Raw genomic sequence first — 57,671 nt, 5'->3', positions numbered from 1 at the left:
CGGCATCAGCGCTGCACGCGTGATCCCGCCGAAATGGAAGGCAGGCTTGTCGATCGCGAAAACACCGAAATCGATCAGGCCCGGCGCGATCAATTGCCCGCGCGCATCGATTTTTTCGTCGCCGGGCTGCGGCGCGACTTCGCCGACCGCATCGATCCGGCCCTCGACCATCCGGACGCCACCCTGTTTGACGCCATTGGGAGCGACGATGCGCCCGTTAGTGATCGTGACGGGAGCGGGCTGCCTCATGACCAGCCCTCCACCTGCCGCGCACTGCGCGTAAGGATATCGAGGCAGGCCATGCGCACTGCCACGCCCATCTCCACCTGGCGGGTGATGATCGAGCGATCGAGCATGTCGGCCACGTCGCTGTCGATTTCGACCCCGCGGTTCATCGGGCCGGGATGCATCACCAGCGCGTCGGGGGCGGCGCGGGTCAGCCGCTCTTTGGTGAGGCCATAAAGATGGTGGTATTCGCGGGGCGAAGGGATGAACTGGCCCTGCATCCGCTCGGTCTGTAGCCGCAGCATCATCACCACATCACTGCCCGCTAATGCCGCGTCGAAATCGTGGAACGGCTCAGCGCCCATTGCTTCGACCCCGGCAGGCATCAGCGCGGGCGGTGCGCACAGCCGCACGCTGGCACCCAGCGCCTGAAGACAGAGCAGGTTGGACCGCGCAACGCGGCTGTGCAGAATGTCGCCGCAGATCGTGACAGTCAGCCCGGTGAAATCCTCAGCCGCCTCCCCCTCTCGCCCGCAACGCATGGCGCAGCGCCAAGGCATCGAGCAGCGCCTGGGTGGGATGTTCGTGCTGCCCGTCGCCCGCGTTGAGCACAGGGCAATCGACCTTGTCCGCAATCAGCTGGGTCGCCCCGCTCGACGCGTGACGGATCACGATCGCATCGGGCCGCATGGCATTAAGCGTGATCGCGGTGTCGATCAGCGTCTCGCCCTTTTTCACGCTCGACTGCGCCGCATGCATGTTGACCACGTCCGCACCCAGCCGCTTGCCCGCGATCTCGAAGCTCAGCAGCGTGCGCGTGCTGTTCTCAAAAAACGCGTTGATGACGGTAAGTCCGGACAGCAGGTCGGCATGTTTCGAATTGCGCCGGTTGAGCTCGATCCACGGTTCGGCCTGATCCAACACATAGAGGATCTCGTGCCGTTCGAGGTGCTCGATCCCCAACAGATCGCGATGCGGAAAGGCCAGCCGGCCGGCGGGATATTCGCGGGCACTCATCGGCTGGCTGGCATCATAGGTCGCCATGAACTGGCGCAGCCGCGTGGCCGTGCTGCCGCGCAAATCGCGCCCGGCCTTCAGTTGCGAAACAAACGGCTTGTCGTTCAGCGCAAGCTCGCCAAAGCGCGTTTCCGACATGCCGTTGCGCAAGCAGAATTGTTCGATTTCGTGGAGCAGTTCTCGCATGAATCGGCGCTCTAGGTTGGATTTAACCAACCGTCCAGAGGCTTTGCGCATTTTTTGCCGCCGAAAGCCGTTGGCAGAAGCCGATCGCGCGTTGAACCAATTGGGTCGCCCGAATTCAGTGGAACTTTGCATATTCGCACCTAGTTTAGTGACAAAGCATCATTGGAAAGACGCATCATGAGTTTTGCAGGCAAGGTTTGGCGGCTGTTGGTCGGGATCAAGGATGGCCTTGTCCTGCTGTTCATGCTGCTATTCTTCGCGCTGCTGTTCGCGGTGCTGTCCGCCCGCCCCAGCCCCGGCTTGGTGCGCGATGGCGCGCTGCTGCTTGAGCTGGACGGCTACATCGTCGAGGAACGGGCCGAGATCGATCCGATCCAGGCGCTGCTCAGCCAGCAAGCGCCCGTCAACGAATTCGAGGCGGGTGAACTGGTTCACGCAATTGACGCGGCTGCCGGTGACGAACGAATCAAGGCGGTGGCGCTCGACCTGTCGCGTTTCATGGGCGGCGGCCAGGTGCACATGCAGGAAGTGGGCGATGCCCTTGCGCGAGTGCGCGATGCCGGCAAGCCGGTGTTGGTATACTCCTACGCCTATGCCGATGACGCCCTTCATCTTGCCGCGCATGCCAGCGAAGTATGGGTCGATCCGATCGGCGGCGCGGTCGTCGCCGGACCGGGCGGGTCATACCTGTTCTTTGGCGACTTGCTGCAGCAATATGGCGTGAATGCGCGCGTGTATAAGGTGGGCACCTTCAAGGCCGCGACCGAACCTTACACCCGCAGCGCGTTCTCCGATGAGGCAAAACAGAACATCGGCGGCACAATGGCGGCGCTGTGGGAGGAATGGCAGGCTAACGTGAAGAAAGCCCGCCCCGCAGCAAAGCTGGACCGCGTCACCAAAGACCCGGTCGGCTGGGTGCAGGCTGCTAATGGCGACCTCGCCAAGGCAGCGCTTGACGCTGGCCTCGTCGACAGACTGGGTGATCGTGTCCAGTGGGGCGAGCGCGTTGCGGAAGTCGCGGGCGAAGACGATTGGAGCGATGCGCCGGGTGCCTTCGCCGCGACCGAGCTCAAGCCTTACTTGGCCGATATCGGCAAGAACACGGACGGCAAGGCAATCGGCATCATCACCGTCGCGGGCGACGTGGTCGATGGCGAAGCTGGCCCCGGCACCGCCGGCGGGGACCGGATCGCGCAGTTGCTCGACGATGCACTGGATGACGATCTCGCCGCGCTGGTCGTGCGGATCGACACGCCGGGTGGCTCGGTCACCGCGTCCGAAGAGATCCGCCGCGCGATCCTGCGCCACAAGGCCAAGAACATCCCGATCGCCATCTCCATGGCCAATGTCGCCGCCAGCGCCGGATACTCGATTGCCGCGACTGGCGATCGCATCTTCGCCCAGCCCGAAACCATCACAGGCTCCATCGGTGTGTTCGCAGTCATCCCGACTTTCGAAGCGACGGCTGCGCGCTTCGGCGTCAATTCGGATGGCATCCGCACCACCCCGCTGTCCGGCCAGCCCGACATCATCGGCGGCTTCACGCCAGAGGTCGATGCGATCCTGCAAGCCTCGGTCGAGAACACCTATGCCAAGTTCATCCAGCAGGTGGCAGACGGACGCAAGATTGCCGCCAGCGACCTCGATCCGATCGCCCAGGGCCGCGTGTGGGACGGCGGAACCGCCCGTCAGCTGGGCCTGGTGGACCAGTTCGGTGGGCTCGACGATGCACTCGCCTGGGCGGCTGAAAAAGCGGGTCTGAAGGACGGCGAATGGCACGCCCGGCGACTGGGTACGGCGCCTTCGGGATATGACTCGCTGATTCGCCAGATCCTGCTCGACAATGCAGAAGACTCAGCGCCTCGGGGCGATCTGTTCGCGCTGATGGCAGGACAGCGCAATGCCAGCCTGGCGCAACTGGCGGGCGATCTGGACCGGCTCACCGGCACACAGGGGGTGCAGGCCTATTGCCTTGAATGCCCGCGTGAAGCGCGTGCGGCACCGTCCGCAGCGCTTTCCGGTTGGCTGGCATTCCTCGGACGGTTTTTCGCGAGCTGACAGGGCACGCGCATAACAGGGCACTTGCCAATGGCCCTGCTGCGTGGCAATGGCGCGCCCCTGCCCAGCAGGGCGGGCGCGTAGCTCAGTGGTAGAGCACACCCTTCACACGGGTGGGGTCGCAAGTTCAATCCTTGCCGCGCCCACCATCTTTTCAATGGCTTAGAAGAGATGGTTCGCATTTCCATGAAAAAAACATGAAAAATAGCCTGCGAAATGGCAGCCAACTAGCACCGTGAGACTCTAGGCCGCACTAAAACCCGACGTTCCGCTAACGACCCATAAGCAGACGCTAACTAGTCCACTTTTGCCGGAATGCCATCTGCCTGAGGTTGCTCATGGATAATCTCCAGGATGGCATCGCCACGCCTCGGAAAGCGAACCGTAAGCATCAAAAAGACGACGCACGTCCATCCAATTGCGCCCGACCAATAGAGCCATTGCGGATAGCCGTTTCCAGCTGTCTCAGAAGCAAGCCATGCCCCGATCGGGCGCCCGAAATTGCCGACAGCCATGTAGATCGTGAACTGGGTCGCTGCGACTACGGGCGAACACATCCGCATGCAAATCGGGATGATTGCAATGATGTAGAGCAAGGCGAAGATGTCGACGATGACCGTGAAGGAGATCAAGACCCAGCCTTGCGTCCATAACGGTTGAGCGAACCCCATCGCGACCAACATGATTGCGCCCCCCGCCAGCGCCTATTATCAGGCCCTTGCGCGAACCGATCCTGTCGATGAGCCAGCCACCGAAGATCAGCCCCAAAAGACCACTGATCATTGTCGATGTGGAAATCAGATTGGTGTATTCACTTATCTGCCATTCAGCAGTTTGCGTGAAGAGCTCAGGATGGAATGCTTCGAAAGCTCCATAGGGAACAGAACGCAGCAGCAAGATCGGCACGGCGGCAAGTGTGAGAGGGACGTACAGCGCCCGGAAAGAACCACGTAATAGCGGCCACCATGCATCGATCTTGATTTTCGCATTGAGCGGATGACTTGTACCGGAAGTCCATGGGAGCAATCGCTCGCCTGATCTTTCGCGAATGCAGATACCGTAAACCATGACCAGTAAAGGGAGCATCGACAGGCCGATCAGGCCCACAGTGATGCCCCAATTCTGGAACATGTAGCCTCCTAGGGCCGTGGCTGCCGAGACGCCCAGAAGTTGGGCGCCAAACATTATGCCGGCTGCTTTTGCTCGTTCATTGTCGGGCATTATGTCGACCGCCAAGCTGTCTATCCCCACATCCTGGAAGGTGACGGCCGTATTGGCGCAAAAGCCAAGTGCAGAGAGCAGGAAAACGTCGGCGGAAGCAGGGGATATTATTGCCCCGATCAGGAAAACCGCAACTATTAGCGCCTGCGCCCCGATGATCCAGGATCGCCGTCGCCCCATTGGAAGAAATGTGTAACGGTCGATTAGGAAGCCATTGATCAGCTTGAAAGACCAGGGAAGAGCGGAAGCAGCAACGACAGAGGCGATTTCTGCTGTGCTTGAACCGTTAGCACTCATCCAGGCAGGCAAGGCGTAGTAAAATAATCCTATCGGGAAGCCTTGCGTAAAATAGAAAAGAAGTAGCGTGAACAAACGCAGAGGTTTGCTTCTGCTCAAGATCAGACCACTTGAGCCGGTTGCGGCGACAGTCGCCATTTTCACCCCCAGTCCCATTCAAGGGGCGACCCAAAGATAGAACAACAAACCGAACCAAAAAGGGATTGTAAGAAAACGACAATCAGCTTGAAACGTGCAGCCTCGGCCAATTTTGATCGGACCCATTGGTACGCGTGTCTGATAAGCGACAAGACGGACCAGCCGCTTCCGACCCAAGAGCAGAATCTAGCTCACGACAGAAACTGGAGATGGGCAACTTGGGGACTGCCTAGAGCTTTCAACTGAATTTACCACTTTGACGGAAATCAAGTGAATTGGCCTCATATGGACTTACATGGGCTCATGTTTAGACGTCTTGCGGCTGTTCTGCTCCTCAGTTTTGGGTTGGTAATATCCCCAGGTGGGGCAAAAGACCCTACCTCGCTGCCTTGGCGGATAAAGAACGCGCAACAAGCTGCTGTCGGTCAAAGCCTTGTTGTCGGAGCGATCCGATACATAAGAGACGGGGAAGAAAAGAAATGCGCTGATGGCGGTTACAAATGCGTAGCCATCATCCTGCCGCCCGACAGTAACAAAGCCTCCGTCTACGAATTCGAGAGATCCACAGACTTCGTATGGTCGCTGCCTCCAGGGCAGTACACGATCCTCGCGTTCGCAAGAAGGGATAGTGGCTGGGACATTCAGGCAATGCGGGCAATCTTCACAGTGCCGGAAGACCTGACACCGATCTATATTGGTGAGCTCGTATTCGAACAGAATGGTGGACGATACATCGTTGGTGCTGGCGACGATTTTGAGCGGGCAGCCGTGCAGTTCGAAGCAAACTATCCTAGCGTGACACGAAGGCTCAACAGAGGTTTGGTAAGTCCCGAACCAAGGCCTGGAACTTGGCTGAAGATGAGTGGCATTTGCGCCCCCGATTGGAAGATAGCGTGTACCAAAAACTATTGGGGCGTAACTCCGCTTCTGCCATCTGACGGTAAGAAATTCGCTTCAGTTGGTGGGCTGAGCCCACAATTCCGCTGGACGCCATCTGCAGACAGCGCAGTCACCTATGACATCGTTCTCTATGAAGCTGCGTCGTTCAATGACGACGGAATTACCCGTCAGTTCACCGAAGGTCGATTGGTTGACTACAGCCAAGGTTTGGTCGAACCACAGTGGACACCCAATGTGGCGCTTGAGCCCAATAGAAAATATTATTGGAGCGTAAGGGCTAGAAAGGAAGAGACGGTTTCCACCTGGTCCACGTATAGTTATTTCAATTTTTTCCTGATCGGTTTCTCGTCTGGCTACGGCCAGTGGTTCAAATTTGAGACTCCGGCTGCCGCTAAATCCAGATAGCTCTGAACAAGGTCTACTCTTCGGTCCCGCTGCATCGCATAAAACTGCACGGCTCCGCAGATAGCTCGAACGACCGCTTTCCACCCATGAGCGGCCCAATTCCTGCCACGCAGCGCGGCCTGAGAGCCGACTGTCGGCTATTCGTGCGTGATGCTTGAAAGCGGACCAGCCGCTAACGACCCAATTGCGGACATTGGAAGGTCTGCATCTTTCAAATGATTGCGGCAAGCTGGCGCCTCATTTATCTTGTAACCGAGGGCGGAGAGCAAAGTTTCGAAGAGGTGTCTGATGATCTTGATCGTCGGCGGTTCTGGAAGATTGGGGCGGGCTGTTGCCAATCGACTTCTGGAAGCTGGAAACAAAGTAAGGGTATCATCGCGCAAGCCCGCAAGCCTTCACGATCTCACGTCTTTGGGAGCCGAAGCGGTTCGGCTTGATCTTCGCAAGCCAGAGGAGTTTGTACCGGCACTCGAAGGTGTTTCGCGAGTTTTCACAGCAGCACATGCATTAACCGGGCGTCGATCGGACAGCATCGATGCGGTTGATCTTGTAGGGCATCAGAAGCTGATAGATGCTGCCAGAAGGGCCGGAGTCGAGCATTTCGTATATACCTCGGCACAAGGAGCTCGCCTTGATCACCCAGTCCACTTCTGGTCCGCAAAGGCAGCTGTCGAAGCTTACCTGGAGAAGAGCGGACTTAGGTTCACGGTGTTGCGACCATCGGCCTTCATGGACTTATACGCATTCGAACTGATTGGTCGGCCTATTTCACAGGGCAAGACTGTGCACTTGTTGGGAAGCGGAAGCCGAACGCGCAATTTGGTCGCTGTGAGCGATATCGCAGAGCTGGCAGTCAGAGTTTTGACTAGCGAGGAATTCGTCGACACTCATCTTGAGGTTCGAGGTCCTGCGGACTTCAGCGACCGCGAAATCATCGATTTTTATTCATCAAAGATGTCGCGAACAGCAAGAGTACGCTCCGTCCCCCAATGGGCATTGAAGCCGATTGCGGCGTTAATGGCCCCTATCCATTCGGGCATCGCCAATCTGCTGCGGCTCCCCACGGAATTAGCTGAAGCAGGAGACGCAACAATACAGCACTCCAAGACCATCACCGGGGGCACCACCTTAAGTGCTGATCCGATACTGAGGGAAAGGATTTAAGATGGGATCGGCTTGATGCTGTTCTAAATGTCTTCCTTGAACTCTGAGCAGTATGGGCGTTAACCGGTGCGCTCCCTTAACCCGGAAATGAACCAGCCGATTCTTTCCGGGATCCTGACGTTCGGCGTTCGACCCAATTGCGGACAAACTTTCGTCGCTGAAATATCTGCTTACGGCGGGATTTAGATCGCGGCGGTTTGGTAGCCGTTTTGACTCTTCGCAGTGGTTGATGTTTAATTCTTTTTCCTTGGGGCCGGCCAATATCGGATGGGTCGCCCGTCTCCTCGGTGTCCATGGGTCGTTTTGCAACCTTCCAGGGGAGACTATTTGATGAACAAGCTTAGGATTTCATGCTTGGCTGCAGCGGCACTTATTGCTGCATCACCGCAACTTGCTCTGGCTCAAGATGCGTACCCAATGGAACCCGCCGAGTATGTCGAGGTGGCTGCCATCCATATTGATGATGGATATGGCCTGAAATACGCCCAGCATTTGGCGACTGTATGGCGTGCTTCGCAGGATTATGCGGTCAAGCAGGGCTGGATCACGGGCTACGAAGTTCTGGTCAATACACATGCGCGCGAAGGCGAACCCAATCTTTATCTGCTCACTCGATTCGAGAAATTCGAGACACCCGAGGAGCAGGAAGCGAGAGGGCGCCAATTCCGCGCACAAATGGGGCGCACCATAGCGCAGATGCAGGAAGAGTCCGCTGGGCGTGCCGAATACCGCACTCTTGGAGGCGAAATGCTGCTAAGAAGGATGAAGTGGCGGGATTGATCGCCAATAGTCCGAACCGCCGAAGATTGATCCAAGTGCGATCCATCAAAAGGCTCTGAGGAGCAAGAATACATCGGCACAGCGGAGAAGCGCCGCGGTCCATAGTGAACGTGGCGCTTTTCTCCGTCCGCTATCTACCCACCAGCGGCCTTCAGACAGGACTAGACGCCATCCTAGAGGCGGACTGGCAGCTTGGCCTGGATGCGCGCCCAAAGCGGCTGGTCCGCTGACGACCCAATTGCGGACGTTCGGAATCCTCCATTCAGACTTATGGTTCGAAGTAACTCTTTTGAATGGAAAACCGGTGGAACTTTATCGCGAAAAAGCCGTAGGAATTTACAACTGACTACGTTTTGGGGACAATTTTCGATCTTCTGGGGGACAACAGATGCCTAAGCAAACTACCTCTAGTCCAAGCTTATCCGGCGGCCTGGTACTCCTTGCGGTTTCGTGTGCCAATATTGGCTATGGCCTTTGCATGCTTGTGAACGAGATGGAAAATGCGGCGATTCCACTTGGAATCGGAGCGATGCTTGCTGGTCTTTCAACCATCTTTATCTCGCGCGCTGTCGCACCTGAAAACAGGACGCCGCCCAAGACTGACTAGCGGCAGCATTCGACCCAGTTGCGGACCTTCGGCAGGGCAGCTGCTTTCGCCCCAGTTATGGATATCCAATTTGCGGGGTCTCTGGCAGGCTATTGTCAGATTTTTGTTTTGAGTTAGTCTCCCCTCGCTGGGTCGCGAAAGGGTGCCTATGTACAAGGTTTCGCTGACTGAGAGTTATTTTCCCGCGCAGGCTGATACCGAATATAGAGAGCGCACAATCGCAAGCATGCTGCGCGAGCAAGCTGAGAGCCGCGGCGAAAGTCTGGCGCTCCGCGAATTACTTCCCGATGGATCGATCGGGCGTGAGTGGACGTACTCGCAGATGCTCGAATTGGCTGAGCGTTGCGGTCGCGCCTTAGCTTCTCGACATCCAAAGGGCGCTCGGATTGCTATCATGGCGGGGAACTGCCCGGAATGGGTACTGCTCCAAATGGGGGCCGCTTTGGCGGGTCTAACGCTCGTGACAGTCAATCCCGCTTTTACTGCGCGCGAGCTGCGCTACGTGCTTGAACAGTCAAGCTCCATAGCGATCTATTATCAGCCCCATGTGCGTGGCAATGCGCTGCGTCCGATTGTCGATGAAGCTGCAAAGGGCCTGCCAGCATCCGATCAAGTGTTCGACATTGAGCTGCATAACCACGTCTTCGCCGGCGAATATGATGGCGAACTTCGTGAAACGGGGCCTCACGATATCGTTATGATCCAGTACACTTCAGGCACCACTGGTTTTCCGAAAGGCGTACTGCTGCACCAGCATGGATTGGTGCAAAGCAATCATGACCTCATGAAGCGTTGGAACCTAAATGCCGGTGATGTCACAATGTCTCCTATGCCGCTATTCCATACCGCCGGAAGCGCAGCGGCCGTGCTAGGCACTTTCTCACGCGGCGCAACGCTCCTGCTTGTGACGCAGTTTGACCCCGCTGTAATGGTTGCCGCAATCGTCAAACATCAACCTCACTCAGTCGGCGGAGTCCCGACCATGATCTTCGGAATGGTTGAAGCGGCTCGTGCGGGCGGACACAAAATCACTGGCATAAAGAGTGTCTCCAGCGGCGGCGCAATGGTTGCGCCCGAACTCAACCGCGCTGCGAGAGAGATATTCGGCGTGCCGATCGTGATCGTTTACGGTCAAACCGAGACGTCCCCCGCTATCACGGCCACCTGGCCTAGCGACAATGATCACGACTTAACGCAAACGATCGGGCAGCCTTGTCCGCATATGGAAGTTTCGATCCGAAATCCGTCCGACAACACCGTTTGTGCGGTTGGCGAACAAGGTGAAATCTGCATGCGCGGATACAACATGATGGCCGGATACAATGATAATCCGGAAGCAACCGCAGAAACTGTTGATGCGGATGGTTGGCTCCACACAGGTGACCTCGGCACGATGGATGAGCGTGGCTATGTCAGGATCACAGGGCGCGTAAAGGAAATGATCATTCGCGGCGGCGAGAACCTGTTTCCTGCGGAGATCGAAGCAGCTCTTCTTGAACATCCAGCAATTGCGGAGGTTGCGGTTGCCGGTGTGCCGGATGAGAAATGGGGAGAGATCGTCGCAGCATTCGTCAGGCTGGCAGATGTTGTTGAAAAGCCGGACGACGCAGAACTTCGTGCTTTTATTCGTGAGCGGCTATCACCACAGAAAACGCCGGCACATTGGGTATGGGTAAGCGAATTTCCGCTAACGGGTTCGGGCAAGATCAAGAAATTTGCCATGGCCGAAGCATTCGCGAACGGGGAATTTAGCTGAGGCTCTTCTCACGGATTTACGGTAATCGTAATGTCCGCTTCCCACCCAGTTGCGGACGTCCCTGCCGGTTTTCGAGAAACTTATAAGGGGACTTTCGCTTGTTGGCCCTACGCGTCGCGAAACTTTCGGGCACGAGCGTTGCTTTGATCGAAAAAACACTACGGGCACCTTGTGCGCGATGATGCCGAAGAGGCGCTGGCGAGCATAGCAGTATAATGGCTTAAGCTGGATTCTCTTGCGCTGTGAAGCTCTTGCGCATTAGCTTCCAGCCATGTCGCACGAATGGATTAAAGCCTCACTGGCGCTGGAATACGTCTCGGACGGACTGCTCGACTATTCTGCCCCGCGACGCATTTGTGAGCGTGCGCACGCCGGACTTATCGCCGCGAAGGCTGAACGGATTGTCTGGGACGGACAGGAAAAACGCGACGAGTTAATTGGCAAGGGCTTCTGGTGGGCGAGAGGGCATGAAGCTCTGGAGCAGGACTGGCAGGCGGGCGATTTTTCGACATGGATTGACGGCAAGACCGAAGTGCGAGCTTTCGGAGTGAGCTTCGACTTCACCGCGCTGAGCGACCTTGTGCCCGCCGACAAGCAGGCCGCAGCTATACGGCGGATCAGTGTGCTTGCAGACGAAGAATGGATCAGCGCGCGTGATCTGCATTTGGCTGTGCTCGAAAAGGCTGGACCCGTCTACGGGACGGCGATGCTTACCGAAGCTTGCCGCTTGGGCCAGTTGGGCGCGCGGGCAATGCGTGCGACCTGTCAGTACAAACAGCGCAGTACGCTCATGCTTCGCTGGAAAGCCGTTGAGTGGGACGTGCCGCTCTGGTTCTGGCGCGACTTCACTGACAAGGTAAACGCAAAATTCGAATGGCCGCTGGGCAACGTGAAGGGTGAGGGCAGGAAAGATGGGGAACCCCATCGCATCGAGCTTCAAGGCGTGCACTTCCACCGCTCCGGTTTGATCAACCTAGAGATTGAGGAAGCGCCAATCGAGAATGGGCAAGGCGCAGATGCAGGCCGGGGGCGAAGGCCGAAATACAACTGGCCAGCTGCATCGCTGCACATTTTCGGCCTCATCAATCGGGGCGACTTCAAGCCCGAATGCCAAGCCGACATAGAGAAGGCGCTGATAGAGCACCTTACCGAGGGGGACGAGGCGCCGGGAGAGAGTACGGTCCGCCCCTACGCCAAGCTGATTTGGGAGGAGAATTTGAAGGCCTGAAATTGCGAGCCTACCTATTACTGGCCTCATTTCAGCCTTTTCGTCCGACACACCCTCAAATTTCGCCGATGATTCCCTGCATCCGCCGGCACTTGCTGGCACTGAACAGGGATTTATCACGATGGAAAAACTTCTCGTTTCGATCACCGATGCCGCAAAGGCGCTAAGCCTTGGGCGCACTTCCATCTACGAGCTTATGCGCTCTGGTGCGCTTGAAACCCGCAAGATGGGTAGGCGGCGGCTTATCACGGCGGATTCGCTTCGGCGGCTAGTCGAAGGGCAGGACTGAGGGGCGGCGCGATGAAGCGGATCAATCCGCGTCGCGCTAAGCTGCACTGGTCCTATACAGTGAGCGAACTAGCTGAACGGCTGGACGTGCATAAACACACGGTGCGTGGCTGGCTCAAAAGGGCTTGCCCGCAATCGACGGGGCGAAGCCAACTCTGATCCTTGGCAGCGACTTTCAGGCATGGTGGGGCACGCAGCGCAAGGCGGCGAAGCGACCGTGCCAGCCGGGGCAGATGTATTGCTTCAAGTGCCGGAAGCCGAAAACGCCCGCATTGGGCATGGTGGAATATGCTGCCACAAATGCCGCCACGGGCAATCTGAAGGCCATCTGTGAGACTTGCGGCACCATGATGCACCGTCGCACCCGGCTGGCCGAAATTGCCGCCAGAATGCCGGGACTGGACGTTCAAATCACGCTGGCACCTTCAAGCATAGTTGAGCGGGCGCGACCCTCCCCAAACTGTGACAATTTGAAAGGAGCCTGACACATGGCAAAACACAACGCGGCAAACACCCGGATCAAGCGCGAATACTTCCACTATCTGAAGGAAGCTCGGCGGCGTGATGATGCTTCAATCGATCAGGTGGCCAAGGCGCTTACCCGCTTCGAAGAGGCGACCGGGCACAAGGACTTCAAACGCTTTCACCGGGAGCAGGCCGTAGCCTTCAAGAAGCGGCTGGCTACGGAAAAGGCCGAACGGACCGGCAAGCCGCTGTCGAAAGCCACGGTGCATTCGACCCTTTCGGCCCTGCGGGAGTTTTTCATCTGGCTGGCGATGCAACCGGGTTACAAGAGCAAGATTGCCTATGCCGATGCGGATTATTTCAACTTGTCCGACAAGGAAGTGCGGATTGCAAAGGCAACCCGCGAAAAGCCCGTGCCTACGTTGGATCAGGTGCACCACGTGTTGGCGAAGATGCCCGCCGGAACCGATATTGAGAAACGCAATCGGGCGCTGATAGAGTTGGCGCTGCTAACCGGGGCAAGAGGGCTGCGCTTGCCAGCCTGAAGCTGAAGCTCGTCGACCTGGAGCAAGGCTGCGTGCATCAGGATGCGCGGGAAGTGCGCACCAAGGCCAGCAAGACCTTCACGACGTGGTTTTGCCCGGTGGGCGGCGATGCACTGCAAATCGTGACTGATTGGTGCGAGCATTTGCGCACCGGCCTGCTTTGGGGCGAGGATGATCCTTTGTTTCCCAAGACGCGGATAGGGTTGGGCGATCAGGGCGGATTTCAGGCCATCGGCCTTGATCGTGAGCACTGGAGCGGCACCGGCCCGATCCGAACGATATATAGGGACGCGTTTACGGCGGCTGGCTTGCCTTATTTCAACCCCCATTGTTTCCGCGATGCGCTGGTGCAACTTGGTGAACGACTTTGCACGACGCCTGAGCAATTTAAGGCTTGGTCGCAGAATATCGGGCACGAGCGGGTGCTCACCACGCTGACAAGCTACGGCAAGGTGCCAGCCGCACGGCAAGCCGAACTGATCCGGGGACTTGGGCAGGTGCAACCCGCTAGCGAAGATGAACGTCTAGCAGAGATCCTCACAGAGACGGTGCGCAAGCTTCGCGCTGGCAGCTTTTGATTTTCCCCAATCAAGCGATTAATGTCTGCAACTGGGTGGAAAGCGGACATTCGAGCGGGTCACTGAGATAACTCGAGTTGAACCAAAACTGCCTAAGCCGACGAATTGAATTTATTTCTGGCAAACCTCTCTTCGCCAACGCACAAGCACGAAAGTGGAAGAGACCATCGAGAGCATAGTGTCTGTTGCCGGACCGTTTATCGGTCTTGCCCTCCTTATTTCCATCTTCGCTGCGTTTGCCATGGAGCGGCGACCTCCAGTTGTCGTTGCCACCGTAGGCGGGTTGTTCATGATGGCCCTGGGCTTTCTTTCTCCAAGCGAGTTGCTTGGGGTCTTCAGTAACTCCGCACCAATCACGATTGCAGCCATGTTCGTTCTCAGCGGTGCCTTGCTCCGCACTGGCGCGCTGGAAGAAGTTTCAGGCTGGGTGATCCGGCGCACGCTACGAAAGCCGCGCTTGGCAATGGCAGAGATCGGGGGCGGAACCTTACTTGCCTCGGCCTTCATGAATAATACGCCGGTCGTGATGGTAATGATCCCGATCATCCAGCGGCTTGCCCGGGTGCTTGGCATTGCCGCCACGCGCCTGCTTATTCCCTTGTCCTATATCTCGATCCTCGGAGGTACCCTGACACTTATCGGTACCTCAACCAACCTGCTGGTGGATGGCGTTGCGCAGGAACAGGGGCTTGAAGCCTTTGGCATCTTCGAAATCAGCATGGTTGGCATTTGCGCCGCTTCAGCCGGTCTCGTGCTCCTGGTTCTCACGGGTAAGTTCCTGCTCCCCGACCGCGCCGCTCACAGCCTTGATGAGCAGGACGAGAATGATACCTTTCTTTCCCATCTCACGCTCATGCAGGGCAGCGAGCTTGCGGGGCGCAGTATTGGCGAGTTGGCGCTCTTCCGCCGACCGGGTCTTCGTCTTCTGGGTGTTCAGCGCGGCAAGGCCATCGATCGTCGCGGATACGAGAACTGGATATTGAAGAGCGGCGACCAGTTGATCGTGGCAGCCAGCCCGGTAGAGTTAGCTTCACTTGCAGAAGCAAATGACTTCCGGACCGGGCTGATTGGTGTTGGCGGGGGAGTGACGACCACCCGGACAGGTCGTCCGGACGACCTACGTTTGGTCCAGGCAGTAATTTCTCCTTCGCATCCCATTATCGGAAGAAGGCTTGCCGATATTCCATTCCTTTCGAGGCTTAAGGTACGTGTCCTTGGCTTAGCCCGGCCTGGTCATTTAGCAGGACCAGATCTTGCCAATGCGCGGGTTCGAGCAGGGGATCGACTCTTGATCGCCGCCGGAAGTGATGCGGCGCAAGCCTTGCAGTCAAATGTCGGGCTGGTCGACGTGAGCAAGGCATCCGTGCGCGCTTTCCGTCGCACCAAGGCTCCCATAGCCATTGCCACCCTTGCCGGAGTGGTCATTCTTGCGGCAGCCTTTGGCTTGCCGATCGCCGCCTTGGCTCTGGCAGGTGCAGGGGTTGTCCTGCTCCTGCGATGTCTCGAGCCCGAAGAGGCCTGGGGTTCAATTGACGGCAATACGCTCGTTCTGATCTTCGGCATGCTGGCATTCGGCAAAGGGCTCGAAAACGCTGGAACGGTTGATCTGATCGTTTCGAGCCTGCAGCCCCTTCTTGCGTCAATGTCACCTCTCTTCCTTCTTGTGGCGATATACGCGGTGACAAGCATTTTGACCGAGGCGGTGACCAATAATGCCGTAGCGGTAATCATGACCCCAATTGCAATCGGCCTCGCCAATGCGCTGGGTATCGACCCGCGCCCCCTAGTCGTGGCCGTTATGTTTGGCGCAAGCGCCAGTTTTGCGACACCAATCGGCTATCAGACCAACACTCTCGTCTACGGCGCCGCCAATTACCGCTTCATGGACTTTGTGAAGGTAGGCGTACCGATGAACATAGTGGTTGGGCTAGCCGTATGCTTCGGGATCGACATGTTCTTCTAACAAGAAGACTTCGCGGACATCGATAGCAACGAACAATCTCAGCGAGCTACAGTTGCAATCCCAGCGCTAGTCCTCCTGCAGCGCATACCGCAAGCACACGGATTACCGACCAGTTGGCTTTAAAGACGAGCAAGCAGGCAATGGCCGCAAGCACTGCCGCGCGCCAGTCGAACGTTGTCCAGTCGGGCGTGTAAAGCCGCAACGGACCAAAACGGGTCTCTCCCACCGTTTCAAATAGCACATGCAGCACAAACCACCCGGCGAGGTTGGCAATCACGCCAACTACAGCGGCTGTCACGGCAGCTAGCCCGCCCTTGAGCCCCACGGCATTCCCCAGCCGATCGATCCATGGAGCCAGCGCGAATATCCAGAGAAAACATGGTGCGAAAGTCACCCAGGTCGTCAGCCCAGCGCCGATCAGTCCAGCTACGAAAGGCGTGAACGGCTCCGGCGCGCGATATGCGGCGAGATATCCCACAAACTGCGTCACCATGATGAGCGGCCCCGGTGTGGTTTCGGCCAGGCCTAGCCCATCCGCCATTTCGCCCGGTTGAAGCCACCCAAAGCCATGCACCGCTTTCTGCGCCATATAGGCAAGCACGGCATAAGCCCCACCAAATGTCACCACGGCAAGCTGTGAGAAGAACGCACCGATGTCCCACAGCACATGATCGCGGCCCAGCGTTGTGGCGACAAGTACCATTGGTGCGGCCCAGATCACGCCGCAAACAGCCACAGCCTGCGATGTTCTTTGCCACGGGCGCGGCCCAGATGGCGGAGCAGAACCTCCCTGCTTTAGCGCCAGCCATTGAGGACGCATGGCAGCGACCGCCATTCCGATTGCGCCTGCCCCCAACACGATCAGCGGAAACGGCAGATCCAGCAGGAACAGTGCGACGAAGGCAGCCACAGCCAGCCCCTGCTTGAACTGTGTGTTGAGCGCACGCCCAGCGATCCGTAGTATGGCCTGAACCACAATCGCAAGTACGGCTGCCTTTACTCCCAAGAACAGCGCTTCAAACCAGTTGAGGTCAGCAGCGACCGCGTAGAGTGCCGACAATACGAGGATCACCAGCGCACCGGGAATGACGAACAGCAGACCTGCCGCTAACCCGCCGCGCCAGCCATGTAGACGCCAGCCGATCCAAGTCGCCAGCTGCTGCGCCTCCGGTCCAGGCAAGAGGTGACAGAAATTGAGCGCGTGAAGATAATCCTCCTCGCTAATCCAATCTCGATCCTCGACCAGTTCACGGTGCATCAGTGCGATTTGTCCAGCAGGACCGCCAAAACTGAGCAGGCCAATGCGCAAAAACACGCGCAGGAGGTGGGAGAAGCTAGGTTTGGTGGTCAGCGTCACGCTCATTGGTTACCTCGCAGACAAATGCCCGCCAGAAGGCGGACGACGAGGCAACGCTTGGGCTATTGCAGCCTGACCGGGAGGTTGCTGAGTCCCGCAAGGATTTCTTACATTGTGTAAGGCTCGCTTGGAAGAGGTTGTCCACTTTCCACCCAGAACAGACAATACAGCGATGGCGTTCTTCTCCAGAAAGCCGAGTGACCGCCTTCAGGCCTTTCAAGGCCGACCTCGAACCTCCGCAATTGGGTCGTTACGCGACCAACCGCTATCTGCTGACGGCGCAACAAAGCAGACTGTCGGCTTTCAGGAAGCCGCCTGGAGCTAATTACCGGCAGCTAATGGGTGGAAAGCAGACGTTCCCGCGAATGGATTCTCGGTGTTGCTCAGGGTGTAAGCGCCCCCCCCTGCAGGGTGGAAATTCGTGGCTAACAGTCCCTAGGGACCATTTCGCCGAGCAAAACGGCCCTGATTTCGCCAGAGACGCTGCGCAACTTCTTGCGGATTGAGGAATTGGCCCTGATAAGCGCGCAAACTTCGGTAGCTTACAGCACGACCCTGATATCTCAGACCAGTGTCGGGGGTAGGTAGCAGTGCTGTCAATCGGACGCAAAGCCGCCTCCACTTGGTAGAACTTCTCTTGCCCGCAACCGGAATTAGGCAGCGAGGTTCTTTTACTCCCCCGGTAGGCTCTGATCAGTGGCTCCTTACCAAGGGACAGCTAACGAAGAATATATCAAGCAAGGGGATGACTTCAGGCGGCAAGCCGAAATACGCGAACGGAAACATGGCCTTGCTGATGCCAGAGACCCACAAGCAGTGCACCTGCTCGCCTTTCGTTTTGCAAAAGCCCTCGCCGGGCAATTCTTAGCGATCTGGATTGGACGCCTGCACTAGTTTTGCAGCAAGGGATTTTTCCAACGACCAATTGCGCAACGCATCCTCAAGCGACTCTTCTCCCACAGTCTCACCCGGATCAGTTATCTCAGATCGACTGAAGCGAGGTGCCGGTCTGGGCTGGAAAGATCGAGCGGAGATTTTGTGCACTCCCCGCGCAATATTGGCGGGATGGCTGGTCGCCTCTTCAAGGCTCAGCACGGGTGAAACACACGCATCGAACTCTTCAAATTTCGCCACCCATTGATCCCGCGATTTCGATGCCATGACTTGCGAGACAACCTCAGACCTCGACTTCCAGTGAGCCGGATCAAGGTGACGAGGAAAATCCTCCGGCCTGAGACCAAGCCCTGTGATGAAGGCATCGTGGAACTGTTTCTCTAGCGCGCCGACGGCAATATAGCGCGCATCCTGCGTTTCGTAGCAGCGGTAGAAATAGGCGCTGCCATCAAGCAAGCTTCCCCCGCGCCCGCGGTTCCATTGCCCCATCTGCATCCATCCTGACAATTGAGTCAGGAGGACGGAAATTCCGTCGAGCATTGCCACGTCGAGTATCTGCCCCTTGCCGGAACGGCTCCGCTCGATGATCGCCGCCATGATGCCCATGGCAAGGAATGTTCCTCCCCCGCCCAGATTACCGACAAGATTCAATGGAGGAGTTGGCGGACCATCGAATGGCCCGATCGGATGGAGACCACCGGACATGGCGAGATAGTTGAGATCGTGGCCGGCCTTTTGGGCAAGTGGGCCTTCCTGACCCCAGCCACTCATCCTAGCATAAATCAGCCGTTCGTTGGCTGCAGTCAATTCATCGGGGCCCAGACCCAGCCGCTCCATCACTCCCGGGCGAAATCCTTCAATCAACACATCCGCCTGTTTGGCCAGGTCGAGGAGAATCCCGCGTCCCTCTGGCGACCGAACATCCAGCGCCACCGACGGTCTGCCCCGGTAGATAAAGTCATAGCGCGGATCTCCGCCCAGAGGATTTACAGCGCCATGACGCTCTATCCGCAGAACCTGTGCACCAAGGTCGGCAAGCAGCATGGTGCCGAACGGCGTCGGCCCCAATCCTGAGAACTCAAGGATCCGGATACCCGCAAGCGGAGCCTGATTTTCGTCGACTGGCACGTTCATCCGTTCCTTCTCCACGCGGAGGGTCGCAGTATTCTTACGAGTTAAATTTTATACTAGTCAGTAGACCCATTCCCTGCCACTATGCAATCACCCGTTTGACAGGCTCGAGCAAGACAAAGAGGAAATGAAATGACCGATCGGTTTGCAGCGCGGCCCGTCGCAGACACTCAGGTGGACTGGGATCTGCTGCAATCAGGAGTAAGGCAGGCAAATATCCCTAGCTTGCTGATGGTGCTCCATCAGATGACAGGCGATGGGAAATGGCTGGCCGCCCCCTATGCTCCTGCTCGCTCTCCGGGGCTTGATGACAATGACAGCGGCCAATTGCCGGAGGCGATCCAGGATGAAATTAGGGATGCAGCGCTGAAGGCGATCAGCGATTGGCTGGGCGGTCAGGACCTGAAGCTCGCACGACCCGACAACAGTCACCTTGCTGAAATGCTCAGCGTCGCCATGACCGAGAATGTCCCCGAAGAATATGGAGATGTGATCGCGGCTGGAATGTCACTAGAAGCCGATGAACCCAAGCTCCCTGAGAGCCTCCGCGATAAGACCGCGCTCGTGATTGGCGGCGGCATCTCAGGCATTTGCGCCGGGATCGAATTACAGAGAATGGGTGTCAAATACACGGTCCTCGAAAAGAACGACGATTTCGGCGGCACCTGGTTCGAGAACCGCTATCCCGGGTGCGGTGTCGACACTCCGGCGCTGACCTACACCTTCAGCTGCCGACCGAACGACTGGTCAATGCATTTCCCGCTGCGCGATGAGATCGAGAGCTACTTGCTCGACACAGCAAAGCAGTTCGGGCTCTACAACAACGCGCGGTTCAACACCCATGTTCACGCGGCACGGTGGAAGGAAGAAACCTGCAAGTGGGAAGTGACTATCGAGACCGCTGGCGGCGATACCGAGCTTCTCTATGCTGATTATCTTTTTAGCGCGGTGGGCATTCTCAATATCCCGAAATACCCCCACATCGACGGCCTCGATGAGTTTGAGGGCGATGTCTACCACACCAGTAGATGGCCCGAGGATGCCACGATGACGGGCAAACGCGTTGCAGTGGTCGGTAACGGAGCGTCGGGCATGCAAGTCGCACCTGCTATAGCCGACCAAGTGGAGAAGCTCACCTTATTTGCCCGATCCAAGCAATGGGCAGCGCCCTTCCCGCAGTTTCGCAAGCGAATTCCAGACGGAGTTCGCTATCTGATGAAAGTGGTCCCACTTTACCGGGCCTGGGCCGAACAGCGACTGTCGTGGACCTTTAACGACCGTGTTCACGGAACCTTGTTCCGCGACCCGGAATGGGACCATCCGGAACGCTCGGTCAATGCGATCAACGACGGCCACCGCAGAGCCTTTACTCGCTATGTCGAGCAGGAACTCGCCGAACGTCCGGAGCTCATCAAGGATGTCCTGCCGGACTACCCCCCGTTCGCCAAGAGAATGCTGCTCGACAACGGTTGGTACCGGACATTGAAGAAGCCCAATGTGAAGCTGATCCCGGAACATCTGGCGCGCGTCGAGGGGCGCAAGCTGTACTCCTCTTCGGGTGAAATGATCGAAGCCGACATCATCATCCTTGCTACCGGCTTCCAGACCACCCGCGTGCTTGGATCCTATGAGATCGTCGGGCGCGACGGAAAGGTTCTCAGCGAATTTTGGGGGGAAGATAACGCTGAAGCCTACCTCGGTACGCTCGTTCCCGATTTTCCGAACTTCTTCATTCTGCTTGGCCCAAATGTGGGATCGGGTCACGGCGGCAGCATGATCCGGAATATCGAGAACCAGATGCACTTCGCCGGGAAAGTCGTGGAAGAGGCGGCCGCCGCGGGCGCTGCTACCGTTGAGGTCAAGGCGGACGTCTACCACGAATATAATCGCCGGATCGATGAAGAGCATGAAAAGCTTGTGTGGACCCATCCCGGCACGGAAAACTGGTACAGAAACTCTAGTGGCAGGGTCATCGCGATTACGCCGTGGAGGAATGATGCCTTCTGGCGCATGACCCGCAAACCAAAGCGGGAAGATCTCGAATTCGGCCTGATCAGCAACAACCTGGCCGCGCTGGAAAAGGTAGGCTGATGAGACGGGCATTCGCATGAAGGCATTCATCGGGCATGCACTGGGGTCCCCTTCCAGTTTTGCACTCGAGGAGATCAAGAGGCCTGTCGCCGCTTCGGGCGAGTTATTGATCAAGGTCGAAGCGACATCGCTCGGTTTTGTTGATCCCCTGGTGATGAAAGGCCTGTACCAGGTAAAACCCCAGCTGCCCTTCATCCCAGGTGGCGAGATTGTCGGTACGGTCTGCGAAGCCGTCGAGCCAAACTCCCGCTTCAGAGTTGGGCAGCGAATTGCCGCATGGCAATTTGGCGGAGGCCTCGCCGAATTCGTCTGCGTGCCCGAAGACAACGCAGTCGCGGTTCCGGAAGAGCTTGAATCACCAGAGGCGGCCGCAATCCTGCTCGATTATCTGACAGCCTACTACGGATTATTCGACTGCGGAGAATTGAAGCCCGGCGAAACGCTCCTGGTTACGGGAGCATCTGGCGGGGTCGGTTCCGCTGCGGTCAGGCTGGCCAACGCCAGCAGTGCGGTGGTAGCAGGCCTTGCCAGCGGAAGGGAGAAGCTTGCATTCGTCTCACAATCAGGCGCGCGCCATGCAATTGACTATCGCCGGGAAGACTGGCGCTCCGACCTCAATGCAGCAGTTCCGCATGGAATCAACATGGTTTTCGATCCGGTCGGTGGACCGTTGTTCGAGCCAGCCTTTCGTTCGCTCGCAAAACGCGGTCGTCACCTTGTGGTTGGGTTTGCGGCGGATACCGGCATTCCCAGTCTGCCCGCCAATTTGCCGTTGCTCAAGTCTGCCGCACTTGTTGGCGTCGACGCCCGTTACCTGTGGCAAACTGACAAAGCGCGAACCCGAGCGATCCTGTCGATCATCCTCGATCTGGCGCGCACTGGGCGGATCGAGCCAACAGTTGCCGCACGGCACACGCTTGCGGATGCAGCTGCCGCATTCGACGCCTTGTCAGACCCGGGCCGTATCGGGAAAGTCGTCATTTGCCCGTGATCACCAGCGGCCCGGCAAGGTCGCCATTCCCCGGAACAGAAAGCCCTCTCTCCAGGCGGGGTTACGTGTCTCCACAGCTAATCCGGGCAAGCGCGTAGCTAATCGCTCAAACGCAATACGACCTTCCAATCGGGCCAGCTCCGCACCGGCACAGAAGTGGATGCCGCCGCCGAAGCTGAGATGATTGCGGGCGTTGCGCTGGATGTCGAATGTATCCGCGTGATCGAAGGTTCGGGGATCACGGTTGCCCGCTCCGATGAGACACAGAACCTTCGAGCCGGCTTCGATGGTCTGACCGCGCACCTGTGTTTCCCTCAGGGCAGTACGATAGGTAGCGATCAAGGAGCTTTCATAACGCAATACCTCATCGACGGCATTCGCACTCAGGCCGACCGGATCACCGACCAGAAGCTGCCATTGATCCGGAAATTTGCTTAAGCACAACAGGCCATTACCGAGCAGGTGAGCGGTGGTTTCAAACCCAGCACCGAACAACCCGATTGCTACGGTGACAAGCTCATCGTGCGAAAGCGAGTCTTCCTTCCCACCCGATTGCACCAGTGCTGTTGCCAGATCCGCACGAGGCTCCTTCATCCGCTGATCGAATAGCTCATCAAAGAAGGCCTGGAGCACGCGAATCTGTTGGTTGGCGGTGGCCAGTTCGCTTTCTGTCAGCGCTCTTGCCTCGAAGACAATGAAGCTCTTACTGATCGCGTCGACAACGGCCGGAAGTCGAGTATCGGCAGGATCAACGCCCAACATGTCACACATCACACGGACGGGAAGTTCGTAGGCGAATTCACCGATCAGGTCAGCTTGTCCATGGTCAATGAAACGATTGATCAGTGTATCAGTGATCGCGCGAATCCGCGGCTCCATGCTGCGCACGATCCGGGCGGTAAGGGCCCCCGTCACCAATCCCCGTACACGCGTGTGATGCGGCGGATCCTGCATCAGGAATACTTCCGAGAGCCATTTGTATGCGGGTTGCCCCATGACATCGAAATCGGGCCCGTAGAACAGCCGGATATTCTCCACAAAGTCGCCCTGGCCGAAATCATCCCTGTTCATGAGGACCCCGCGAACATCGTCATATCGACTGACGACCCAATAGCCGAGGTCCGAGCGGTGCAGGGGGTCATGTTCGCGCAGTTCGGCAAATGCCGGATAGGGATCGGCCCGCATCTCTGGCTCATCGGGTGCGAATGATCTGACCTTTGTCATTGGTTTCCTGCTCGCTCCACAGATCTAGTCGGTCGGAAATCGTGGGCAAAAGCCCGTGCCGCTTCGCTCGACGAAAGTGGTGTGAGCGCCGCCAAAGTGGGCTGGGACAATTCGGGCACCTATCCGGCAGGCACGCTCCAGCACAGCATGACGCGTGCTCGACGCCAGCCGGCGATCCTCGCAATAGACACTGTTCCAGTCAGGACGGTAGATTTGAATGGGATGATGCAGAATATCGCCCGTAAACATCGCCACATCGTTGCCGTCGGTCACTTCCAGCACCATCTGCCCGGGTGTGTGACCGGGCGCAGCCCGGGCAATCATTCCAGGCGCAATCTCGTCGCCATCATCGACGAATACTGCTTGGCCCGCTTCGATCACCGGCAACACGCTGTCCTCATAAACATTCGCGTTTACGGCCGCGCCGTTCATCCCGGCATAGTACGGGCCGGCCGGGTTCCAGAACTTATTGTCAATGCGTGGGAAGAAGTAGGTCGCGTTGGGGAATGTCGGGATCCAGCGCCGATTTTCCAGAACTGTGTTCCAGCCAACATGGTCGATATGGAGATGGGTGCAAAAGACCTTGTCGATCCTGTCCGGAGAGAAACCCGCATCGCTGAGGTGCTGGAGAAAGGGTGTGTCGAGCTTGCCAAACACCGGGATATTCGGCCGCTCCTTGCCGTTCCCCGCTCCGGTATCGATCAGGATATTTCCGGTTTCTGTCGCAATCACCCAGCTTTGAAGGAAGGCATAGATTACACCGTCCCTGTAATAGTCTGGCTCTAACCCTGCCGCGAAATCATTGAACACCGTCGGGTCGAATTCAGCGAAGAGATCCTGTGGCGGGGCAAACCCACCTTGCCATTCCTCCGCACGATAGACCTTGTGATTGCCGACCTGAAAAAAGGGTTCCATCTGGTGGTCCTTCAAATGCGAATTGGGTGCCGTGCCCTCTCAAGCGACTGGCCTCAAAATTTCTCCCGCTTGAGCCGCAATCCGGCCCTTTCGCGATCCCACGTATCGTCCGTCACACCGTCTTCGCGCAGCTTGGCCTTTTGCACTTTCGCAGTGGGCGTCTTGGGCAATTCATCCATGATCCGAAAGTATCGTGGCACCATGAAGTAGGGCAGCCGCTCTGCGGCAAATTCGAACAGCACTTCGAGTTCGATTGTGTGCCCATCGACCGGTGCAACGACCACCATCACTTCGTCCTCGGAAAACTCGCTCGGAACCCCGATCACAGCTGCTTCACGAACAGACGGGTGTGCGGCGATCTGGCTTTCGACCTCGAACGAGGAGATGTTCTCGCCGCGGCGGCGGATCGCATCCTTGACCCGGTCCACGAAGTAGAAATAGCCGTCAGCATCCCTGCGAAAGGCATCACCCGTATGGAACCAGCCGTTGCGCCATGCCTCGGCAGTCGCTTCGGGATTCTTATAATAGCCGCTGTTCATGCCCCACGGGCGATCCGTACGAACGATCATCTCGCCCACTTCGCCCACCGCGACCTCGCAGTCGTTCTTATCGACCAAGCGTACTTCGACGCCGGGTCGCGGCTTGCCACAAGTGCCAAGCTTGGTGGGGTTCGGCTCGGTGAAGGTCGGGGTGGAGACCTCTGTCATATTGAAGATCGAATAGACGTCGATCCCGAACCGCTCATGAAATTCGGTGGCGCTTTCGGTCAGCGGCACCATGAAGGCCAGCCGGACGCTATGATCGCGATCGGTATCAGCGGGCTCCCGCTTCAACAGAAAGGTCGCCATCACGCCAAGCAGGAAAATGACCGTGCACTCGGTCTCTCGAACGAATTGCCAAAAGGTTTCGGTCGAGAAATTTTCCATCAGCGCGATCGAACCGCCACGCGCAAGCATGTTGAATGGAAGTCCAGTACCTCCGATGTGAAAAATCGGCATGTTGACGAGGAACCGGTCATCCCCACGTACAAACGGCCAGCCGTCCGGCCCGGCGTTGGTATAGAGATGCAAATAGGACGAGAGCACACCCTTCGACGGCCCGGTTGTCCCCGAAGTATAGATGATCGACTGGCTATCCCAAGGTTCGATCGGACGAGCCGGATCTTGCAGCTGGTGGCGGGATGCGACCACGTCGCTCCAAAGCGCAACCGATAATGGCGCATCACCGTCGAAATCCCCTGCAACAACAAGCTGCTCGAGCTTGGCTCGATCGACGTCATTCAGTCGGGCAACAAGGCTTGCATGACAAATCAGCAGTCTAGCGTCGCTGTTGTTCAGGACATGCTCGAGCAGTGCGCCCTTGTAGGCTGTGTTGAAAGGGACGAAGACCGCGCCAAGGTAATTGACAGCATGAAAGGCAAGCAAGGCGTCGCGATCGCTTGGCATCCACAGCGCGACATGCTCTCCTTGTGCGACTCCCAACTCCTGCAGCCCGGCCGCGAGTTGCACGACACGTTCCCTGAGTTCGAAATAGGTCCAGCTAGAGCCGTCTTCGAACAACGCATAGACCTGGTCTGGCCGGTCCTGCGCCCAGCGGTCGATTAGATAGCGCGTTACACACGTCTCGCGCGAGGGTACGCGCGGGTCGCTATGCCCATGTGCAGGGAAATCGCTCATCTGTTTACCTTTCGAGGCGACTCACCAAGCGGCATCACGATCTTGTCGATCGTATAAACCGCATCCTCAATGATCTCGTCAGCAGACCACTTGCCCCCCTCATGGTACCAGTTGGCGATCCAAGTCAGCAGGCCGCCAATCCAGAGTGCTGAGCGCTGAGCGTGCTGGATTTCGAACTCGCCCGCTTCCTGTCCGCGTTCGAGCAGGCCTGTAAGCTTGAGATCAAATTCATGTCGCATTTCACGGATATGTTTTGCGTCTTCGGGCAAGAGGTTCTTCTCTTCCGCCTGGTAGACTGCGATATAATCACGGTTCTCCACGATAATCCGACCGACGCTGCGGACAATACGATGGAGTTGGTCAGTTGGTGAGGCAGGCCTCGCCATGACTTCATCGAGTGCTTCAGTTGATTTGCGAATTCCCCGCTCGCAGATCTCGCGAAGTAACTCGCCCTTGTTCCGGTAATAGGAATAGATGAACGGCTTTGTAACTTCGATCCTCGCAGCCACCTCATCAAGCGTGGTCAATTCATATCCATGGCGCGCGAAGAGCTCGCTCGCCACCTCAAGGATGCGCTGGCGCTTGAATGCGGCGATCTCCTTGCGGATTGAAGTGCTCTTGCGTCTAGCTGCGGTAGTCATTCGATCTGCTCTTTTGGCTTGTAGGGCCGCACATGGATGCGCCCTTTAACCGAGCGCAAGTCGAAGAACCTCTATAACATCATCGGCGTTCCGGATCGGGCGCGGATTGGTTCTTCCCCACATGTCTTCCAGAGTATACTCGGCAATAAGCGGGAACTGGCTTTCATCCACTCCTACCTCTTGCAGGGTCCGGGGCATGCCAAGACCGCGGATGAGCGAGTCAAGCAATTCAGAGGCGGGCCTGTTGGGATCTCCAAGTGCTGCACTAATCCTCGTCTGCCTCTCTGCGTTGACCAAACTGTTCCACGCCTGGACATATGGAGCCATCACGCATGATGTATGCCCATGTGAGACGTCGCAAGTGCCCCCCAGAACGTGGCCAATCGCATGGCTGGCCCCCATTGGTGCACCGCCAACGATCGGGATCATCGACTGCCACGCACCTACCTGACAATTGAGACGGGCTTCAAGGTCGGAGGGGTCGGCTTTTACCCGGGGCAAGCCCTCGGAAAGCAGCCGCAACGCACTTTCAGCCATTCCATCGAAGAAGGCATTCGACAGGAGAGAACTGAGGGCTTCAGTTGCATGATCGACAGCCCGGACGCCAGTAGAGAGCCACAGCCATTCGGGTGTATGTATTGTAATCGCGGGATCCAGAACCACAGACACCGGTGCCATAGCCGGATGTGTATAAGCCTGCTTCTGCTTGATCGCCGTATCAGTCGCGCCCGAGAGCGGATTGAACTCCCCACCAGAAAGTGTGGTCGGGACGCAGATTATCGGGATGTCAGGCCCTTCAAACTCGGGGAGAACCATGTTTCCATCCTCGTCAACCGAGGTATGGTATGGTTCGAAATCGTCAACGCTGTTGAAATTATGCTTCAGACAAAGCAGCATTACCTGTCCAGCGTCTGTAACAGATCCGCCGCCTACCGTAATCACCAGATCAGTATCGACTTCCCTAGCATGGTTCGCAGCCGCGAGCACATCTTCGCGAGGTCCGTGAGGCCTTATGCCAGTGTGCGTTGCTACATGCCGCGACCCAAGTGCCTTTTCAATTCTGCTAACTTCGTCGGTATCCCTTGCCAGCGTACGACCCGCCAGAACGAAGACCCGCTCAGCCCCAAGTCTCTCGGCTTCTGTCGCGACCGCCTTCGCTGCAGGAACACCAAGGCTGACTTTCTCCGTCCTCGTTAAAATAACCTCGCTTGCGCGCATGTCTTGGCCTCCAAATGGCTGTCAGAAATTCACACCGACGGTCACACCGTAAGTGCGCGGCGGAGCAAGCGAGCCAACGCGTACACTGTTGTAGAGCGGTGCAGTAATGATGTTGTTCGCGATCACCAACTCGTCTGTGATGTTCCTGACCCAGAGATCAACCGTGTATTTTTCGCCTGGGGATGCATAGCCAATTCCCGCGTTCCATATTGCGTGTGCAGGCTGGGTGGCGTCATCGTTGTTAAACTCTGTGAAGAAGACGCGGTCCTGCCAGTTCACGTCACTGCGTACTGTGATCCGACTATCGTTCGCCATGACCCAGTCATAGCTGATCGCGCCTCGGGCAGAGAACTCCGGCGCATTCTGCAACCGATTGCCGGACAGATCGACCTGAGCAAAACCCTGACGATAGTCACCGTTCACGAAGTCCTTGTACTTGGCATTGAGATAGGTGCCGAAGAATTCAAGCGTCAGGCCCGGCGCCGGACGGGCGCGCATTTCGAGTTCAAGGCCATAATTGCGCGCGGATGCCGCGTTAACGGTTGTTACCACGCTCGAGGCATCAACAAAGCCCACCTGGAGGTCGGTGTAATCGAGATAGAATGCGGCAAGGCTACCTTCAAAAAGCCGTCCTACCGCTGTCTTCACGCCCGCTTCATAACCCCATACGAACTCCGGATTGATCACTTCGTTCTGCGAACCGACGTTGATCACGCCGGACTTGAACCCGCGGGTAACCGAAGCGTAAAGCAGTGTGGAATCACTGGCCTGATATTCGAGCGAGAAGGTTGGCGTAAAGGCAGTCCAGCTCTTGGCCCTGTCGGTCGGGACAACACCGAGAAACTCGAATGATCCGGTGCCCCTTCGCTTTTCATAGCTCAGCCGTCCTCCGAATGTAGCCTTGAGGCGATCGCTGAGATCAACAGTCCCCTGTGCGAAGAGGCCGTATGCGTCGATGGTGACGTCGCCTTCCTGGTTGTAGGCCTGATCGTCGAATGTATCAGCCGGAAGGCCAAAGAGGAGTCCAAGATTGGTCAACGGAACCAAGACTTGACCGAACAGATCTTCATGGAAGTACATGGCTCCGAGTAGGAGATCAAAACCAGGTCCGTCGTAATTCGCTACGAATTCCTGACTGAAGGTTTTGGAAGTTTCGTAGTAATTGTTCTGGCCGAACATGTTCACGTCGGACGCATCGAGGTCGTCTCGTTGAAACCGGTCAAAGTAACGATATGATGTGATCGACTTGACGTTCCAGTCTCCCGCGTCGAGGTTCAGCTCACCAGTGAAGTTGTAGCCCTTCCGATCATTGATAGCTTCCTGATCTGAAAAGCCATTCCTGAAATTCGGCTTCTCTCCCAGAGCCTCGTAATATGTGATGATCGTATCGCCACCTAGAACCGATCCCAGAGCGTTTTCAGGAGCAACTGTTGGACCAAAATAGTGGAAGGCGTAGTTGTTGTCGTCTTCGCGGTAATACTCGGCCTGAAGGGTGAGATCGAGGTTGCTGCTGAGGCGCGCAAGCAACGACCCGCGTACAGCAAATGCATCGCGATCGTCTACATCTTCGCCAGTCACGAGATTGACTCCATAGCCATCGCGCTTGTCGTATTTGCCTGCCAGGCGAACCATTACCTGATCGCCGGATACAGGGCCGCCCACCGCGCCTTCCAAGGTCAATGCATCGTAATTGCCATAGGTCGCACGCACATAGCCTTCGAGTTCCTCGGTCGGCTTCTTGGTCACGATGTTCATCGCGCCGGCAGTAGCACCGCGCCCATAAAGCGTGCCTTGCGGTCCACGCAGGACCTCAACACGTTCTACATCGTAAAAGCCTGCCAACTGAGCTGCCGGCCGCGCGATTATCACACCATCCTGAAGCATCGCCACCGCACCGTCGGCACCGAGGTCGATACTTGTCATACCGATACCGCGAATGAAAACGCGATTCACACCGAATTGGTCACCGACAGATACGTTGGGAATCGCACGAGCAAGCGACTCAACATCTTCAATTTGCCCTGGGCTGATTGAATCGGCCGAAACCGCTGAAATCGACGCACCAATCTCGAACAGGGATTCTTCAGAGCGACGCGCAGTGACGATGATCGTGTTGCCGTTTGCTTGTTCTGCACCCTCGGCCTGCGCACTGCCTTCCTGTGCCAGCGCTGAGCCCGAGTTGGCGAGACCGACAAAGGCTGCCCCCGCAAAGTAAAGCGCTCTCGTGCTCCGCCCTTTAGCTGCACATTCGACAGAAACAGCCGAGCCAAGACGCAATCCGATTGTCTTCGTGAAACCCATTTTCGCTCTCCCCAATGGCAGCTTGACGCTCGCGCATATTGTTCTACTGAGGAGTAGGTATAGAGTTTTAATAGTAGGTTGCAAGCCCTTTAGAGAAGCTTATGCCGTCGCGACCCAAGGGGGGTGCCTAGATTGATTTTTGCGCTGCTCATAGGCGCACACCAACGTTTTTGATCGAGTGGATAACCGCCATTTTGTCCAATGGCTCGAACTGGGTCGTTAGCGGAATGACCGTTTATGTGACGAAGTATGCAAATGCGGACACTTTTGGGGGCAGCTTTCCTAGATGGCGATGCTTGCCAGCGCCTCTTCTGCATCATCGCGCACCAGATGACCGTAGTGCTTTTCAATCATGGCAACGCTCGTGCCCGATAGCTGCGCGACGGTGAGGATGGGTAGGCGGGCGCGGATCAAGTCGGTGATTACGCTGTGGCGCAAGGTGTAAGCCGATGCTGCACTAGGTAGGCCAGCCGCTTTAACCGCGTCCTTTATCGGATATTTCCAAGCATCCTTGTTCCAAGCCTCGCCTCCAGCGCGGGCGAAAATCGATGCAGTTGGCAATTTGTCCTGCACTTGCGCCTCGAAGAAGGCGGCAATCTTTGGCGGCATGGTAAGTTGACGCGGGTTGCCATTCTTATCCTTGCCGACAGTCAAGGCACGAGTGCGCTTGTCGAAGTCGCGCACCGTCAAGCCAGCCAAAGCGCCGGGGCGCAGGGGCAAGAGGCACAGGGCCTTCACGAAAGGCTGCGCCTCGTCGCAAGTTGCATCGATCAGCTTCTTACGCTCATCGCGGTCGAGATACAGCTCCCGGCGCTTGTCGGCTCCCTTGAAGGGGCGCAGCGCCTCTTGCCATGCGGCATCCGTATTCGGCGAACCGGGCTTAAGCACCATACCCAGCGCGGCGCGCAGCGGCACCATGTCGCGATTGACGGTCGACTTGGAACGCTCCTTCATTCGTTTTTTGTCGCTTTCCTTCGTGCGCGTCACTAGCGCCGGGGCTTGCTCCAGCCGCTTGCGCCATGCCCTCAGGTGGTGCCGCCGCAACTTTTCGAGCTTCACCTTGGCGATGGGATCATCATAAACGTGCCGCCGGAAAACCCCTTCGGCAATCGATCCGGGCTTTTCCCTCAGATAGGCTTCGCACGCATCCTTGACCGTCACCATGTCGCGGGCCAACTCGCCCCCGCTTTCGACTGTTTCGGCCCATGTCTCGGCATCCGCCTTGGCCTGCTTGAAAACATCATGGCCTGACAAGGTTCCGTAGTCGCCTAATCGCTTGCGGGAATTGCGGTTTGTCTCGGGATCATAGAAGCGGGCAAACCACGTGCCCCCAGCCTTCTTCTTCGAAGGACGATAGCCAAGATAGACCCCTTGGCGCAGGCGCTGCCAATGCGGCTCATCGCCAGCTTTCGGCTTCAGCTTTTCGCGCTCTCCGATGCGACTCAGATCGGGCATTTTCGGGGCACTCCAAAATCCATGAAAAAAGCATGAAAAACATTGGCGCACATTCTCGAACGCCTAAGTCTGTTTTTATGACGTTTTATTGTCCGTGTATAGCCGCAAATGTCCGTTTTCCCACCCTTCACACGGGTGGGGTCGCAAGTTCAATCCTTGCCGCGCCCACCACGCAGTTCGGTCTCTGCGGCACCATTCCAATTGTCTCGCGATAGCCCTTGAAAACCGCGCGGTTCTGCGCCTTTTCACCGCTTCATGGTTTGGCCTTGGGGACAGAGACCGTGCTTGTCTCGGCAAATTGGGCCAGATCTCGCCAGGCGTCTCTGATGGCCTTTTTGGTGGCACCAGAACGGGTGGGATCATGGTGCGGCGATCTATCGGAGAATCAGGAAAAGCCCAGAACTTTGCGCTGTTCTGACCAGGAGATGGGCAGGTTGGAAGTGCGCATGAGTTTGCGCGCGGTCAGTTCTACAGGCTGACGACCTTCGAGAACGGCAGAGACAATATCTGGAGCAAGGAAGCGCAGCCTTGCGTATCGAGTAAGTTCGCTACGCTCAGATGGATCGACTTGATCTGCCTCACGCTTCAGTTTGTCCCATGCCTGCCAGCCCTTCTGAAGCAATGAAGCCAAGGATCGGTCCCGACCACGAGATGCGTCTTGCCTGGCCTGTTCAACAAATCGCAGCTCGTGCCCGCGCTTCCTTAGTGCTGCCGCAACTTCAAGTTCGATGGACTGGTCCGATGTCTCAGGTGGAAGTTCAATCCCCAAGACTGCGCCAAGGGCATTCCGATTGAGTGTCAGTGTTACACTCGCCTCTTGAACCTCGATTTGCACATCGAGTTGGCTGACGAGGTGATCAAGGCCCTTCGCCTTGGACATCTGCTCGACTAGCCGTCCTCTCTTTTGTTCGGTCTCTTCACCAAGGCACGGAATGCCCAATGCTCCTGCAAGTCTTTCGTGGTCACGAAGAAAGCGATCCAGTTCCTGTCTTACGAGCCTCTCGACATCGCCTGCAGGAAGGCGCCACGCTCCAGCTGAGTTCCTGGTCTTGCTGGTGTAATAGCGATAGCGCTTGCCCTGCTTGATCGTGTGAGCCGAGATAAGATTGCGCCCTTCCCCATCACAGATCCGGCCAGCAAGCGGACTGATATGTCCGGTCCTTGGCCTCGGCTTGGCTTTCTCCAACAATCGCTGTGACGCCTCCCATGCTTGTTGGTCGATGATCGCCTCGTGTTGTCCGGGATAAGTCTTATCGCCTTGCCTGACTCTACCGAGATAGATGGGATTACTGAGCAGGTGCCTGAGCCCGCCTGAACGGAAAGGCACGTCTCCCATTATCCGTCCATCCTTGCAGGGGCGCGGCTTGGTTCTGAAGCCGCGGTCTAGAAGGTCGGCTTGGAGAGCGGTCAGCGTCTCCCATTGTTGGTGCAGTTCAAAGATCATTCTGACGAGCGCGGCTTCCTCTTCTTTGATGACGAGCTTGCGATCTTTGAGGTCATAGCCAAGCGGCACCGGACCTCCGGTCCACATGCCCCTCTTTCTCGAAGCAGCGATCTTGTCCCTGATCCTCTCCGTCGCGATCTCCCGTTCAAACTGGCCGAAGGACAAGAGCATGTTGAGCGTCAGCCTTCCCATGCTTGTCGTGGTGTTGAAGCTCTGCGTGATGCTGACAAAGCTTGCTCCTGCGCCTTCGAACACTTCAACGATCCTGGTGAAGTCGGACAGGCTGCGCGTGAGCCTGTCGATCTTGTAAAGCAGCACGATATCGATCTTGCCTGCCTCGATATCGGCGAGGAGCTGCTTGAGCCCAGGTCGTTGCAAATTGCCGCCTGAGAAGCCCGGATCATCGTAACGCTGGCCAACCAGTTCCCAGCCCTCGTGTTGCTGGCTCAAGGCATAGGCAGCACAAGCCTCGTATTGCGCATCGAGGCTGTTGAACTCCTGCTCCAACCCATCTTCGGTCGACTTACGAGTATAGATGGCGCAGCGGACCTGCTGTGCGGATCGGGAAGCAGACATGGCCGATACTCTGCTAGCCATCCGCCCTTCCCTCTTTGCATGGTGGAGGAGGTCGGCGCTTGAGCCCAAAGAAGCGCGGCCCAGACCAATGGGCTCCGGTGATACGTCGGGCCACCGCCGAAAGAGTAGGATAAAGCTTGCCATCGAGTTCGAAGCCGTCCTCAGACACTAGTACCGAATGCATCCTGCCGTTCCACTCGCGCACGAGACGCGTCCCGGGCTTGAGCTGGATGGATGCTTCAGGAAGCGGCGCGTCACCTCCCAGGAACCTAGCCTGTGCAGCTGGTAGCTTTCCCATAGCCGTCTCCTGGAGGGCATGGCCCAGCACCAACCGCATCAGGTTCGATGAAGCCGCAGGCGCAGCTTCACCAAACCGCTCTAGCCAAGCCTCACGAAGCTTTGCTGCAGGCGTGTTGGTGATACCGGCGAGCTGAGCTTCGATCTTTGAAGCCTTGCTCATGGCTTGGTTGGCTCGACAAGAGAGTAGCAGGTCTTACCAGCCCGCTCACCTCGCTCGACCTGGTAGCCCCTCTTCCTGAGGCCGGTCAGCGCTGCGCGTGTCGTATGTGGCTGCCAGCCAGCTGGCTTGACCAGTTCATCGAGCGAAGCGCCCTGTTTGCGCTTGAGCAGCTTTGTCACAACGCTGATCTTGGTCACCGTGCGATCTTCAGCCTTCCGGCGAGTGGTGTTTACCTCGATAGTCATGGGTGGTTCTCCTGTTTCGAAGCAGCCCACTGCTGCTCCCACCACCCAAGGCCCCTTCAAGCGCTACGCTGCGGGGCTTCGATCAGGTCCGTTGCTTTCGGTCTGACCAAAACACCAATGCTCGGTTTGCTGGGGAAGTCGAATGGAACGTCCGCTTTGGCCCTCAACCCAGTCATTCACTCAACATAAGATCACTTGCCCGCCCGAATATGTTCTGTCTCGCCGGCACGTGCTCACTTATTCAATGCCCTGCTCCGCAATGTCTTGCTTAGGGGCGATAGTCACGCAAACCATCTGGCGCCACGAAAGTTCGAGGATCCACCCCGAAGCAACTTTCGTTGCGGTCTAGCTGGGCCAGCATTTCCAAATCCTCCGGCAAAAGCTCGATATTGAGCGCATCCAGATTTTCGCGCATGTGCTCTGCACGGCTCGACTTGGCCACCGGCAGAACTCCTTGGTGCGCCAGCCATGCAAGAATCACTTGCGCCGCGGATACTTCAAGCCTGTCGGCGATTGAAGCGAGGCGCGGATCGGCTAGATCCTTCCCATTGCCGAGCGGGCTCCATGCCTGCGTGCATATACCAAGCCTGCGGTGCGCGTCGCGCAATTCTGCCTGCTGGAACGAAGGATGAATTTCGACCTGGTTCAGTGCCGGCACGACTCCTGTCGCATCGATGATGCGCTCCAGGTGCTCGGGGAGGAAGTTCGAGACCCCGATGGCCCTAACCCGTCCTTCGTTCCTCAGTTGCACCAGCGCGCGCCAGCTCTCCACATAAAGTCCCTGCGTCGGCACGGGCCAATGGATCAGATAGAGATCCAGCATATCCAGCTGCATCCGCTGCATAGTGCGGTCGAAGGCCTGCAAGGCCTGATCATAGCCGTGGCAAGAGTTCCATAGCTTGGTCGTGACGAACAATTCGCTGCGATCCAGCGGGGAGGTTCTGATCGCTTCGCCAACCTCCGCTTCGTTGCCATAGATTGGCGCTGTATCGAAGGCGCGATAACCGATTTCGATCGCCTGATGGATCGCCGCCACGGTTCCTTCTGCAGGAATTCCCATCGTACCCAAGACAATGGCGGGGTATCCGGTCAATCCTGCGGGCATGATCGTCATGCTGCGGTACCCAGCCGCGCAAGCCCACTCACGCCCCCAAGATAGGCGGGCAAATGCCCTTGTCGGATAACAAGGTGATCGAGCTGCAGCAACTCGGCCTCAGGCATCTCGTTGACGAGAGACGCGGCATAGGCGCGTGCTGGTTCGAGCGCGGCCAGCAAGTCGGGCTGGTCCAGCAGCCAGATTTGCAGGCCGAGCCGTTCCTGCACTGGCTCGCCGCCATCGGAGCCGGGCAGAGCCAACCGCAGGCGAGATTCCTTTGTCAGCGCATCTGCAATCAGGCCGCCAAAGGTCTTTGCCTCCGCCTCGACCGCCTGCGGAACGGCACCTTGACGGGCGGCTTTGTCGTAAGCCTGTTTGCCCAGAAACAGCGCGCGGATCATGTTGCGCGGTTCGGGGCGGGCAATCAGCCGCGCGAACACCGACATCTCTGCGCGGATCGCGCCATCCATCGGCTGCATCAATCCCAGCTCCACGCAGTCAAGAATCGCAAGCGGCGCAGGTTCGTGTCCGAGCATCCGGCGCAGTTCTCGCGTCCGATGTTGGGCGATGGCCGGGGCGTATGCGGCATGGGGCATGGGTTGGTGATCGGGCTGGTCCCAAGGCTGCGTGGCCCGGGATTCGCCCGATAGCAACCAGCGTTCCGCCGCTTCGATCTCTTCTCCGGGTCGTACCAGCGTATTTACGGCTCCCGCTGCGATTGCCGCGTCGCCCTCCAGTGTTCGGCCTTGCAGCAATACCTCAAGACCCAGCTCGACCCCGACTAGCCGTGGCATGCGCTGGGTGCCCCCGGCACCCGGCAGCAGGCCGACCTGGCATTCGGGCAGGCCCAAAATGGCAGCCGACGTATCCGCAAGGACCCGGTAATGCGCGGCCAGCGCAAGCTCGCATCCACCACCCAACGCCACTCCGCCGATCGCTGCCGCAATCGGCACACCAGCGGTTTCCAGCCGTCGTAAGGCGTGGCTGAGAGGGAAGAAGTGGTTGAAGGCGATGTCGAAACGGTCTGCCGGTTTGGCTGCCACGATCATGTCATAGGCTGTGCCGAGCTCGGTCAGGTCCGCACCTGCGCAAAAGCCGCTGGCCTTGCCCGATCGGACAAGGAGGCCGCGCACCGAGGAGGCATGCAACCATTCAGCAATGGCGCCGAGTTCGTGAATCGCCTTGTTGGAAAAGACGTTCATGCTGCGGTCTGGGCAGTCGAAGACCAGATGGACAAGGCCGTTATCCTGAGGCTCAAGCCGGAACTGGGTGAGCTGTGGCAGTTCAGAATGCGACACGATCGCCTCCCTTCAGCTGCAGGATTTCGCGCGCCTCGTCGGGCGTGGCGATCTCCCCGCCTAGTCCTTCGATGATCTGGCGCACCTTAAGCACCTGCGCGGCATTGCTTTCAGCAAGCTGGCCCTTGCCGATCCACAAGCTGTCTTCCAGCCCGACCCGTACGTGCCCGCCCATGCTCGCAGCCATGGCGGCAACTTTCATCTGGTTCGATCCCGCAGCGAGGACAGACCATTCGTACTTGTCACCGAACAGCCGGTCGGCCGTGCGCTTCAGATGCTGCACGTCTTCGGGATGCGAGCCGATCCCGCCGAGCAGGCCGAAGCAGGTTTGGATGAACAGCGGCGCCTCTACCAGCCCCTCACGGAAGAAATAGTGAAGGTTGTAGAGGTGGCTCGTATCGTAGCATTCGAACTCGTAGCGTGTGCCGGTCTTGTTCAGCGTGTCGAGCGCATATCGGATGTCCTTGAAGCTGTTGCGGAAGACGAGATCATGGCTCGCTTCGAGCATTTCCGGCTCCCACGCATGTTTCCATTCCGTATTCCGGGCCAGCATCGGGAACAGGCCGAAATTCATCGAGCCCATATTGAGGCTGGCGACTTCAGGGGCCCATGTCTCGGCAGGTTTCACGCGGTATTCGACCGGCATGTAGGGAGAGGCGCCGGTGGTAATATTCACCACGACGTCACTCTGCTGCTTGATCGCCTTCAGAAATGGCTCGAAGTCCTCCGGCTCGTGCGCGGGCCTGCCGTCTTCTGGATTGCGAGCGTGAAGGTGCACGATTGCCGCGCCCGCTTCCGCCGCGCCGAGAGCCGCATCAGCAATTTCCTGCGCGGTTACTGGCAAGTGTGGCGACATCGAGGGAGTGTGAATGGAGCCGGTTACGGCGCAGCTTATGATTGTCTTCTTTCGGGCCATGCCCTCTCTCCTCAATATAATGACTGGTTCAGGGCCTCGTGCCAAGGCTTGACCATGCTCGCGCCAGTTCGTCACGAAATTCTGGTGCCGCGATGGCAATCAGGGCCTCCGCCCTCGCGTCATGTCCCATCAACCGAAGATCGGCCGCGCCATGCTCAGTGACCACCACATCAATATCGAAGCGCGAAAGGGACACCGGGCCGTCCCCGCTGCCGGGGGCGACGATGCGGCTTTGCCCTTTGCTCGCCGCAGGCAGCACCACGATCCGCAGCCCCCCTGTGCGGCCCGTGCACCGCGGGCGAAGTCGCTCGCGCCGCCGGGGCCAGAGACGAAAGCCTGCCCCAAGGCTTCTGCGAAGCCTTGTCCGAATAGATCGACGGACATCACCGAATTGATCGTCACCAGCCGTTCGATCTGGGCCAGCAGGGCGGGATTATGCGTGTTCGAAACGGGCCGGAAGTTGAACCGTGGATCGCATGCCTCGTCATATAGCTGGCGGCCACCAATGGCGCAGCCGACCAGCGCAGACTTGCCATCGGCAAGCGCGCCCGAATGTAAAAGCCGCCCTACACCATCTCCCGCAAGGCCGGTATGGATCCGCAGGTTCCGGCGATCGTGGAGCATGTCCAGGACTGCATCGGGCAGCTTGCCGAGACCGGTCTGGATTGTCGCTCCATCACCGATGAATTGTACAGCGTGCGACGCGATTTGCCTGCTTGTATCATCAATGGCTACCGATGGTGCTGCGAGCAGCGGCTGCTCAGCCTCGAACCAGGCCGTCAGTTCGGAAAACGGGATACCTGCATCGCCGGGTGTCCGGGGCATTGCGGGATTGATATGCGCGATCCGAACCCGGGACTTGCGCCACAGGTCCGCCCCGAAACCTGGATCGACACCGAAGCTGCAATTACCCCAATCGTCGGGTGGAGAAAGCATGACCGCAACGGCATCGGGCGGGTTTGCTTCATACCAGCGAACGATATCCTGGTAGCATAGCGGCAGAAAGCGAAGTGACCCGCCGCCTTTGTTTAGCCCCGCCGAGTTGAAGAAGGTGATTGTTTCGACTTCGGCGTTTCCTCCGGCTGGGGAGCGGTTGATCCCAGGAACAAAAATCCCGGACAACCGTGCCCCGACCAAGGCGCTGCCCGCCTCGCCAATTTCGTGAATCAGCAGTTCGCTCTGTGCCGAGCAGGATGATATGAAGGCATGGCCTCCCGGCGGGAAGACTGACGGCAATTGGCCAGCAGAAAGACGCCGGGGGCCTGTCACGGTACCAGCGCGACGCCTATTTGAGGTATTTGTGGAATTCAGGCGTGCGCTTTTCGTGAAAAGCCCGCATACCCTCCTTGGATTCCTCGGTGTCGTAATAGAGTTTGACCGAGTTCAGAGCGAGCATCGATATGCCGCGGATATTCTCGCTGTCTGCATTGAACGATCGTTTGGCCAGCGCCAGCGCCGTTGGCGAACGCTGGCCAATCATGTCGGTCCATTCGTTCACCGCATCGTCCAGCTCTGCTGCCGGCACCACTTTGTTGACGAGACCCATCTCAAGCGCTTCCTGCGCCGTGTATTGTAGGTTGAGATACCACATCTCGCGGGCCTTCTTATCGCCGACATGCCGGGCAAGGTAGGCTGTGCCCCAACCGCCATCGACCGAACCGACCTTCGGGCCAACTTGTCCCAGCCGGGCAGTGTCAGCCATGATCGACAGGTCGCACAGCGTGGCGAAGACATTGCCGCCGCCGATGGCGAAGCCGTTGATCCGGGCGATCACTGGCTTAGGAATATCGCGAATGATCGACTGCAGCTCATCGATGGGCAGTCCCACGATCCCACGACCGTCATACTGGCCATCCTTGGCAGACTGGTCGCCGCCGGTGCAGAATGCCTTGTCGCCTGCGCCGGTCAGTACCACGCAAGATACTTCACGGTCAGTGGCGGCCTGCTGAAACGCAGTGATCATTTCCTCGATCGTCGTCGCACGGAAAGCATTGTAGAGCTTGGGTCGATTGATGATGATCCAGGCGGCACGGCCGCGTATTTCATAGATGATGTCTTCGAACTGAGGGGTGTCGCTCATGGCGAGTCCTTTCTTTGGCTATTGCTGTAGATTGCGCTGGAGCAGGCATGCATCCGGTCTTCCCCGTTCGCCTGCGATCGGCAGAATGGCTTGTGCGCCGGGCGACATGGTCAAACCATGTTCATGCCGCCGGACACCGAGATCGCCTGCCCGGTGATGTAGGCGCCGTCATCCGAAGCCAGCAAAGCAACGATACCAGCATAGTCATCCGGTTCGCCCATACGCTTGAGCGGAATGCCGCGCACCATCGCATCCTTCCACTTCACCGCCTGCTCGCCTTCGCCCAGCACGCCTGCCATCATGGGCGTATTGGTTGGCCCCGGGCACACACAATTCGCGAGCACGTTGTTGCGCGCCAGTTCGCGGGCGATCGACTTGGTGAAAGAGATGAGGCCGCCCTTGCACGCGGAATAGACCGCCTCGTTCGCGGTGCCGACGCGAGCCGCGTCGGACGCGATATTGATGATCCGCCCGCCGCCACGCTCGGCCATCTTGCCGGCAACCGCAAAGTGGGTGTTGAGATTGCCTTTGAGATTGATCGAAATGACCTTTTCCCAGAATGCCGGGTCTGTGGCGAGAAAGGGCTGGGGCTTGTCCCAGCCGGCATTATTGACGAGCGCCCAAACCGGACCGAGCTCGGCCTCGACAGCTTCGACTGCACGCCCCACCGCATCGAAATCGCTGACATCGACAGTCCATGTCCTGATCGTTGCCTCGGGTGCCAGCGCGGCAGTCTCGTCGCCCGCTTCCTGCGAGAGGTCGAAGATCGCAACCTTGCAGCCTTCGGCCGCAAGGCGCAGCACCAGCGCACGGCCAATTCCCTGGCCACCGCCAGTCACGATCGCAACCTTGCCTTCCAAACCTTTCACTCAATCCTCCATCAGTACAGCTGGCGGGCGCTCTCCCGGCTAGCCAGCATCGTTGTCATCGCCGATCATTTCGAGCAGGCGATTTTTCATCTTCAGCAAAGTGCCAGCGGCGACTTCGAGTTCATCTTCGCCCACAGGTTCGAGAATTGCGGACTCCACTGTTTCCACGTGCTCGCGGATACGGTTGACCAGGCCCTGGCCTTCGCTCGTCAGATACACGCGCTTCGCACGGGCATCGCGTTCGTCGGTGCGGCGCACGACAAGGCCGACTGCCTCCATGCGTTCGATCAGGCCACCAACGGCGACCTTGGTCAGATCAAGATCGGCTGCGAGAGCGGAAAGCTTCATCCCGTCCCGGCGGGAGAGGAAAGCTAGTACCCACCACTGCGAGCGAGTAATGCCGAGCGGCTTCAGCGCACGGTCGACGATTATGCGACGCAGGCGGGAAACATCGTGAATGAGAAAGCCAAACCTGAGGCCGTAATCAAGTTCTTTTCGCAAGGGTTTGTCTCCTGACATGATTGTGCCCACCGTCATGGACGCAACCTCGTCAAATCCCAAGTTGGAAAAGCTGTTCACCGATTTCTTCCGATCTTGCCTTTGAACATTTCGCGGGCGATGATCATCTTCATGACCTCGATCGAACCCCCTGCAATCTTTACGATTCTTGCATCGGCGTAGGCGCGCGCGATCGGGTATTCCCACATATAACCCCATCCGCCGAACAGTTGCAGGCACTTGTCCGCCGCTTCGCAATGCAGTTCGGAAGTAATCATCTTTGCGATTGCCGCATCAACTGGATCGAGCTTGTTCTCGAGGAAAAGCTCGATGCACTTGTCGGTAAACACGCGCGCCGCCACGCTGCGCGCCTTCAGATCGGCAAGCACGAATTGCGTGTTCTGAAAGTCGGCGATGGTTTGGCCGAAGGCATTGCGCTGGCTGGTGTAATCGACTGTCCATTCCAGCACGGTTTCGGTCACGGTGGCCGAACGGATTGCCTGGGCCAAGCGCTCCTGTGCCAGCTTTGTCATCATCAGTTTGAAACCGCCGCCTTCCTCGCCCAGCATGGCACTGGCGGGCACGCGCAGGTCGTCGAAGAACAACTCGGACGTATCCTGTGCCTTCATTCCCAATTTCTTCAGGTTCTGACCGCGCCGGAAGCCAGGCAGGCTGGTATCCACCAGGAACAGAGTGACGCCATGCGCCCCTGCAGAGCTATCGGTCTTGGTGGCAAGTACCAGCACGTCGCACATCTGTCCGTTTGAGATGAAGACCTTCTGCCCGTTGATGACATAGTCGTCACCATCGCGCACCGCGGTGGTGCGGATTGCCTTCAGGTCGGAGCCGGCATGCGGCTCTGTCATTCCCAGCGAACCGATCGCCTCGCCAGTCACCATCTTTGGCAGCCAGTGCTGTTTCTGTTCCTCGGTTCCGAACGAGCGGATATAGGTCGCCACCAGGTCGGCGTGAATCAGGAATCCGGGGCCGCTGCTGCCGGAGCGCCACAGTTCCTCGAAGACAACCACGTCATAGAGATAATCGGCACCGAGCCCACCGTATTCCTCCGGCACGGTGCAACACAGCATTCCCGCCTCACCTGCCTTGAGCCAGACATCGCGCGGAACAATTCCGTCCTCTTCCCATTGGTCATGGAACGGCACGATCTCCTTCTCGATGAAGCGGCGGACCGACTCTCGCCACATTTCGTGCTCTGAAGAGAAGAGTGTGCGTTCGATCATGCTGGATTATCCCCGTTCTGGGCGGCCTTGGATCGGCTTGTTGAAGCCTCGATTGCTTCGCGCGCGGCGCGCCATTGATCGTCGGTAAGGATGGTCAGATCTGCAAAGGTGCTCGGCGCGGCCAGGTGCTGTCCGCCGTCGATTGCGATTGTCTGGCCAGTCAGGAAAGCGCAGGCATCAGACAGCAAAAATGCGACGAGGTTGGTAAGCTCAGGGATCTCGCCAAAACGCCGCATCGGGATAGTGTCACAACTCGTCGCCGAACTCTTGGTGTCGGGCAGCGGATTCAGCTTTTCCCAGGCCTCCGGCGTGGGGAACGGCCCGGGTGCAGTCGCATTCAGCCGGATGCCATAAGGTCCCCACTCAGCCGCGAGCGACATCGTCATCGCGTGCAGCGCCGATTTGGCCATGGCGGAAGGAACAACGAAGGCGGAGCCAGTCCACACCCAGGTGACAAGGTTGGATACAACCGAACCCTTAATGCCCTGATTGATCCAGCGCTTCCCGCAGGATAGCGTTGCATGAAAGCTACCGTCCATCACTGTGGAGGTTATGGCGCGGAAACCCCGCGCGCTGAGATCCTTGGTCGGGGAAATGAAGTTAGCCGCAGCGTTGTTGACGAGCCCGGTCAGCGGCGTGTCACGCCAAATCTCTGCGATCATCACGTCCACTGCATCGGCATCGCGAATATCGCACGCATGCGGAACGACCCTGCCGCCAGTCTGCGCGGATATAGCTTCGGCAGCTTCGGTCAAAAGCGCCTGCCGCCGGCCACAAATGTATACCTGTGCACCAAGTGCGGAAAGTGCCTGGGCAATCTCCCGCCCAAGGCCACCTCCGCCACCTGTCACGAGGATGGCCTTGCCTGTCAGTGCATCATCTCGAAAAACCAAGTCTGCCTCCATTGGCTTGATCCAACAGATAATCGCTTGCCAAATGATAGTCAACAGGTTTACTAGTTATCGCACCAGAGGGAAGGTTTTGGCTTTTTCTCCGTCGATTGGGAATAGAAAACTGGTTATTGATTGAGGGCTATGGTCGTGGGAATTGCATCGATAGGCGGATATTTGCCGCTGCTGCGACTCGATCGCGCCGCGGCGGCACGCGAATTTTCGTGGAGCGGGTTACCTCTGCCGCGGCGGGGAATGCGCAGCGTGGCCGGCTGGGACGAAGATCCGCTGACCATGGCAGCAGAGGCCGCGCGTGTGCTGATCGCCGATTCGCCGCCCGAAGCGCTGCGCTTTGCCTCAACCTCAGCCTATTTCACCGATCGCGGGCAGGCAGGGGCCATGCTGGATATCCTGGCCCTTCCACGTCACATTCGCACCAGCGACGCGGCCAATTCGCGGCGCGCAGGCACAAGTGCGCTTCTGGAGGCGCTGCTTGGACAGCGCGAGGAAGTGATTGCAGCCGCCGAAAAGCGCGAAACCGTTCCCGGTAATTCCGCCAATCTGAGCTTCGGCGATGGTGCCGCAGCCGTACGGACGGGAGTTGGCAAAGGTGCACAGCTGCTAGGCCATGCAACGATCACGCATGACCTGGTCGATCGCTACTCTTCGCGCGAGCATCCAGCTTCCTATTCCTACGAAGAAAGGTTTATTCGAGAGGTTGCGATTGCTGAACTGTTGCTGCCTGCGATCACTGCCGCGCTCGATAATGCGGGTATCGCGGCAGGCGACATTGCACAGGCCGCCGTTGCCGAACCGGCAGGTGGTTGCTGGGCCGCGGTATCGCGGAAGCTGGGCATAGCTGCGTCCAACCACTGCGCTACGCTGGAGGAGCAAGCGGGTGATCTTGGTGTGGCGCACCCGCTCTATGCCTTGGGAATGGCGCTTACTGCCGCGGCGATTGGCGAGCATGTGTTGCTGGTCGGCTTCGGGAGTGGGGTCGATGCGCTCGTGTTTCGCAAGGATGGCGAAATACCGGGCGCAGCAGAGATGGCTGAAGCACTGAGCCAGGGCGAACGGCTCGAGAGGATCACCCGCTTTCTCTCGCTCACCGGGGGAATCGAGATGGACTGGGGCATGCGTGCAGAATTCGCGCAGAAGGCTCAGGCCACCGTGCTGGAGCGCGTGGGGCGCGATATGGCCGGTTTCGTGGGCGGGCGTGACAGCCTCGGCAATGTACAGTTTCCAAAGAGCTCGATTCCGGTCAATCCGGCCCTGAACAGGCCTGAGGAATTGGTCGACGTAAGACTGGCAGAAGAAAACGGCACTATTGTCTCGCTTACCTCCGACCGGCTGAACTTTACTCCCGATCCGCCGTTTGATTTCGGCCTCGTGCAATTCGCCAATGGCGCTCGCGTTCTGATGGAAATGGTCGATCGGCCGCCTGAAGGCTTCACCATCGGTCAGGAGGTGTGCATGCGCCCGCGCATCAAGTCGCTCAATCGCGCGCTCGGCTTTCGCACTTATTTCTGGAAGGCCGCGCCTGTCGCGCGTCCGCAGTTGGGAGACGCCTGATGGCCAGCGGCATAAGGGACAAGGTCGCCATAGTCGGGATGGGTTGTACTCGCTTCGGCGAACGCTGGGATATTGGCGCTGACGGCCTGATGGTCGAAGCCTTTGCCGAGGCCTTGGCCGATGCCGGGCTGGGCAGCGAGCAGATTGAGGCTGCCTGGGTCGGCAATGCGCTGGACGATATCAATGTCGGCAACAGCGCATTGCCGGCCGCCCACGCGCTGCGACTGGCGCGAATACCGGTCACCCGGGTGGAGAACATGTGCGCTACCGGCACTGAGGCGCTACGCGGCGCGGCTTATGCGGTGGCTTCAGGCGCCGTGGACATCGCCTTGGCAATCGGTGTCGAAAAGCTCAAGGACACAGGTTACGGTGGACTGCCGCTGCGCACCAAGGGCGTGCAGAATGACTTGTGGATGCCCTATGGCTCCGCGCCCGGCACCTTCGCGCAGCTTGCCCATGCCTATAGCGCGCGCCACGGCATCGACTCCAAGGACCTGAAGCGGGCAATGGCGCACGTATCCTGGAAAAGCCACCAGAACGGGGCGAAGGCGACCAAGGCGCATTTGCGAAAGCCGGTAGAACTGGACACCATCCTCAACGCGCCGTTGATTGCAGATCCATTGGGCGTGTTAGACTGTTGCGGCGTTTCGGACGGAGCTGCGGCCGCGATCCTGACAACGCCGGAGATCGCCCGTTCGCTCGGCATTGCCAGCCCGGTAACGATCAAGGCGATCCAGCTTGCGGCCAGCGACGGGGCGGAAATGCAGTACGGCGCATGGGACGGTGCTTCAGTGCCGACCACGCAGGCCGCTGCCCGCCGTGCCTATGCCGAGGCCGGGATCGGCGATCCCAAGCGAGAGATCGACATGACCGAGGTTCATGACTGCTTTTCGATTACCGAACTGGTTATCATGGAGGATCTTGGCCTTTCGGATCCTGGCCGTGCACCGGCAGATATCCTCGATGGCCGTTACGATGCTGAAGGGGCAATTCCCTGCCAGCTCGATGGCGGCCTGAAATGCTTCGGGCACCCGGTCGGCGCATCGGGCCTGCGCATGGCCTACGAGGCCTACAACCAATTGCTCGAACGCGGCGGGGAGCGCCAGCGCCCGAATATCCGCCATGCATTGACTCATAATCTTGGTGGCGCACCGTTCAACAGCGTCGCTGCAGTGGCGATCTTCGGCCGCATTGACTGAACGGGGAGGGAAAGATGGCAGGCTTGTGGTTTGAGGAATTCTCGATCGGGCAGGTGTTCGATCACGAGATCCGGCGCAGTATCCTGGAAAGCGACAATATGTGGTTTTCCGCACTCACCTATAATCCCGCGCAGATCCATATCGACCATGCCTATGCCGCAGAAACGGAGTTTGGCAGGCCGCTGGTCAACTCGATCTTTACGCTGGGCCTGGTAATCGGGCTGAGCGTGCAGGACACCACTCTTGGCACCACCGTGGCCAATCTCGGCATGAGTGAGACGACCTTTCCAAAGCCGGTTTTCGCGGGCGATACGATCCGCGCGCGCACGGTGGTGAAGGAACTGCGTGAAAGCGCCAGTCGCCCCACGCAGGGAATCGTCACTTTCGAACACCTTGGGCTTAACCAGCGGGACGAGACGGTGTGCCGCACCTTACGGAGCGCGTTGATGATGAGGAGGCCAGCGTGACTCGGCTGCGCTCGCTCCTGTTCGTACCCGGAGATTCGGACCGAAAATTCGCCAAGGGCCGTGAATCCGGGGCCGACGTGCTGATCTGCGACCTCGAGGATGCGGTCGCGCCATCGCAAAAGGAAGCGGCCCGCGTTCGTGTGAGCGAGTGGCTCGGCGAAGCCGACGATATCGCGCCCGCACTCTTCGTACGCATCAACCCGCTCGACACCGGATTGACTGCGGCGGACCTGGCGGCGGTCGTCCGCCCCGGCCTTGCCGGCATTGTGTTACCGAAGGCCAATGGGGCACAGGACGTGACGACGATAAGCGACCTGATCGCTCCGCTGGAGCGGGTCGCCGACATGACGGAGGGGACGGTGAAGATACTCGTCGTGGCCACGGAAACGCCGGCTGCGATGTTCGCGCTGGGTAGTTATGCGCCCGCGCACCCCCGCCTTCTTGGTTTGACTTGGGGCGCAGAGGATCTGGGAGCCGCGATCGGCATCACGTCAAACAAGGAAGCCGACGGCAGCTGGACTTTCCCTTTTCAGGTCGCGCGCGCGCATTGTCTGTTCGCGGCCGCCAATGCCGAGGTCGCGCCGATCGATACATTATATGCCGATTTCACTGATGACGCTGGGCTTGAAAGCGATTGTCGCAAGGCACGACGCGACGGCTTTACCGGCCGCATCGCCATCCACCCGGCGCAGGTAGAAACCATCAATCGCTGCTTCACCCCGTCCGAAGAGGAACTGGCTGAGGCTCGCAAGATCACCGCCGCCTTCGCTGCCAATCCTGATGCCGGAACGCTCGGCATCGACGGCAAGATGTATGACATTCCTCACCTGGTAACCGCGCGCAAAGTGCTCGCCGCGGCTGGAGAAAAATGATGAGTGACGCCCGCCAGCTTCCGACCGAAGACGATCTCGACGCCATCCGCGAAGGCGTGCGCGCAGCCTGCGCGCCCTTCGACGACGAATACTGGCTGGCGCGCGACGATGACGGGAAATTCCCGCGCGAATTCCATCGCGCCATGGCCGAAGGCGGCTGGCTGGGGATCACCATGCCTGAGGAATACGGCGGTTCCGGCCTCGGCGTTACCGAGGCGATGACGATGATGAGTGAAGTGGCGCAGTGCGGCGGAGGATTTGCCGCGGCCTCGACCCTGCACATCAATCTGTTCGGGCCACATCCGATCGTGGTGAAGGGAACCGAAGAGCAGAAGGCCCGCTGGGTGCCGCGGCTGGTTACAGGAGAGGATCAGGTCTGCTTCGGCTTCACCGAACCCGATGCAGGGCTGAACACAACGCGTATCAAGACCTTCGCCACCAAGGTCGATGGTGGTTACCGGGTCAATGGCCAGAAAGTCTGGACCTCCACCGCGCAAGTCGCGAACAAGATCATGCTGCTGACCCGAACCACGAAGTTCGAGGACTGTGCCAAGCCGACCGACGGAATCACCATCTTCTACACCGATCTCGACCGGTCGAAGATCGACGTGCAACTAATCCCCAAAATGGGGCGCAAGGCCGTCGACTCCAACGCCATCTACATCGATGACCTGTTCATTCCCGAAGAGGATCGCATCGGCGAGGAAGGCAAGGGCTTCGGCTATATCCTTCATTCGCTCAACCCGGAACGGATCCTGATTGGTAGCGAAGCCATCGGCATCGGTCGCGATGCATTGCGCCGCGCCGCGAAATACGCCCGCGAACGGATCGTGTTTGATCGACCGATCGGCCAGAACCAGGGCATCCAGCACCCCTTGGCAGAGCGCTGGATGTATCTGGAAAGCGCCTGGCTGATGGTGGAGAAGGCCGCGCGCCTTTACGATAGTGGCAAGCCATGCGGGGCGGAGGCGAACGCCGCCAAGTTCCTTGCCGCCCGTGCCTGCCACGACGCGGCATGGCAAGCCGTCGCCACGCATGGCGGCATGGGCTACGCCAAGGAGTACCATGTCGAGCGGTTGTATCGCGAAAGTGCTCTCACCCGCCTCGCTCCGATCACCGAACAACTGATTTCGAGCTTCATCGCGGAGAAGGTGCTCGATCTCCCGAAGAGCTATTGAAGGGATTTGCCATGGGCATGATGGAAGGCAAGGCCGTGCTGGTGACGGGCGCGGGGCGGGGGGTCGGGCGCGGCATCGCTCTCGCGATGGCCGAGGCCGGAGCCGCGGTGGTGGTCAATGACCTGGGCGTTTCGATCACCGGTGAGGGCCAGGAAGGCGCGTCACCCGCTGAACAGGTGGTCGAGGAAATTCGCGCCATGGGCGGGCGGGCCGTGGCCAATCACGATAGCGTGTCCGACTGGGTCGGGGCCGGGCGGATGGTCAAGGACGCAGTCGACAACTTCGGCCGGATCGATGGCGTCGTGAACAACGCGGGCAACCTGCGCGACATGTTCTTCCACAAGATGGGGCCGGAAGATTTCCGTGCGGTCATCGACGTGCACCTGATGGGGAGCTTCAATACCAGCCGCGCCGCCGCGCCGTTCTTCAAGGAACAGGGCAGCGGAGCCTATGTGCATATGACCTCGTCGAGCGGGCTGATCGGCAACAACGGCCAGGCCAATTATGCCGCCGCCAAGCTGGGGGTTGTCGGCCTGTCGAAATCGATCGCGCTGGATATGCAGCGCTTCGGGGTTCGTTCGAATGCGGTGGCGCCCTGGGCATGGACGCGCATGATCGATTCGATCCCCACCGACACGCCCGAGCAGAAGGCACGGGTCGAAGGCCTCAAGAAACTCGATGCCAACAAGATCGGTCCATTCTGCGTGGCGCTGTGCAGTGATGCGGCTGCCCATGTCTCGGGCCAGATTTTCGGCGTTCGCAACAACGAGATTTACCTGTTCTCGCAACCCCGTCCGGTCCGCACCGCGCACACCAGCGACGGCTGGAGCCCGGAAACGATCAGCGAGCGCGTCTTTCCGCAGTTCGCCAATGATTTCTACCCGCTCCACCGCTCGGGCGACTGGTTCACCTGGGATCCGGTGTGACGTGATCGATCCGGCTGCGATCGAGGCCTATGATTTCGGCCGCCCCCAGGATTCCTATACCGCCCGGGACGCGATCCTGTACGCTCTGGGGCTGGGCTTGGGGGCAGACCCGCTTGATCCTGCCGACCTGCGGTTCCTCGACGAGCGGAATCTGGCGGTCCTGCCCAGCTTTGCTGTCACGCGCTGCACTCCCGGCATGTGGATCCGCGATCCGGCGCTGGGTGTCGACTTCGGCAAGCTGGTCCATTCCGCGCAATGGGCCGAATTTCCCGCGCCGATGCCTGCCGGTGCCGCCGTGCGCGGTACGGCGCAGGTTGTTTCGCTGACCGATCGCGGCGAAGGCCGCGGCGCGGTGCTGGTGCTGGAGCGGAGGATCACGGACAGCGCCACGGATGTGCTATATTGTAGGCTGCAACAAACCTTGTTGCTACGCGGCGATGGCGGTTTCGGCGGCCCACCCACCCCGCGCGAGGAAGCCTGGATACCCACGCGTCCTGCCTATGCAGTCCATACGGTCAAGACCTCACCCCGAGCGGCGCTGATCTATCGGCTGTCGGGTGACTGGAACCCGTTGCACGTTGATCCAGAAGTTGCCGCCAGAGCAGGCTTTGCCCGGCCCATCCTTCACGGGCTGGCAAGCTACGGTATCGCTGGCGCTGCCGTATCGCGCGCGCTTGGCCGCGATCCGGCATCCGTTTCGCTGCTCGCCTGCCGGTTCTCAGGCGTGGTCCTGCCGGGTAACGAAGTTGAGTTCCAGGTCTGGGATGAAGCGGACGCTGGCGCCCGTTTCGTTGCCCACGTCGGAACTCGCAAGGTGCTGGACAGTGGAGAGATTGCATGGAGGAACTCATGAGCGGACAACTGGCCCAAACCTTGCGCGCGCAATTGCGCTTGCCGGTGATGGCTGGGCCGATGTTCATCGCTTCAACGGCAGAACTCGTGATCGCTCAGTGCCGCGCCGGGATCATCGGGGCAATGCCGGCGCTCAACCCCCGAACTACTGCCGAGCTGGATGCCGATATCGCCCGCATCCGCGCCGCAGTGGGTGATGCGCCTTATGCGATCAACCTAGTCGCGCACAAAAGCAATTCGCGGCTGGAGGCCGATCTCGAAGTGGTCCTGCGTCACAAAGTTCCGATCGTCGTCCTTGCGCTTGCGGCCAATGCCGATCTGGTGCGGCAGCTGCAGGACAACGGCAGCCTGGTATTTCAGGACGTCGCCCGCGATCGCCACGCCCGCAAATGCGCCGAAATGGGCGTCGATGGCATCATCGCCGTTGGAGCGGGGGCAGGCGGACATACCGGCGATCTTTCCCCCTTCGCCCTGTTGGCGGAAATCCGGGAGTGGTGGGATGGCCTGCTCATCTTGTCCGGCTGCATCGCCACCGGCCGCGCTGTGCTGGCTGCTGAAGTGCTGGGTGCGGACCTCGCCTATATCGGTTCGCCCTTTCTCGCTTCAACCGAGGCTAACACCCAGCCTGGTTTCAAGCGCATGGTGGTCGAAGGATCGTCGAAAGATGTCGTTACCACTAACTGCTTCACCGGGGTTAACGCCAATTTCCTGCGGCCTTCACTGCTTGAGCACGGCCTCGATCCCGACAACCTGCAGCAGCGTGCCGGCGGCGGGATCAACATTGACGGCGGGGGAGACAATGCCAAGGCGTGGAAGGAAATCTGGAGCGCGGGCCAGGGCATTGGCGCGGTAAAGCGCGCTGAACCTGCCACCGACTACATCGACTGGCTGGCTGCAGACTATGAAGCCGCCCGGAAGGCCATGGGAATGGCGGCATTCGAACGGGAGAACGCCTGAGCATGGTTGCTTCGCACTCTCGCAAGGTCATCCTTACGTCGCGGCCGCAAGGTGTAGCGCAGGCGGAGAACTTCGCCATCGTCGAAAGGGAGGACCGCGCTCCGGGTGCGGGTGAGCTGCTGGTCGAAAACCTGTACCTCTCGGTCGAACCGGCGATGCGTGGGTGGATCGCCGACGCGGGGAATTACTCCGATCCGGTTGGAATTGGCCAGGTCATGCGTGCGCTGGCTGTCGGGCGAGTGCTCGCCAGCGGTTCTAGCGACCATGCGGAAGGAGATCTGGTTTGCGGCTGGTTCGGTTGGCAGGAGCGCGCCACCGTGGCGGTCGACAAGGTGATCCGCAAGGTGCCTGAAAACGACCTCTCTCCCTCTCTTGCATTGGGGGTGCTGGGCATTAACGGCGTCACTGCTTATCTTGCGATGACTGGGATTGGTGAGCCGAAACCGGGCGAAACGGTAGTGGTTTCGACGGCGGCGGGCTCCGTCGGTTCGGCAGCCGGACAGGTTGCCAGTATCCTTGGCGCTCGCACAGTCGGCATTACCGGCGGTCCTGCCAAGGTGCGGCAATGTATTGACGAATTCGGTTATGATGCGGCAATCGACTATCGAGCCGAAGGCTTGGCCGAGGCCATTGCGGAAGCGTGTCCGGACGGCGTGAATGTCTATTACGACAATACTGCAGGCGCGATCAGCGATGCCGTCTACCCACAGTTGGCCATTGGTGCACGAGTGGTTGTCTGCGGCACTGCGGCCATCGCGCAGTGGGATCCCTGGCCTCAAGGCCCGCGGATCGAGCGTCACTTGCTGGTGAAGCGCGCGCGTATGCAGGGCTTCGTGATCTTCGATCATATGGATCGCTGGGATGCAGCTGTCGCGCAGCTGTCGGCGTGGATTCGTGACGGGCGGTTGACTTACCGGGAGGATGTGCTCGAGGGCATCGAGGCCTGCCCCGACGCTTTGGCTGGGCTCTACCGCGGCGAGAACATGGGGAAGCGCGTCATCCGGCTCGCCTGCGCCTGATCGCCCAGATCGAGCCAAGAAGGCAAGCGCCTGGCGATTAGCTTACGTTGCGATCATGATCCTGCCAGTAAGGCGCTCGCAGGTCCTTCTTTGAGACCTTGCCGCTGGGGACGAGCGGAAATTCAGTCACGAAATCTACGCTCTTGGGTACTTTGTAACCGGCCAGCTTCGTACGGGCGAAAGCAATCACAGCCGCTTCTTCCAGAGTTGAGCCCGGCTTGAGGATCACGCAGGCCTTCACCGCCTCACCCCATCGTTCGTCCGGTACGCCGATCGCGGCCACTGCGGCGATCTCCTCATGGGTTGAGAGTGCGTTTTCGATCTCGGCGGAATAGATGTTTTCACCGCCGGAGATGATCATGTCCTTAACCCGGTCGACGATGTAATATAGCCCCTCTTCGTCACGCCGCGCCACGTCGCCAGTCTTGTACCAGCCATGGGAGAGAACACTCGCCGTGGTCTCCTGCTGGCGCCAATAGCCTTTGGTTATGGCGGGTGAACGCACGACCAGTTCCCCGGGCTCGCCCACTGGCACTTCCTTGCCTGCGGCATCCAGAATACGGAATTCGATCAGTGGCAGGGGTCGGCCACAGCTTTGAAGTTTGGCCTCATTGGTAAGGTCATGCTCGTCCGGTCGCAGGATCGAGAAAGCCCCGCCTGCCTCTGTCGAACCGTAGAATTGCATGAACTTGCCCGGCATCTGCTTGATTGCCCGCTTGATCAAGCCAAGCGAGATCGCGGAACCTGCGTAGAGCGTTAGCCTGATCGAGGAGAAATCGGTACTCGCCGCATTGGGATGGTCGAGAACCATCTGCAACATGGTAGGCGTTAGCGTGAGCAAGGTTGGCCGGTCGCGCTCGATCGCTTCGCAGATCGCCCCTGGATCGAATTGGCGGATGATCGAGATCGCCACCCCATTGTAGAGGCACTGGTAGCCGATCCCGATCGACAAAAGATGGAAATTGGGCAGGGGATTGATGAAGATGTCGCCTTCATGCCAGTCGAAGGCCGGTTCCAGATGTTCGCACAAGCGCATGTGGTTGAAGCCGCCGTGGGTCAGCATCACGCCTTTGGGGATCCCGGTCGTCCCGGAGGTGTAGAGCTGGATCGCGGTATCATCCTCGCTGATCGTAGCTCGCACAGGTGTCTCTGGCAGGTCGGCGCTGCGTGCTTCGAGCGTCTCATCCGCATCGATCCAGATAACTTTCCCGGTATATCCAGCCTGCGTGGCGGCCGCTTCCCACAGCGAGGCCAGCGACCGTTCCACGATAACCGCCTTGGCATCGCTGTCGGCGATGATCGTGGCCAGTTCAGGCGCTGCAAGGCGCCAGTTGTAAACGGTGAATGCCGCTCCCGTTTTGACCGTGCCAATTAGCGCGAAATAGAAATCCGGGCTGTTGAGGCCGAGGAAACCAACCCGGTCGCCAGAACCGACACCACCTTGGGCCAGTAGTTGAGCGACCCTGTTCGACAGGGCATCGTATTCGCTGAAAGATATGGTTCGGCTACCGTAAACCAGGGCGCGTTTCGTCGGCGTGTGCCGCGCGTGGTAGGTGATGAAGTCACCCAGAGTCCTGACTTCAGGGTAAAGCCACATCGGTTCATCTCCCCTCGAATTTCGCGGAACGCTTCTCCGCAAACGCTGACAACCCTTCGCGCGCATCATGCGTAGCAGCAATTCGCGAAAGGCCTTGTGCTTCCAGCTCGAGCTGGGTCTCAAGCGGCTCGGTTGCGGCACTCAGCATCAGCCGCCGGATTTCGCCGAAGGCGCGGGTTGGCCCTTCCGCAAGCTGGGCGGCGACATGCGCTGCCCGCTCGTTTAGTCGTAGCGGATCGACCACTTCATCGACCAGACCTGCAGAGGCAGCTGCATCAGCCTGCAGGGTTTCGTTGAGGAGCAGGAACTTGCGTGCCTTGCTTAGTCCCATTCGCCTCGACAGCATCACAGAAGTGCCGGCATCGCAGCAAAAGCCGATCTTCGGATAGGCCGCGACAAAGCGCGCCTCCGAGTTTGCGATTACGATGTCCGCTCCCGCCGCGATCCCCACCATGCCGCCCACGCACATTCCCTGGACAGCAACCACGATTGGGGCATCCATGCGCTGGAGCCGCGCCAGACCCACATGCAGGTCGGCGGTCCACCGCGCTATCTGGCTGGGTAGGGTGTCGAGATATTCCACGAACATGGAAACATCGCCGCCCACGGAGAAATTCGGGCCTTCCGCAGTGAGAAGCACCGCCCGCACGCCAGGATCGTGGGCCAGCAAGGTGGCCACCTCGCAAAGCTCGGCACACATCTCTGCATCGACCGGATTTCCTCGCTGGCCCTGGCACAACAACAGCTGGGCGACGCCGTTTTCCTGCGTCAGCCGGATGGATTTGAAGGTTTCTATTGGCATGGTCAGTCAAACAAGAGAACGGCTTTCACCGTCTCACCCTCATGCATATCGTGGAGTGCCTGATTGATGTTGGTCGCCGGATAGGTGCGACACAGCTTTTCCACTGGCAGGCGGCCCGCCCGGTGGTGCGCGATCAACTCGGGTATGAATTGTTCGGGCAGCGAATCCCCTTCCACGATGCCACGGATGGTTCCGCCCAGTGTCAGCAAGGGGATCATCGGTACAGAGAGGGCCGCGTCCAGTGAACCGGGCAGGCCCACCAGCCCGATACGGCCGCGATTGGCGATCATGGCAATGGTCTGGCCGACCACCGGCATGAAGCCGCTGGTGTCCACCACCATATCGGCCCCGCCCGGCAGGATCTCCCGAACCTGCGTTGCAACGTCGCCTTGACCGTCTAGCGTATGGGTTGCCCCAAGTTCGCTGGCGAGGCGGCGGCGCGCTTCCTGCGGCTCGACCGCGATGATGGTGGAGCAGTCGGCGATCTTGCCCGCCATCACTGCGCTTTGTCCGACTGCGCCAGCTCCGATAACGACCAGCGATTCACCTGCCTTTGCGCCAAGCGAAAGGAGCACGGCGCCCGCGCCGGTCTGCACTCCGCAGCCGAGCGGTGCGAGCACGGCTAGATCCGCTTCGTCATCCAGCTTTATGACATTGCGTTCGTTGGCGATCGCGTAGCTGGCGAATGAGGATTGGCCGAAGAAGTTATCGTGCACCATGGTGCCATCTCGGCTGAGGCGGCTTGATCCGTCCTCGCGCACGCACAGCATGTTCTTTTCCATGAAGTGCGCGCAGTAGGCTGGCTCGTTGCGGTCGCAATAGTCGCAGTGGCCACAGGAATTGAAGGTCAGCAGCACCTTGTCGCCGGGGCGCACGCTCGCCACGCCTTCACCAATCTCCTCTACCACCCCGGCGCCCTCGTGGCCCAGAACAGCGGGAAACTGGAGGCCCATCGCACCTGACGCAACCACCAGATCCGTATGGCAGATGCCTACCGCCTTGATGGCGACGCGAATTTCCCCTGCGCGCGGGGCGGCGATCTCAACCTCTTCGATCTCGAACGGCCCATTAGGCTGGTTCAGTGTTGCGGCGATGGCCTTCATGCCGAATCCTCTCCTTTCAAAGCGGTTTAAGCGCTTTCCCGAGTTTGAGATTGACCCATTCCAAAAAAAAGGTCAACCTATTTACTAAAATGTTTTAGCCGCTGCGTATGGCAAGCGGCGGAGCGCACAGAATGCCTAAAAAGAGGAAGTCGATAATGCAGCACTCGCGGGACAGTTTTTACATCGGCGGGGAATGGGTGGAGCCAAGCAGCACCGACGTATTCGAGTTGGTGAACCCCTCAACCGAGGAGGTGATTGGGACGGTACCTGAAGGCAAGAATGATGATATCGATGCTGCTGTTGCCGCAGCGCGCTCCGCTTTTGACGGGGGCATCTGGCCTCACATGGCGCGGGCTGAAAGGGCGCAGATAATGGAGCAATTTCTGAGCTCCGTTGCCAGCCGGGAAGAGCAGATCGCCAGGGCGGTAAGTATACAAAACGGCATGCCGATCGGGATCAGTGCGCAATTGGAAGGCCAGTTCGCGGCCGGCGTGCTCCAATACTACACCGAACTCGCGAAGGCGCCGGCAGAGCCCGACATACGGCCATCACAGATGGGAAAGCAGACGCTGGTCGAGCGCACGCCTTTGGGGGTGGTGGCTGCGATCGTGCCGTGGAATTTCCCTGTAACATTGGCGATGAACAAGATTGCTCCGGCCATGGCAGCCGGGTGCACGGTAGTGATCAAGCCGTCTCCCGGAACCATACTCGACAGCTATTTGTTGGCCGAGGCGGCGGACGAAGCGGGCGTTCCGCCTGGCGTGCTGAACTGGGTGGCAGCCGATCGCGAGGCAGGTGCCTATCTCGTCTCCCACCCGGATGTAGACAAGGTGGCTTTCACCGGCTCGACCGGGGCTGGGCGCAGGATTGCTGCAGCCTGCGGTGAATTGCTGCGCCCGGTCACGCTGGAACTAGGCGGCAAGTCGGCCGCGATTCTGCTGGAAGATGCCGATCTGGGAGCCTTTCTCCAGGCGGTTCCTTTTGCCTCCATGCTCAACAACGGCCAGGCCTGCTACAACGGCACCCGTATCCTTGCTCCCCAGTCTCGATATGATGAAGTAGTTGAGGGTTTGGCCGGTTTCGTTAACTCGTTGACGATCGGTGACGCTCTCGATCCGAACACGCATGTCGGGCCAATGGCCTCACGCGAGCATCGGGACCGAGTGCTCGGCTATATCGAGAAGGGCAAAGGCGAGGCAAAGCTGGTCGCAGGTGGAGGCGTGCCCGCCAGCCTCAACCGCGGCTTCTTTGTCGAACCGACCATCTTCGCCGATGCCAGCAACGATGCCGTGATCGCCCGCGAGGAGATTTTCGGGCCGGTACTGGCGGTCATCCCCTATGATGGCGAAGATGAAGCGATCCGCATTGCCAATGACAGCTGCTATGGCCTTGGCGGATCGGTCTTCAGCACGGATAGTGAGCACGCGCTCTCCGTAGCGCGCCGCGTTGCCAGTGGCACGGTGGGTATCAACGGTTATATGCCCTCGCTTGGCGCACCCTTCGGCGGCATCAAGGCAAGCGGCCTGGGGCGCGAATTCGGGCCTGAAGCGATCGGCGCATATCAAAACACCAAATCCCTATACGTAATGGCCTGATCCGGTGTCCTTGCAGGATAGACCAAACAGGAAAGCAGCCATGCTGTCGGAGCGTTTAAACCTGCGCGATTACGGCGGCTATTCGGCCGTAAACGGCGCGCAAATTATGACCGGTCGCCTCTACCGTTCGGCGGAACTCGACCGCGCGGAGAATGATGCGCTGGCCGGAGTGGAGGGGCTAGGCCTTCGCAGGATTATCGACTT

General features: G+C 58.8%; 50 protein-coding genes, 1 tRNA gene and 1 pseudogene (2 of these 52 running past the window's edge). 24 read left to right on the top strand and 28 right to left on the bottom strand.

Translation table 11 applies throughout. From position 1 onward, the window contains the following. Together G6N82_RS11945 and G6N82_RS11940 are read right to left on the bottom strand one after the other, a co-directional pair. On the bottom strand, window positions 1–249 hold the beginning of the coding sequence (locus tag G6N82_RS11945) for a dihydroorotase (RefSeq protein WP_165196741.1). The gene continues 981 nt to the left of window position 1, outside the view; 249 of the gene's 1,230 nt are visible here — the first part of the coding sequence; the start codon lies at window positions 247–249; its stop codon lies beyond the left edge, outside the window. Then, window positions 246–1,242: pseudogene (locus tag G6N82_RS11940) on the bottom strand (aspartate carbamoyltransferase catalytic subunit). Before G6N82_RS11940 ends, G6N82_RS11945 begins: the two are co-directional and overlap by 4 nt. Window positions 1,243–1,605: 363 nt before the next feature. Here G6N82_RS11940 and sppA point away from each other — a divergent pair. Further along, a complete protein-coding gene (gene sppA, locus G6N82_RS11935; protein ID WP_165196739.1) occupies window positions 1,606–3,486 on the top strand; it encodes a signal peptide peptidase SppA in 1,881 nt (626 codons plus the stop codon). A 74-nt stretch (window positions 3,487–3,560) separates the two neighbouring features. Then, window positions 3,561–3,635, top strand: a tRNA-Val gene (locus tag G6N82_RS11930). Between the two features lie 316 nt (window positions 3,636–3,951). Here the strand turns inward: G6N82_RS11930 and G6N82_RS11925 are convergent. After that, window positions 3,952–5,142 carry an MFS transporter gene (locus G6N82_RS11925; protein ID WP_165196737.1) on the bottom strand — a complete coding sequence of 397 codons (1,191 nt, stop codon included), beginning with the start codon at window positions 5,140–5,142 and terminating at the stop codon, window positions 3,952–3,954. A gap of 303 nt (window positions 5,143–5,445) precedes the next feature. Between G6N82_RS11925 and G6N82_RS11920 the strand changes: the two genes are divergently transcribed. The 6 genes from G6N82_RS11920 (at window position 5,446) to G6N82_RS11895 (ending at window position 12,271) form a co-directional block, all read left to right on the top strand. Beyond that, entirely contained in the window at window positions 5,446–6,447 is a 1,002-nt protein-coding gene (locus tag G6N82_RS11920) for a hypothetical protein (protein ID WP_165196735.1), read from the top strand. A gap of 288 nt (window positions 6,448–6,735) precedes the next feature. After that, entirely contained in the window at window positions 6,736–7,611 is an 876-nt protein-coding gene (locus tag G6N82_RS11915; protein WP_165196733.1) for an NAD(P)H-binding protein, read from the top strand. A 330-nt stretch (window positions 7,612–7,941) separates the two neighbouring features. Then, window positions 7,942–8,391 (top strand): hypothetical protein, encoded by a 450-nt coding sequence (locus tag G6N82_RS11910; protein ID WP_165196731.1) that lies wholly within the window; start codon window positions 7,942–7,944, stop codon window positions 8,389–8,391. A gap of 755 nt (window positions 8,392–9,146) precedes the next feature. Beyond that, window positions 9,147–10,754 (top strand): class I adenylate-forming enzyme family protein, encoded by a 1,608-nt coding sequence (locus tag G6N82_RS11905; protein ID WP_165196729.1) that lies wholly within the window; start codon window positions 9,147–9,149, stop codon window positions 10,752–10,754. Between the two features lie 271 nt (window positions 10,755–11,025). Beyond that, on the top strand, window positions 11,026–11,982 hold the full coding sequence (locus G6N82_RS11900; RefSeq protein WP_165196727.1) for a hypothetical protein: 957 nt from the start codon (window positions 11,026–11,028) through the stop codon (window positions 11,980–11,982). A 121-nt stretch (window positions 11,983–12,103) separates the two neighbouring features. After that, window positions 12,104–12,271, top strand: coding sequence for a helix-turn-helix domain-containing protein (locus tag G6N82_RS11895; protein ID WP_165196725.1), 168 nt, complete (start codon window positions 12,104–12,106; stop codon window positions 12,269–12,271). 174 nt (window positions 12,272–12,445) lie between these two features. On the opposite strand, the gene G6N82_RS15215 is transcribed toward G6N82_RS11895, so the two are convergent. Continuing rightward, the gene (locus G6N82_RS15215; RefSeq protein WP_277601943.1) at window positions 12,446–12,568 is read right to left on the bottom strand and encodes a hypothetical protein; all 123 of its coding nucleotides are present in this window, start codon (window positions 12,566–12,568) and stop codon (window positions 12,446–12,448) included. 190 nt (window positions 12,569–12,758) lie between these two features. On the opposite strand from G6N82_RS15215, the gene G6N82_RS14875 reads away from it, so the two are divergent. From G6N82_RS14875 to G6N82_RS11885, 3 genes are all read left to right on the top strand, one after another. Beyond that, complete coding sequence (locus G6N82_RS14875) at window positions 12,759–13,280, top strand: site-specific integrase (RefSeq protein WP_206520190.1); 522 nt, start codon at window positions 12,759–12,761, stop codon at window positions 13,278–13,280. Window positions 13,281–13,333: 53 nt separating this feature from the next. Further along, window positions 13,334–13,858: a hypothetical protein gene (locus tag G6N82_RS14870; protein WP_206520188.1), complete on the top strand. Its 525-nt coding sequence runs from the start codon at window positions 13,334–13,336 to the stop codon at window positions 13,856–13,858. A gap of 154 nt (window positions 13,859–14,012) precedes the next feature. Beyond that, a complete protein-coding gene (locus tag G6N82_RS11885) occupies window positions 14,013–15,821 on the top strand; it encodes an SLC13 family permease (RefSeq protein ID WP_241255089.1) in 1,809 nt (602 codons plus the stop codon). A gap of 46 nt (window positions 15,822–15,867) precedes the next feature. Here G6N82_RS11885 and chrA read toward each other — a convergent pair whose 3' ends face one another. Together chrA and G6N82_RS11875 are read right to left on the bottom strand one after the other, a co-directional pair. Continuing rightward, window positions 15,868–17,184, bottom strand: a complete 1,317-nt coding sequence (gene chrA, locus G6N82_RS11880) for a chromate efflux transporter (RefSeq protein WP_206520187.1) — start codon at window positions 17,182–17,184, stop codon at window positions 15,868–15,870. Between the two features lie 858 nt (window positions 17,185–18,042). Next, window positions 18,043–19,206, bottom strand: coding sequence for a CaiB/BaiF CoA-transferase family protein (locus G6N82_RS11875; RefSeq protein ID WP_165196723.1), 1,164 nt, complete (start codon window positions 19,204–19,206; stop codon window positions 18,043–18,045). A 129-nt stretch (window positions 19,207–19,335) separates the two neighbouring features. Here G6N82_RS11875 and G6N82_RS11870 point away from each other — a divergent pair, with 129 nt between their 5' ends. Next, on the top strand, window positions 19,336–21,294 hold the full coding sequence (locus tag G6N82_RS11870) for an NAD(P)/FAD-dependent oxidoreductase (protein ID WP_165196721.1): 1,959 nt from the start codon (window positions 19,336–19,338) through the stop codon (window positions 21,292–21,294). 16 nt (window positions 21,295–21,310) lie between these two features. Further along, a complete protein-coding gene (locus G6N82_RS11865) occupies window positions 21,311–22,285 on the top strand; it encodes an NADPH:quinone oxidoreductase family protein (protein WP_165196719.1) in 975 nt (324 codons plus the stop codon). Here the strand turns inward: G6N82_RS11865 and G6N82_RS11860 are convergent, their stop codons facing one another. The 19 genes from G6N82_RS11860 to G6N82_RS11770 all read right to left on the bottom strand — a co-directional run bounded on the left by G6N82_RS11860 (window position 22,286) and on the right by G6N82_RS11770 (window position 43,331). Further along, a complete protein-coding gene (locus tag G6N82_RS11860; RefSeq protein ID WP_165196717.1) occupies window positions 22,286–23,470 on the bottom strand; it encodes a cytochrome P450 in 1,185 nt (394 codons plus the stop codon). 63 nt (window positions 23,471–23,533) lie between these two features. Beyond that, window positions 23,534–24,424 (bottom strand): MBL fold metallo-hydrolase, encoded by an 891-nt coding sequence (locus G6N82_RS11855; protein ID WP_165196715.1) that lies wholly within the window; start codon window positions 24,422–24,424, stop codon window positions 23,534–23,536. A 53-nt stretch (window positions 24,425–24,477) separates the two neighbouring features. Further along, complete coding sequence (locus G6N82_RS11850; RefSeq protein ID WP_165196713.1) at window positions 24,478–26,100, bottom strand: AMP-binding protein; 1,623 nt, start codon at window positions 26,098–26,100, stop codon at window positions 24,478–24,480. Further along, window positions 26,097–26,741, bottom strand: a complete 645-nt coding sequence (locus G6N82_RS11845) for a TetR/AcrR family transcriptional regulator (protein ID WP_165196711.1) — start codon at window positions 26,739–26,741, stop codon at window positions 26,097–26,099. Before G6N82_RS11845 ends, G6N82_RS11850 begins: the two co-directional genes overlap by 4 nt. Window positions 26,742–26,786: 45 nt before the next feature. Further along, window positions 26,787–27,959 (bottom strand): iron-containing alcohol dehydrogenase, encoded by a 1,173-nt coding sequence (locus G6N82_RS11840; protein WP_165196709.1) that lies wholly within the window; start codon window positions 27,957–27,959, stop codon window positions 26,787–26,789. Between the two features lie 21 nt (window positions 27,960–27,980). Further along, the gene (locus G6N82_RS11835) at window positions 27,981–30,260 is read right to left on the bottom strand and encodes a TonB-dependent receptor (protein ID WP_165196707.1); all 2,280 of its coding nucleotides are present in this window, start codon (window positions 30,258–30,260) and stop codon (window positions 27,981–27,983) included. 282 nt (window positions 30,261–30,542) lie between these two features. Then, window positions 30,543–31,436: a tyrosine-type recombinase/integrase gene (locus G6N82_RS11830; protein ID WP_241255088.1), complete on the bottom strand. Its 894-nt coding sequence runs from the start codon at window positions 31,434–31,436 to the stop codon at window positions 30,543–30,545. A gap of 664 nt (window positions 31,437–32,100) precedes the next feature. Beyond that, entirely contained in the window at window positions 32,101–33,756 is a 1,656-nt protein-coding gene (locus tag G6N82_RS11825) for a recombinase family protein (RefSeq protein ID WP_206520185.1), read from the bottom strand. Further along, window positions 33,749–34,195, bottom strand: a complete 447-nt coding sequence (locus G6N82_RS11820; protein ID WP_165196701.1) for a DUF2924 domain-containing protein — start codon at window positions 34,193–34,195, stop codon at window positions 33,749–33,751. The genes G6N82_RS11825 and G6N82_RS11820 overlap by 8 nt, the downstream gene beginning before the upstream one ends. After that, the gene (locus G6N82_RS11815) at window positions 34,192–34,440 is read right to left on the bottom strand and encodes a DUF3489 domain-containing protein (protein WP_165196699.1); all 249 of its coding nucleotides are present in this window, start codon (window positions 34,438–34,440) and stop codon (window positions 34,192–34,194) included. Before G6N82_RS11815 ends, G6N82_RS11820 begins: the two co-directional genes overlap by 4 nt. Window positions 34,441–34,708: 268 nt before the next feature. Beyond that, a complete protein-coding gene (locus G6N82_RS11810; protein WP_206520184.1) occupies window positions 34,709–35,554 on the bottom strand; it encodes an aldo/keto reductase in 846 nt (281 codons plus the stop codon). After that, on the bottom strand, window positions 35,551–36,834 hold the full coding sequence (locus G6N82_RS11805; RefSeq protein WP_165196697.1) for an enoyl-CoA hydratase-related protein: 1,284 nt from the start codon (window positions 36,832–36,834) through the stop codon (window positions 35,551–35,553). Before G6N82_RS11805 ends, G6N82_RS11810 begins: the two co-directional genes overlap by 4 nt. Beyond that, the gene (locus G6N82_RS11800; protein ID WP_165196695.1) at window positions 36,821–37,750 is read right to left on the bottom strand and encodes a 3-keto-5-aminohexanoate cleavage protein; all 930 of its coding nucleotides are present in this window, start codon (window positions 37,748–37,750) and stop codon (window positions 36,821–36,823) included. Before G6N82_RS11800 ends, G6N82_RS11805 begins: the two co-directional genes overlap by 14 nt. Window positions 37,751–37,879: 129 nt before the next feature. Next, a complete protein-coding gene (locus G6N82_RS11795) occupies window positions 37,880–38,686 on the bottom strand; it encodes an acetyl-CoA hydrolase/transferase C-terminal domain-containing protein (protein ID WP_165196693.1) in 807 nt (268 codons plus the stop codon). Between the two features lie 349 nt (window positions 38,687–39,035). Further along, on the bottom strand, window positions 39,036–39,830 hold the full coding sequence (locus G6N82_RS11790) for an enoyl-CoA hydratase-related protein (RefSeq protein ID WP_165196691.1): 795 nt from the start codon (window positions 39,828–39,830) through the stop codon (window positions 39,036–39,038). A 110-nt stretch (window positions 39,831–39,940) separates the two neighbouring features. Beyond that, window positions 39,941–40,699, bottom strand: a complete 759-nt coding sequence (locus G6N82_RS11785; protein ID WP_165196689.1) for an SDR family oxidoreductase — start codon at window positions 40,697–40,699, stop codon at window positions 39,941–39,943. 39 nt (window positions 40,700–40,738) lie between these two features. Further along, window positions 40,739–41,278 (bottom strand): MarR family transcriptional regulator, encoded by a 540-nt coding sequence (locus tag G6N82_RS11780; RefSeq protein WP_165196687.1) that lies wholly within the window; start codon window positions 41,276–41,278, stop codon window positions 40,739–40,741. Continuing rightward, window positions 41,275–42,438, bottom strand: a complete 1,164-nt coding sequence (locus G6N82_RS11775) for an acyl-CoA dehydrogenase family protein (RefSeq protein WP_165196685.1) — start codon at window positions 42,436–42,438, stop codon at window positions 41,275–41,277. The genes G6N82_RS11780 and G6N82_RS11775 overlap by 4 nt, the downstream gene beginning before the upstream one ends. After that, window positions 42,435–43,331: an SDR family oxidoreductase gene (locus tag G6N82_RS11770; RefSeq protein ID WP_241255087.1), complete on the bottom strand. Its 897-nt coding sequence runs from the start codon at window positions 43,329–43,331 to the stop codon at window positions 42,435–42,437. Before G6N82_RS11770 ends, G6N82_RS11775 begins: the two co-directional genes overlap by 4 nt. A 261-nt stretch (window positions 43,332–43,592) precedes the next feature. Here G6N82_RS11770 and G6N82_RS11765 point away from each other — a divergent pair, with 261 nt between their 5' ends. Genes G6N82_RS11765 through G6N82_RS11725 form a run of 9 tightly spaced genes read left to right on the top strand, consistent with a single transcriptional unit; the run spans window position 43,593 to window position 52,370 of the window. Next, the gene (locus G6N82_RS11765) at window positions 43,593–44,900 is read left to right on the top strand and encodes a hypothetical protein (protein WP_206520182.1); all 1,308 of its coding nucleotides are present in this window, start codon (window positions 43,593–43,595) and stop codon (window positions 44,898–44,900) included. Continuing rightward, complete coding sequence (locus G6N82_RS11760) at window positions 44,900–46,099, top strand: acetyl-CoA acetyltransferase (protein WP_165196679.1); 1,200 nt, start codon at window positions 44,900–44,902, stop codon at window positions 46,097–46,099. The genes G6N82_RS11765 and G6N82_RS11760 overlap by 1 nt, the downstream gene beginning before the upstream one ends. Window positions 46,100–46,113: 14 nt before the next feature. Then, a complete protein-coding gene (locus G6N82_RS11755) occupies window positions 46,114–46,566 on the top strand; it encodes a MaoC family dehydratase (RefSeq protein WP_165196677.1) in 453 nt (150 codons plus the stop codon). Next, entirely contained in the window at window positions 46,563–47,438 is an 876-nt protein-coding gene (locus tag G6N82_RS11750; protein WP_165196675.1) for a CoA ester lyase, read from the top strand. The genes G6N82_RS11755 and G6N82_RS11750 overlap by 4 nt, the downstream gene beginning before the upstream one ends. Next, window positions 47,438–48,616: an acyl-CoA dehydrogenase family protein gene (locus tag G6N82_RS11745; protein ID WP_165196673.1), complete on the top strand. Its 1,179-nt coding sequence runs from the start codon at window positions 47,438–47,440 to the stop codon at window positions 48,614–48,616. The genes G6N82_RS11750 and G6N82_RS11745 overlap by 1 nt, the downstream gene beginning before the upstream one ends. 11 nt (window positions 48,617–48,627) lie before the next feature. Continuing rightward, window positions 48,628–49,542, top strand: coding sequence for an SDR family NAD(P)-dependent oxidoreductase (locus tag G6N82_RS11740; protein ID WP_165196671.1), 915 nt, complete (start codon window positions 48,628–48,630; stop codon window positions 49,540–49,542). A gap of 1 nt (window position 49,543) precedes the next feature. Next, on the top strand, window positions 49,544–50,395 hold the full coding sequence (locus G6N82_RS11735; RefSeq protein ID WP_165196669.1) for a MaoC/PaaZ C-terminal domain-containing protein: 852 nt from the start codon (window positions 49,544–49,546) through the stop codon (window positions 50,393–50,395). Beyond that, window positions 50,392–51,351 carry a nitronate monooxygenase gene (locus G6N82_RS11730; RefSeq protein ID WP_165196667.1) on the top strand — a complete coding sequence of 320 codons (960 nt, stop codon included), beginning with the start codon at window positions 50,392–50,394 and terminating at the stop codon, window positions 51,349–51,351. Before G6N82_RS11735 ends, G6N82_RS11730 begins: the two co-directional genes overlap by 4 nt. A gap of 2 nt (window positions 51,352–51,353) precedes the next feature. After that, window positions 51,354–52,370, top strand: coding sequence for an NADP-dependent oxidoreductase (locus G6N82_RS11725; protein WP_165196665.1), 1,017 nt, complete (start codon window positions 51,354–51,356; stop codon window positions 52,368–52,370). A gap of 37 nt (window positions 52,371–52,407) precedes the next feature. Here the strand turns inward: G6N82_RS11725 and G6N82_RS11720 are convergent, their stop codons facing one another. Genes G6N82_RS11720 through G6N82_RS11710 form a run of 3 tightly spaced genes read right to left on the bottom strand, consistent with a single transcriptional unit; the run spans window position 52,408 to window position 55,872 of the window. Beyond that, window positions 52,408–53,967 (bottom strand): long-chain-fatty-acid--CoA ligase, encoded by a 1,560-nt coding sequence (locus G6N82_RS11720; RefSeq protein WP_165196663.1) that lies wholly within the window; start codon window positions 53,965–53,967, stop codon window positions 52,408–52,410. A gap of 4 nt (window positions 53,968–53,971) precedes the next feature. After that, a complete protein-coding gene (locus G6N82_RS11715; protein ID WP_165196661.1) occupies window positions 53,972–54,769 on the bottom strand; it encodes an enoyl-CoA hydratase/isomerase family protein in 798 nt (265 codons plus the stop codon). Window positions 54,770–54,771: 2 nt separating this feature from the next. Further along, window positions 54,772–55,872, bottom strand: a complete 1,101-nt coding sequence (locus tag G6N82_RS11710; protein WP_165196659.1) for an NAD(P)-dependent alcohol dehydrogenase — start codon at window positions 55,870–55,872, stop codon at window positions 54,772–54,774. Between the two features lie 155 nt (window positions 55,873–56,027). Between G6N82_RS11710 and G6N82_RS11705 the strand changes: the two genes are divergently transcribed. Then, window positions 56,028–57,467 (top strand): aldehyde dehydrogenase, encoded by a 1,440-nt coding sequence (locus tag G6N82_RS11705; RefSeq protein WP_165196657.1) that lies wholly within the window; start codon window positions 56,028–56,030, stop codon window positions 57,465–57,467. 40 nt (window positions 57,468–57,507) lie between these two features. Further along, window positions 57,508–57,671, top strand: partial view of a tyrosine-protein phosphatase gene (locus G6N82_RS11700; RefSeq protein WP_165196655.1) — the start only. Its footprint extends 613 nt past the window's final position; only the first 164 of its 777 coding nucleotides appear in the window; the start codon lies at window positions 57,508–57,510; its stop codon lies beyond the right edge, outside the window.

The organism is Altererythrobacter sp. BO-6 (assembly GCF_011047315.1).
GTDB lineage: Bacteria > Pseudomonadota > Alphaproteobacteria > Sphingomonadales > Sphingomonadaceae > Erythrobacter.
The sequence above is the reverse complement of the archived record's forward strand: the minus strand, read 5'-3'. Positions and strand labels throughout refer to the sequence as shown.

Excerpts from the sequence above, each read along its gene's own strand:
- sppA (WP_165196739.1), top strand. The coding sequence starts at position 1,606 with ATGAGTTTTGCAGGCAAGGTTTGGCGGCTGTTGGTCGGGATCAAGGAT.
- G6N82_RS11925 (WP_165196737.1), bottom strand. The coding sequence starts at position 5,142 with ATGGCGACTGTCGCCGCAACCGGCTCAAGTGGTCTGATCTTGAGCAGA.
- G6N82_RS11920 (WP_165196735.1), top strand. The coding sequence starts at position 5,446 with ATGTTTAGACGTCTTGCGGCTGTTCTGCTCCTCAGTTTTGGGTTGGTA.
- G6N82_RS11915 (WP_165196733.1), top strand. The coding sequence starts at position 6,736 with ATGATCTTGATCGTCGGCGGTTCTGGAAGATTGGGGCGGGCTGTTGCC.
- G6N82_RS11910 (WP_165196731.1), top strand. The coding sequence starts at position 7,942 with ATGAACAAGCTTAGGATTTCATGCTTGGCTGCAGCGGCACTTATTGCT.
- G6N82_RS11905 (WP_165196729.1), top strand. The coding sequence starts at position 9,147 with ATGTACAAGGTTTCGCTGACTGAGAGTTATTTTCCCGCGCAGGCTGAT.
- G6N82_RS11900 (WP_165196727.1), top strand. The coding sequence starts at position 11,026 with ATGTCGCACGAATGGATTAAAGCCTCACTGGCGCTGGAATACGTCTCG.
- G6N82_RS11895 (WP_165196725.1), top strand. The coding sequence starts at position 12,104 with ATGGAAAAACTTCTCGTTTCGATCACCGATGCCGCAAAGGCGCTAAGC.
- G6N82_RS14875 (WP_206520190.1), top strand. The coding sequence starts at position 12,759 with ATGGCAAAACACAACGCGGCAAACACCCGGATCAAGCGCGAATACTTC.
- chrA (WP_206520187.1), bottom strand. The coding sequence starts at position 17,184 with ATGAGCGTGACGCTGACCACCAAACCTAGCTTCTCCCACCTCCTGCGC.
- G6N82_RS11875 (WP_165196723.1), bottom strand. The coding sequence starts at position 19,206 with ATGAACGTGCCAGTCGACGAAAATCAGGCTCCGCTTGCGGGTATCCGG.
- G6N82_RS11870 (WP_165196721.1), top strand. The coding sequence starts at position 19,336 with ATGACCGATCGGTTTGCAGCGCGGCCCGTCGCAGACACTCAGGTGGAC.
- G6N82_RS11865 (WP_165196719.1), top strand. The coding sequence starts at position 21,311 with ATGAAGGCATTCATCGGGCATGCACTGGGGTCCCCTTCCAGTTTTGCA.
- G6N82_RS11860 (WP_165196717.1), bottom strand. The coding sequence starts at position 23,470 with ATGCGGGCCGATCCCTATCCGGCATTTGCCGAACTGCGCGAACATGAC.
- G6N82_RS11855 (WP_165196715.1), bottom strand. The coding sequence starts at position 24,424 with ATGGAACCCTTTTTTCAGGTCGGCAATCACAAGGTCTATCGTGCGGAG.
- G6N82_RS11850 (WP_165196713.1), bottom strand. The coding sequence starts at position 26,100 with ATGAGCGATTTCCCTGCACATGGGCATAGCGACCCGCGCGTACCCTCG.
- G6N82_RS11845 (WP_165196711.1), bottom strand. The coding sequence starts at position 26,741 with ATGACTACCGCAGCTAGACGCAAGAGCACTTCAATCCGCAAGGAGATC.
- G6N82_RS11840 (WP_165196709.1), bottom strand. The coding sequence starts at position 27,959 with ATGCGCGCAAGCGAGGTTATTTTAACGAGGACGGAGAAAGTCAGCCTT.
- G6N82_RS11835 (WP_165196707.1), bottom strand. The coding sequence starts at position 30,260 with ATGGGTTTCACGAAGACAATCGGATTGCGTCTTGGCTCGGCTGTTTCT.
- G6N82_RS11825 (WP_206520185.1), bottom strand. The coding sequence starts at position 33,756 with ATGGCTAGCAGAGTATCGGCCATGTCTGCTTCCCGATCCGCACAGCAG.
- G6N82_RS11820 (WP_165196701.1), bottom strand. The coding sequence starts at position 34,195 with ATGAGCAAGGCTTCAAAGATCGAAGCTCAGCTCGCCGGTATCACCAAC.
- G6N82_RS11815 (WP_165196699.1), bottom strand. The coding sequence starts at position 34,440 with ATGACTATCGAGGTAAACACCACTCGCCGGAAGGCTGAAGATCGCACG.
- G6N82_RS11810 (WP_206520184.1), bottom strand. The coding sequence starts at position 35,554 with ATGACGATCATGCCCGCAGGATTGACCGGATACCCCGCCATTGTCTTG.
- G6N82_RS11800 (WP_165196695.1), bottom strand. The coding sequence starts at position 37,750 with ATGGCCCGAAAGAAGACAATCATAAGCTGCGCCGTAACCGGCTCCATT.
- G6N82_RS11795 (WP_165196693.1), bottom strand. The coding sequence starts at position 38,686 with ATGCTTTCTCCACCCGACGATTGGGGTAATTGCAGCTTCGGTGTCGAT.
- G6N82_RS11790 (WP_165196691.1), bottom strand. The coding sequence starts at position 39,830 with ATGAGCGACACCCCTCAGTTCGAAGACATCATCTATGAAATACGCGGC.
- G6N82_RS11775 (WP_165196685.1), bottom strand. The coding sequence starts at position 42,438 with ATGATCGAACGCACACTCTTCTCTTCAGAGCACGAAATGTGGCGAGAG.
- G6N82_RS11760 (WP_165196679.1), top strand. The coding sequence starts at position 44,900 with ATGGCCAGCGGCATAAGGGACAAGGTCGCCATAGTCGGGATGGGTTGT.
- G6N82_RS11755 (WP_165196677.1), top strand. The coding sequence starts at position 46,114 with ATGGCAGGCTTGTGGTTTGAGGAATTCTCGATCGGGCAGGTGTTCGAT.
- G6N82_RS11745 (WP_165196673.1), top strand. The coding sequence starts at position 47,438 with ATGAGTGACGCCCGCCAGCTTCCGACCGAAGACGATCTCGACGCCATC.
- G6N82_RS11740 (WP_165196671.1), top strand. The coding sequence starts at position 48,628 with ATGGGCATGATGGAAGGCAAGGCCGTGCTGGTGACGGGCGCGGGGCGG.
- G6N82_RS11730 (WP_165196667.1), top strand. The coding sequence starts at position 50,392 with ATGAGCGGACAACTGGCCCAAACCTTGCGCGCGCAATTGCGCTTGCCG.
- G6N82_RS11725 (WP_165196665.1), top strand. The coding sequence starts at position 51,354 with ATGGTTGCTTCGCACTCTCGCAAGGTCATCCTTACGTCGCGGCCGCAA.
- G6N82_RS11720 (WP_165196663.1), bottom strand. The coding sequence starts at position 53,967 with ATGTGGCTTTACCCTGAAGTCAGGACTCTGGGTGACTTCATCACCTAC.
- G6N82_RS11715 (WP_165196661.1), bottom strand. The coding sequence starts at position 54,769 with ATGCCAATAGAAACCTTCAAATCCATCCGGCTGACGCAGGAAAACGGC.
- G6N82_RS11710 (WP_165196659.1), bottom strand. The coding sequence starts at position 55,872 with ATGAAGGCCATCGCCGCAACACTGAACCAGCCTAATGGGCCGTTCGAG.
- G6N82_RS11705 (WP_165196657.1), top strand. The coding sequence starts at position 56,028 with ATGCAGCACTCGCGGGACAGTTTTTACATCGGCGGGGAATGGGTGGAG.